Source organism: Fischerella sp., assembly GCF_013388695.1.
Taxonomy (GTDB): domain Bacteria; phylum Cyanobacteriota; class Cyanobacteriia; order Cyanobacteriales; family Nostocaceae; genus PCC9605.
Genome location: NZ_JACAEU010000043.1, coordinates 1 through 54,733, shown reverse-complemented (window position 1 = coordinate 54,733; position 54,733 = coordinate 1). Strand labels below are relative to the sequence as shown.

Genomic DNA, 54,733 nt, shown 5'->3' with positions numbered 1-54,733 from the left:
GGAAGTCATCTCACTTATCTTGCTCTGATGTCAAGTACGTTTTTTACACCGCTGATTATTCTTGTCTTGTTTAATTTGTCAAGCTATTTTTATACTAAATTAGATGAGCTTACCCTGAGAAATATCGCTGGAGATGCTGATGATTTAAAAGCGATACTCAGAGGTGATTATTCTTATGAGCAGGTGATGAAAATGGCAGAGGATTTGATGGTTGAAATGGAAAAATTTTATGAAGAATCAATTCTGCCTGACAGACCTGACCTAGAGCAAATTAATGAATTGTGTATAGAATTAGTGGAAATGCAAGGGTGGAGTTAATATTAATAATTAATCATTAATAATTAATAATTTATAGTTTATTAGCATTGTTTGTTGATAAGTAGGTGGACGTAATTAAATATCGTTTGTAGTGAGCGATTTATCTCTGAGCAAGGGTTTTAAGCGGCTCAAGCCCTTACTACGAACTTTTATTTAATTGAGTCTTTATACTTAAAAAATGACATGAATAATTGAATACACTTTCAAGCTTTAATAAAGTTAATTTCTATTAAAAGCTTTGTTTAATATCATCTTTCTTAATCTTCATCAAGATATGAATCAAAATATTAAGTTTGTAATAACACTTATGTCAGCTTGTACGTTAATACCGGAAGCTTCAAATCAAATTGTGTATCCTGAAAACAACTGACATTATCAAGAAATGGAGGTCTAATGACTCCCAGGATTATGCGTCAGCTTTGGTCAATAATTGAAGCCACCCAAACAAAGACGCTGTTGCAATTAGACGATGCTAGCTTAGTACAGTGGTTGGTAAAACAAACCACAACACAAGCTTTGCTAGATTGCCAAGAAACCGATTTCCTCTGTGACTACGTTAAATCCCGTCTATCCCTCATCCGCGATCTAGCTAATGAACGTCAGTATTCATGACAACAAAATTAGTCAAGAGTCAATAGTCAATAGTCAATAGTCAAATAACTCTTGACTTTGGACTTTGGACTATGGACTTCTTTGAGGCAAATAGCCTTCTATTAAACAATCTGCTCCTACCACACGCACCTCTACACGTTCTAAGGATAATGCTTCTGTCATGGTGGTAAAACCTAAGTCACCGACAGGTGTTGGAGCATGACTGCCACCAATGATTTTTGGAGCAATAAACGCTAGGACTTTTTGCACTGCTCCTTGAGCGATCGCACTAGCTGCCAAAGTCCCACCACACTCCCACAGCACGCTACAAAAACCTCGCTCGTATAAATAAGCCATCACTCGTTCTGGCGTCAGTGGTGACAATTCTATTACTTCTACCCCCCCTTGAAGCAACAGTTCCTTAAAAGCAGGGTTAGCTCCTACTTCTGTCAACACTAAAGTAGGGGCTTCTTTTGTTTGCCACAAGTTAGCTTGTTCCGGCAAGTTAAGAGTGCGACTCATCACCACCCGTAAGGGATTATGCGCTCCCTGCTGACGGCTGGTTAAACGTGGATTATCAAATCTCACCGTATTTCCACCGACAATGACAGCATCGCAAGCAGCCCGCATTTGATGGACTATGCTGCGGGCTTCTTGATTGGTTATCCAAGTACTGTGACCAGTAGTAGTAGCAATTTTGCCATCCAAAGTCATGGCGTATTTCAAAATTCCCAAGGGTCGTTTGTAGAGGATGCGATGGATAAAGCCTTCATTCAACCTCCGACAGGCTTCTTCCTCCACTCCCACCACTACTTCTATTCCAGCTGCGCGTAACCGAGCAATACCACCACCTGCTACTAGTGGATTAGGATCAACCATACCCACCACTACCTTTTTCACCCCAGCAGCAATCAATGCTTCCGAACAAGGAGGAGTGCGTCCGTGGTGATTGCAAGGTTCTAGACTGACATAAATAGTTGCCCCACGAGCATTCTCACCTGCTGCTTTGAGGGCAAAAACTTCTGCGTGCGGCTCACCTGCACGAGGATGAAAGCCTTCCCCGATAATTTCTCCATCTTTGACAACCACTGCCCCAACCAACGGATTAGGAGAAGTGCGTCCCAAAGCGCGACGGGCAAGTTCCAAACATCGCTGCATCATTACCCGATCAAAGTCGGTTCCTACCTGTTCGTGGGTGTATGAATCCGATTTAATCACTGAACTTACTATAAGTGCATTTTCCCTATTGTTATTTGGCGGGGATGCATTTGTTTGGGCAACCACTGGAGAATTATCCATAATTTTATGAAATAGAGGAACTGGGGATTAGGGAATTGTTGGTTATTTACCACTGTATGGGCGGCTTTAAAAGATAAATCGTTAATTTTAACCGAAAGATAATCAGCAAAACCCGCTCCCACTAACTACTAACCCTTAGCTTCTAATCCCTTAACTCTAGCTTTAATCCATCTTGCCAGAGGTTGCCCAAATTCCAGAAAAAAATTAAGAGTGAGGGCTATGTCTTGAGATTAAACCCAAGCTACCCTCACTCTTCACTCCTTGCCTGGGTTGTAATCCAGGCTATCCACACTCCGCGATTGGAGACTTTGAAAATTTGTTTAAGATTGCTGCTCTGCTAATTTTAGGCGCTGCCACCAACGATTTAAAGGAAAATAAACCACTGGTGCCCAGAGGCTACTAACGATCGCAGAAGCAAGAGCGACTTTCTGGTAATAAGCCCAGATGTCTGTTATATTGCGATCGCCCATCAATGTCAATTGTGAGGCAAAAATAGTTTCTGCCAGAACCGCCATTCCAAAGACAATCAGAGCGATCGAGATAAAATCTTCTTGGATAAAACGCTGTTTCTGAAGTAAAGCTGTGAGAAACCCTACTGCTCCCAAACTTAAGGCATGAGTAGGATCGGGTAATGCGATCGCATCTTGAAGTAACCCCAAAACCATACCAGCCAATGCACCTTGTAAAGGTGTACGCTTCACACTCCAAGCTACCACCCAAATTAACAACCAGTTGGGGCCAATTCCCAATAATTCCATACCAGGAAGGCGGGTAGGCAGCATCAGCAAGCATAGGATTGCAGACCCAAAAATCACAATCCAATTGATTATGAGTCGGAGGTGGGGATGCCAACGCGAAATGGGATTGATGTGAAATATGGATTTTCGCGATCGCGATTTTGGCTTATTTTGCCTGACACCCCGAAACGCAGGAATTTTCATATTCTTTATTTCTGCGACTGTTGACTTGCCGATTGCGGATTTTCCATCGGCTGGTTTTCTGGCTTGGGATACACAGTTACCCAATCCAAAGAGCGAATTGGCGGAAACAGTTCGACTTTCGCCACAGAAGCTGGAAGTTTCTTTAAATCTAAAGATTTAATTCGTCCCACTGCTAACCCAGACGGAAACTTTTGACTATAGGTTGATGTGACAACTACATCCCCAGGTTTGACATTGGGGACTTTTTCATAAAACTCTAGCACTGCCTCTGCCGAAGCATCGCCCCGTAAAACTCCTTTAGCTCCAGTACGGCTAATATTTACACCGACTTTGCTTTTTAGGTCGCTGATTAACAATACGCGGCTAGTGTTAGGAGTTACATTTTCTACCAGACCTACCAATCCACCTTCAGCTTTGACTACAAAGCCTTCCTGAATCCCCGCCTGACTACCGCGATTGAGGATCACTTGTTGCCACCAGTTATCGGCACTACGCCCCACTACCCGTGCTGGTATTGGACGAGAAGACAAAGGCTCTTTTTCAACGTAACTCAGTAACTGTTTTAGCTTTTTATTTTGGTTTTCTAATTCTACTATCTGGGTTTCTAATTCTAATACCCGAGCATCCCTCAAGCGTTCCTCTGACGTAGGGCCTGGCTGCACAATCTGAAATTGGCTGGTAATTCCCTGATAAAGCTCTAGTAACAGTGTTCCTTGAGTTTGTCTAACTACCCAAGCGCTAACAACTAATAGAGAAAGCAGCCCAATTTGTAACCCTTTATGCTCCCACCAGCGACGTAATGTAAACATATATACCTTTATCTAACCGTATAACTATCGTCAATATTGTTTTTTTAACAAAACCAATATCTAAAAATTACTTCTTTTAGCTACATATTTCGAGAACGCCCGCTGAACACTCGTTCTAGCTGCTTGAAATTTTCTAACACACGACCTGTACCCAAAACCACGCAACTGAGAGGGTCAGCAGCAACATGCGTCACAATCCCCGTTTCATGACTAATTAACGTATCGAGTCCTTTCAGCAAAGCACCACCACCGGCTAGCATAATGCCCCGATCAATAATATCTGCCGCTAGTTCTGGAGGTGTGCGCTCCAGAGTCCGCTTTACAGCTTCGATGATTACTGATAGCGGTTCCGACATACTTTCACGAATTTCTGGCCCTTTGATGGTTACAGTTCGCGGTAAACCGGAGAGTAGGTGTAAACCCCGGACTTCCATCATGGCATCATCATCATCGTGAGTCGGATAGGCAGAACCAATGCGAATCTTGATATCCTCAGCAGTACGTTCCCCGATTACCAGGTTATGAACTTTCTTCATGTACTGCATTATTGATTCCGTGAGTTCATCCCCAGCAATGCGTACTGATTCGCTTAGTACTGTACCTTGAAGACTCAGTACTGCTACTTCTGTTGTGCCGCCGCCAATATCGATGATCATATTGCCAGTTGGTTCGGCTACAGGTAATCCTGCCCCGATGGCAGCGGCCACAGGCTCATCAATTAAGTAGACTTCTCTAGCACCTGCCTGCGTGGCAGCATCCATCACAGCTCGTCTTTCTACCCCTGTTACACCACTGGGAATACCAATGACTATCCGGGGTAACACTAGTGACTTGCCCTCATTTACCCGCTGAATAAAGCTTTTGAGCATCAGCTCGGCTGTGTCGAAATCGGCGATTACACCATCGCGCAAGGGACGGAGGGCAATCACGTTTCCAGGTGTTCGACCGAGCATTTTTTTAGCATCTTCTCCCACTGCCAGTGCTACCTTTTCATTTTGGTCAATGGCAACTACTGACGGTTCTTGGAGAACTATACCTTTACCTGATACATACACGAGGGTATTTGCGGTACCGAGATCGATACCCATATCTCGCGATAAGGAAAACTTACTGAAAAGACCCACGCGTCTTGTTGCCCCCTATTTTGATATTTTTGACTACTACCCTAAGACAGAATCGTGCAGGATTCTATTACTTTTTTTGACCTGAGTCCAGTAAACTAGGTTATCTTTTTATAACTTTTCGGAATCTTTTGCCTGTCTGTGGCTTTTACTTTTTTATATTCTCTAACTACGGGAGCATATCCGTATACTTTTGTATTTATAACAGAGTAAATTTTATCATTCGCATCAGTATTTATAATTGTTAATTATTTAACACCCTATTCTACACGCAGAGAATTCGCTATGATGGGAGTCACGATTAAATGAGTACGCCTGTACTGGAAGGTAACACACATGAGTATTAATATTGTCACCCTAGTCGGTCGTGTAGGCGGCGACCCAGATATGAAATATTTCGAGGACAGTGGTAGCGTCAAGTGTAAATTAACACTGGCGGTAAGAAGGCGATCGCGCAATAGTGATGAACCTGACTGGTTTAACTTAGAACTATGGGGAAATACAGCAGAGGTGGCTGGTCGGTTTGTACGTAAAGGAAGTCTGATCGGAGTTAAAGGCTCCTTGAAATTTGACACCTGGAACGATCGCAACACAGGTGCACTCCGTTCTACACCAGTCATCAGAGTAGACCAATTAGATTTATTGGGTTCCAAACGAGATGCAGAGGCAGAGATGATGGATACTAACCCTGAAAATTTTTAATTAGTTAGTAGTTAGTAGTTAGTAGTTACTAATTGCTACTTGGTGATTGGTGATTATTATTTTTCTTTCCCATTACCTATTCCCTATTCCTTATTACCCACTAACCACTAACCACTAACCACTAACTAATAACTAATTTGCAACGTCACCGATGCTTCTACTTGCTGTTCACCGCCTTCTACAGGAGTAGCAGCATCCGCTACCTTGGCAGCCTCCGTACGAAGCATCGGACGTGGCGGTGGTGGTGGCGCATTTGCTCCATCGATTTGAATGCTAACTATCTCTTTACGCTGGAAACCCAAAGCGCTAAAAACCGCATCAGCTTGTTGCTGAGCCTCTTGAGTAGCTTCTTTGAGTGCTTGTTTTTGAGCTTGGGCGATCGCTTCATCAGTAGCGACAAAACTAATACTATTAATCTGCGTCGCACCTGCTTTCACGGCTTCATCCAATAACGTACCAGCTTTATCAGTAGCAATACGGAAACTGACGGTGTTGGTAGCAGCATAGCCTGTCAAGCGCTGCACATTATCCTTATAGCTATACACTGGATTGAGAGTAATACCAGTAGTCTGCAATTTCTCCACATTACGGCTCTTAAGCAGTGTCACTACAGCTGATGACCTGCGTGCAGCTTCTTGCTGTGCCTCTTGTGCAGTTTTAGCCTGAAGTTCTACACCCAAAACAACTTGAGCTAAAGTAGCAGGAATTGTTTCTACTCCCCGACCAGTCACTGTGAGAGTTCTGAACATCCTCTCTTTCTCTTGTGCTAGAACAGGCTGGGCAAAAGTCACACATACCAGCATGGCTAAAGATACGGTCTTCCACAAGTTCCCAGCAAATAGCTGAGAATCCAACAAGGCAGCTTTATTCATTTAACTTTCACTCCTCAAAATTAAGGGACTGGGGATTAGGGATTAGGGATTAGGGATTTAAGAATCTTTTCTACTAGCTATTAGCTCCATCTTCTAGTTCCTAGACCCTAAGCTCCTAATAACCCAATACGGTTCAGTTAAGGTTTTGATCCCCCCTAGCCCCCCTTAAAAAGGGGGGAAATTTATCTTAAAGTCCCCCTTGAAAAGGGGGATTTAGGGGGATCTCCAAAGATTGACTTCTACTCACTGAACCGTATTGCCTAATAACCAGATGTTTTCACTTTCACACGTAATAATCGCTATTCTAAGACGGTTACATTTTTAGAAACTTAAAAAACGACACTCAGACTTTGGGAGATAGTTTCATGGCGTATTGGCTGCTGAAAACTGAGCCGGAAGAGTATTCCTACTCCGATTTAGAACGGGATGGCAGTACAGTTTGGAATGGAGTAAGCAACGCTCTAGCTCTCAAGCATCTACGTATGATGACAGTAGGGGATTTGGCGTTAATTTATCACACTGGCAAGGAGCGGCAAGTTATGGGTGTAGCAGAGATAACGAGCCAACCTTACCCCGATCCAAAATTGGATAATGCCAAAAGAGTTGTTGTGGATGTAAAGGCAATACAAAGAGTGCTTCAACCCGTTACCCTAGCTCAAATCAAGCAGGACAGTAGCTTTGAAAATTTTGATTTGCTGCGTCTCCCTAGACTATCTGTAGTCCCAGTGTCAGAGTCGCATTGGCAGCAGCTCCTACAATTATCAGGTAGTAGGGGTGAAGCATTTTGTAGGTAGTCCTGGCATTTTAGCAATAAGCTATTGCTCGAATGTTACCCTGCGGGGAAGCTTGGATACACACTCGTCGATTAGTTAATAGCTTTTGACAGATGACAAAGAACAAATGACAAAGGACAAATAACAAAAGCTGAAGCTCGACAGCTTGTAAATTAGAAAGAATGATTTCCACACAGTCAATGCAGTTTTTAGGCACAATCAACTTCTCGTTACCCCTATTGGCAACGACAGGTGAAACAGCAGATAGTTCGCTGGTAGTAGCAGCAGTACTGCTGAGTTTGGTAGTTATTTACTTTGCCAGTAAACTCGGTGGAGAATTATCCAACCGCTTCGGTTTGCCGCCTGTCTTAGGTGAACTCGTAGGCGGTGTGGTTGTAGGTATATCTGTCCTACATCTGTTGGTATTTCCTGAAGGAGGGGCAGATAGTTCTAATTCTCTAATCATCTCGTTTCTCAAAACCACTGCTGGTTTAAGTCCTGATGCCGCAGACAGTGTGTTTGTGGCCCAGTCAGAGGTTATTTCTGTTTTGGCAGAATTGGGTGTAATCATCCTGCTGTTTGAAATTGGTTTGGAGTCAAACTTAAAAGACTTGATGGCAGTGGGTATTCAAGCCACAGTTGTAGCGGTAGTGGGTGTTGTTGTACCCTTTACTGCTGGCACGGCAGGTTTGATGATTTTGTTTGGAATCCCAGCAGTTCCGGCGATTTTTGCTGGGGCAGCGCTGACTGCCACCAGTATTGGTATTACTTCCAAAGTTTTGTCAGAATTGGGGCGTTTGAATTCCAAAGAGGGGCAAATTATTCTTGGTGCAGCCGTTATTGACGATGTACTGGGGATTATTGTCTTAGCAGTAGTGGCCAGTCTTGCTAAAGATGGTGCAGTCGATGTTGGCAAGGTTGTTTATTTGATTATTAGCGCCGGTACTTTTCTTTTGGGTGCGATCGCTCTAGGTAATATTTTCAACAAAACTTTTGTGGCGATCGTCGATCAACTCAAAACGCGCGGTGAACTGATCATACCAGCATTCATTTTCACTTTTGTGATGGCATATATTGCCGCTGTTATTCAGTTAGAAGCGATTTTGGGAGCTTTTGCAGCAGGTTTGGTTCTGGAGGAAACAGATAAGCGCAAAGAACTGCAAAAGCAAATCATCCCGATTGCTGATATGTTAGTGCCAATTTTTTTCGTGACTGTCGGGGCACAAACTGACTTGGGAGTTTTAAACCCAGCGATTCCTAGCAATCGCGAAGGTCTGGTTATGGCCAGCTTCCTCATCTTGGTAGCTATCCTGGGTAAAGTTGTAACTGGCTTAAGCGTATTTGGTCAACCCCAAATCAATCGTTTGGCAATTGGCGTGGGAATGATTCCTCGGGGCGAAGTCGGATTGGTATTTCTTGGTATTGGTGCCAGTACTGGCATTCTTTCCAAACCATTGGAGGCGGCAATTATCATGATGGTCATCCTCACAACCTTTTTAGCCCCTCCCTTGCTGCGGTTCGTATTTCCGCAACCACAAATGGCAGCAGGAGATTCCAATGAACTGATTTTAGATGGCTCTTCTGGGGCTCCTGTGGCAATAAAGTCATCTGGTGCGATGATGTCGACATCAAATGATAATGAGAATCTCAAAGGTAATTTCAATTCTCAGGAGGGTAAGTAAAATTTTTGTGTACAGGCGCACTGTTGAGCGTCTGTACTTCAATCATTATTTAGTTCTGACAATATTTAGGACTTTAAGATTAGCATAGGAAACTTATGTCTCCTACTGTCCGTCGCCTGTGATTGTACCTTTGAAGGAGTTTTTCTTAACTACTATTAATATTGCTGATGTAATTACTTTCTGGTCTTAAAAATAATGCAGAACTTAGAAGTGAAAAAGATTTTCACACTTTGTTATGTGATGAAATCATATGGCTGACTGTCTTGAAAATAAAGAAGAGGAGCCACTGCATTGCGGGGCTTCTCCCGGTGTCTTTTACTGTAATATTTCCTTGCATTGGTCTGTTGTGCTTTTTTGAAGTAATTAAAAAGTATGACCTGCAATTTTTGTCTTGTCAGTTAAGAAAAGCTGATTTTTTAACCAGGTGCATTGATTGCCAACAATCAAAAAACTCAAAAAATCTTTTGGCAACGCAAGTGTATGTTACTAGCATTGACTGCTATTGTTAATTTTAGTTATTTCTTTGTTGGTTTAATCTGATGCTTTGCAGACTAAATTTCCCTGGCAAAAAGGCATAGAAAAGAGTAAAGTTTATGCTAAAATTCTACGCCATCAACCGTGACTTTATCTGGACGCAAAACCATACATCTAAAAATAAAAGTGAACTGCGACACCAGCGACCAAATAAAGTAATTGACTCATCGAAGCTAAAAGTTGACGGTGACTGCCTGAGGATTGACCAACGCTTTTACATAACAGATTGACCGCTCTCATGAATGCGACTCAGGAGAAAGCACTGTGAAACTACACTGGTTAGTACCTGGTACTGTCTTGGGTATCTCCCTATTATCGTCGCCTGCACATGCAGCGAACCTACAATCTTGGCGTTTTGATGCCGATCAAAATCGGTTAGAAATCAATACTGATGGTGCTGTTCAACCGACTGCCCAACTAGTGTTCAATCCGACACGGTTAGTCATTGATTTGCCAGGTATTAAATTCGGGCGTCCCCAGCTTGTCCAGTCAGTCGGTGGTGCGATTCGTTCGCTCCGGATTGGACAGTTTGATCCACAAACTACACGCGTAGTGGTTGAACTCAGCCCAGGTTATACCCTCGATCCTCAGCAGGTGAAATTTGAAGGGGTAGCTGCTAATCGCTGGCGGGTACAATTACCAAAGCCAAAACGGGAAGAAGTTGCTGCCTCACCTACCAGAAGTACTTACAGTGTGGTGACAACAAAACCTTCTACCACATCTAGTTCAAAAGAAACGGTAGTCAAAACTGCTGAAGCTACGACTCAAATTGAAGGTTTGCGAGTCACGGGAGATGGATTTTTCATCCGTACGAATGGTGGCAATCCAGAGGTGAAGGTAAGGCGTAATAGCGATCGCACTCGAATTTTCATGGATATCTCTGGTGCGACTTTATCACCCGATTTGGAACGCGATTTATCAATTAATCGTTACGGTGTTGACAGTATCCAATTCTCTAAATTGGATGAAACACCACCCACAGTCCGCATGACTATGCGGGTGGACAAAAATGCCCCTGACTGGCGACCGACAGTAAGTAGTGCGAATGGTTTGGTACTGTTGCCTACCAATGGCAGAATAACTCAATTACGTGGGGATAACAGTTCAAGACCCTTGCTTTCTTCATCCCGTAATTCTGAAACTGATTCGCCAGCCACAATTGAATCTGTAGAATTGGCTGGCAATGGCACGCAACTAATTATCAAAGGCGATCGACCTTTATCTGGTAGTGCTGGCTGGGATAGATCCTCTACACTGTTCCGCATTACTATTCCCAACGCTCGCTTAGGTTCTGATGTTAAAGGGCCTGATTTCGATGCCAACAGTCCTATTCTCAGAGTACGCCTGCAACAGCAAGACCCCCGCACTGTCGCTATTTTTGTTCAACCCGCAGCAGGAGTACAAATTGGTCAACTCAACAAACTCAGCGGTGAGCTTTTGTCACTAGAATTGCGACAACGCTCATCTGGTAGATTTAGACCTCCGGTTGTGTTACCCGGGCCATCTGGTAGATCTAGACCTCCGATTGTTACAATCCCCCTACCACGACCAAACCCACGACCATTATCAGAAGGGCCTATTGTAGATAAACCCCAACCTTCCCCAACGCGCCGTGTTCCAAATGGGCGAGTGGTAGTCTTGATTGACCCCGGACATGGTGGCAGAGACTCAGGGGCTGTTGGTATCGGAGGAAAGTTAGAAAAGGATGTCGTATTACCTATTGGCAAAAAGATCGCAGCGATATTACAAAAGAATGGCGTACAAGTGGTATTAACCCGGAGTTCTGACTACTTCGTTACCCTTCCGGGAAGAGTAGCAATAGCAGAACGTGCCAATGCTGATATATTTGTCAGCATCCATGCTAATTCAGCGGGTACAGGTCGTCCGGATGTGAATGGTTTGGAAACGTATTATTACGATACAGGCTACAGTTTCGCTCGCATTGTCCACAGCAGCATTCTCCAAAGTGTGAATGTCAGAGATCGGGGAGTGCGAAGAGCCAGATTTTATGTTCTCCGCAAAAGTTCTATGCCCTCAATCTTAGTGGAAACTGGTTATATGAGTGGTCGGCAAGATATCGCTAAGCTACGAAGTGCATCTTACCAAAATCAAATGGCAGAAGCGATCGCTCGTGGTATCCTCCGATATCTCCAGCGAAGATAAATCAACATAATACTTTATCTTTACCGTATTTCTGCTGAAACTGCACTATTTTTTCAGCACTTATCACAGTGTTATTTGTAAAACTTTCCCTCATTTCGATACATCAATTCCCAGAAATTACGCAACATAAAAAATTCTTTATCACCGACCGTATCATTGACCAAAATTGACTACTGTTGTTAATTTTGGTTATTACTTTGTTGGTGTAATCTGCTGCTAGTAGCAGACTATTTTTTCCTGCTTATTACGACAGCGCAATTTATAAAGTCGTGCTAAAGTCTGACGCCATTAGCTATGGCTTTATCAAGCAGCACTTTATAAAGTACAAACCGATACATCGGAATAAAAGCTAAGATTTTGGGTGGTAACGATGTGAGAATTTGAGGATTAGCCAACACTTGGATAAATTAACGCTTTTCGTATGAATGTGAATCAGGAGAAAACATTGTGAAACTACAGCACTGGTTGATACCTGGTATTGTCTTAAGTACCTCCCTATTATCTTCGCCTGCACATGCAGCGAACTTGGAATCTTGGCGTTTTGATGCCAATCAAAATCGGTTAGAAATCAATACTGATGGTGCTGTTCAACCCACCGCTCAACTAATGTTCAATCCGACGCGGTTGGTCATTGATTTGCCAGGTATTAAATTCGGGCGTCCCCAGCTTGTCCAGTCAGTCGGTGGTGCGATTCGTTCAATCCGCATCGGACAGTTTAATCCACAAACCACACGTGTAGTGGTTGAACTTAATCCTGGCTATACCCTTGACCCTCAGCAAGTGAAATTTGAGGGGGTAACTGCTCAACGTTGGCAAGTACAATTACCACAACCACAACTCCAACCAGCCACCACTGCTCCTCGAAATCAACTCCAACCTGCCACTACTGCCCCTCGCAATCAACTCCAACCAGCTACCACTGTTCCTCGAAATCAACTCCAACCAGCCGCCACTGCTCCTCGCAATCAACTCCAGCCAGCTACCACTGTACCTCGAAATCAACTCCAGCCAGCCGCCACTGTTCCCCGAAATATTTATAGTGTAGTAACAACAAATACCTCTAACACTACCGCGAATACATCTAATATTGTTGCGAATAAAGGAACAACAATCAGCGCTAGCACTGGAGCAACACAAATAGAAAGTGTAAGAGTCACTGGCGATGGTTTTTTTGTTCGCACTAATGGTGCTACCCCTCAGATTCAAGTCAATCGCAGTCAAGACAAAAGCACCATCAACATTGATATCTCTGGTGCAACTTTGTCACCCAATTTAGTACAGCGAGATGTAAGTATCAATCGATATGGCGTTAATAGTATCCAATTCACCGAATTAGGTACAACACCACCCACAGTCAGGATGCTGATGCAGGTGAATAAAAACAGTCCTGATTGGCGGGCAAGCACAAGTGCTGTTGGTGGTTTAATAGTTTTACCTAATAGTAGTCCTGTCAGATTACCTAGAGATAATAGTTACCGTCCCAGTTTAGGTAGTAATCCCAGCCCAAGTCCTATTCCTTCGCCCGTCGCCACCGACGAAGTGGCAACAATTCAGGCTGTGGAACTTAGTCCTACTGGCAAGCTATTAATCATTAAAGGCGATCGCAATTTATCAGCAAGTGGCGGTTGGGATAGATCCTCTGGTTTATTCCGCATTACTGTTCCCAATGCCAAATTGGCTACACCTGTGAGAGGCCCAGTCATGGATGCCAACAGTCCTATCCTGCGGGTGCGCTTGCAACAGCAAGATCCTCGTACTGTTGTTGTCTATGTCCAACCCGCAGCGGGAGTGCAAATAGGGGTAGTTAACCAAATTGGCGACAAGTTCGTGTCTGTGGAACTACAACGCAATCGTCCTGGTGCTGTTTTACCTCCTTTACCACAACCTAACCCCCAACCATCACCAGGATCTGTGGTAGATAATCCTGATAGTGCGCCACAGCCACAGCCACCACGTCCAGCGCCCAGAGGACGAGTGGTAATAGTAGTTGACCCCGGACATGGTGGTAAAGACTCCGGTGCACCAGGAATAGGTGGATTGTTAGAAAAGGATGTTGTTCTACCTATTGGCAAGAGAATTGCTGCTGTTTTAGAGCAGAATGGCATTCAAACAGTGCTAACACGGGATTCTGATTATTTCGTAGAGTTGCAGGGAAGAGTAGAGATTGCCGAGCGTACAAATGCTACTTTATTTGTCAGCGTTCACGCAAATTCCGTTGATAAACGCCCAAATGTGAATGGCTTGGAAACTTACTATTACGACAGCGGATACCGTTTCGCACAAGTAGTTCACAATAATATTCTCCGAAATATCCCTACCCTTAAAGACCGAGGCGTACGGAAAGCCAGATTTTTCGTCCTCAGAAAAAGCTCTATGCCCTCAATCTTAGTGGAAACAGGTTATATGACCGGTCAAGAGGATAACCCCAGATTGGGAAGTCCAGAATATCAAAACCGTATGGCAGAGGCAATAGCTAATGGTATACTCGAATACCTACGACAAAGATAAAAGTGTAGTAAAAATTGCTAAATGAAGGAAGTAGTAATTAGTAGTAGTTAGTAGATAGTAGTTAGTTGTTCTAATAACCACTAACCACTAACCACCAACCCTACTAAATCCTGTATCTTAAATCAAAACTCTAAATTCAAAATTTGTCTGTGTCTATATTTGAAGGCAATCTTTGCGATTTTTCTCAAGAACCTCAACGTGCGCCAATTGGCATTTTTGATAGTGGTGTGGGTGGGTTGACGGTACTGCGACAACTCTATCGACAACTGCCTAATGAATCAATTATCTACTTTGGGGATACAGCTCGGCTTCCCTATGGCATTCGCTCACAAGCAGAAATTCTCCAGTTTGTTCGAGAAATCCTCACCTGGATGCAACAACAGCAGGTGAAAATGGTAATTATGGCTTGCAATACTAGTTCTGCCCTCGCATTAGAAATAGTACGCGAGGAATTTGAGATGCCAATTCTCGGACTGATTTTACCAGGAGCAATGGCAGCAGTGCAGCATGGAAAGCGCATAGGTGTCATTGCTACCCCAGCAACTGCTAAGAGCAATGCTTATAGACATGCTATTATCGAAGCAGATCCAGAAGCTCAAGTTTGGCAGGTAGGCTGTCCAGAATTTGTACCGCTAATTGAGCAAAATCGCATTCACGACCCCTACACTACAGAGGTGGCGCGTTCTTATTTAGAGCCTTTACTACAACAAGAAATAGACACTTTAGTCTATGGCTGTACTCATTATCCCCACCTAGCTCCTGTGTTGCGATCGCTCATCCCTGCTTCTCTAAAGCTGGTAGATCCAGCAGTTCATGTAGCGGCTGCTTGTGCAAAAGAGTTAGATCTACTGAGCTTAAAAAATACCTATCCTGCTTTACCAACTCGCTTTGTTGTGAGTGGTTGCCCACAACAGTTTGTTCAATCCTCAGCACAATGGCTGGGTTGTACCCCAATGGTTGAGGTAGTATGCTTCCCCAACACTGTTGTTTCTAGTAATTAGTTAACGATCAAGAGTCCATAGTCAATAGTTTATAAACTAATGACTATGAACTCTTGACTATTGACTCTCCACTAGCGTAAACTACTGGCTTCAGTTACATTCGGTGTAACCGATATATCCTGTGGGTGCTTTCCTGCAACAGCTGAAGAAACACTAGTAGAAGTAGTTTTGTTTCCTGTTCGCTTTGCCAGTGCTAATAGTAGATAAATTGTGAACAAATATCCAGAAGCTAAAATAAAAATCATCATAGGCATCTTCCCGTAAATCATTTTTGCTACCAGTGCCTTTATCAAGGAAATATAAATTCAATACAATTAGCAGGTATTCAGCCAGGCAAGTACTCACTTGGCGGCTTCTACATTACATGCCAAACTAACGGTAGAACTCTCGTTCTCTCCGCTCAATACACTATGTTTTGATATGATTTTTTGCAGACCACACCTATCACAGCAGTTAAATAACCAACAGGCGATTTAACTACTGCTTCAGCAGTCTACCCAGTCTGCCTTACTTGACACGTACCTCTGTTTGGCAGGATCAACACTGACGCGCAAATAGCGCTGAAGATATGTGACCACTTTGCTTCCTTAATGGAAACATGTAACTCCTAACCAAGAAGTCCGTATAACGCATCTGTAACCTATGAAATAACTTTCATAGTTTCATCTGCGACAACTAACTTTAGATTCACTATAAATAAGTATAAATACTTAACTGTATTTACCTTATCTAGAAGTGAAAATCGGAAAAATTTAAAATCCTTATATTTTAGCGTAACACAACAACCCTGATTTTTCAGGCTACTTTTCTGCTAAATTGTAAAATTTCTAAATTAATACAGTTAAGCAATTTAGGCAATTTTTCTTTATATGAGAAATAACTAATGTGTAATAAGTTATTGGTAACAAGTAAGAGATTAATTTATACCTGTTGTCAGGTTTACATAGTAGATTCTAGTAAAAAAATTAATTTTTTATTAAAAACTGCTTTTTTGCCAGATAAATTTAACGTTTACAGAAATATATTATGTATAAATTATATCGTATAATTTTAGTCCTGCTTAAAAACAGACTAGTATCTTTATATTTTTAAGTCTTGAAAATAAGGAACTTCCTAACGAAAACTTTGCGCTGATTCTGGGTTATCTTAAAATGAGTATAGGATATGTAAACTTTCGTAACCTAAGCCAGAGTCCGCCAATCCATGACCCCAGCTACCTCTCTATTTTCCCCTGTGGAAGCAGACCTGCAAATACTAGCAGAGAACCTCAAACAGCTAGTTGGGAATCACCATCCCATCTTGTATGCAGCAGCCGAACATCTATTCGGAGCTGGGGGTAAACGTATCAGACCAGCAATTGTTTTACTGATATCGCGGGCAACAATGCTCGATAAAGACATTACACCACGTCACCGCCGCCTAGCGGAAATCACAGAATTGATTCACACAGCAAGCTTGGTACACGACGATGTGATAGACGAATCAGAGATGCGACGTGGGGTACCTACAATTCACAGTTTGTTTGGTAACAAAGTTGCTGTATTAGCAGGTGATTTTTTCTTTGCTCAAGCTTCCTGGTATCTAGCCAATCTGGACAATTTGGAGGTCGTGAAACTGCTGTCAGAGGTGATTATGGATTACGCTGTTGGGGAGACACAGCAGGCAATAAATCACTTTGATACAAGTATTTCGATAGAAACTTACTTAAAAAAGAGTTATTACAAAAGTGCTTCAATCATTGCCAACAGTTCCAAAGCCGCAGGGGTAATCAGTGAAGTTTCTAAAGAAACTGCCGAACATTTTTATAATTATGGTCGCAATCTAGGTTTAGCGTTTCAGATTGTCGATGATATTTTAGACTTCACCAGTTCGACAGATACTTTGGGTAAGCCCGCAGGCTCAGATCTCAAAAGTGGTAATTTGACAGCACCAGTGTTATTTGCCTTAGAAGAAAAACCATACTTGGAAGTAATGATTGAACGAAAGTTTGCCCAAGAAGGTGATTTAGAGCAAGCAATAGCGCTGATTCATGATAGCCAAGGTATCCAAAGAGCGCGAGATTTAGCTGCTCAACATGCTAAGTTGGCTGTTGAGCAGCTTGCTGTTCTTCGACCCTCAGAATCACGCCAAGCATTAATTAAGATTGCTGATTATACTTTGAGCCGACTTTATTAGATACTAAGGACTGGGGGCTAGGGACTGGGGATTAGAAATTTTAAGATTAGGGATTAGTGGATATTTTTACACTAGCCCCTAGCCTAAGCGCTTCTAGTCCCTTACCTCAGCGCCTCTCAGGCAATATCAGGGGGCACTTGACCTTTGGGTCGATTTTGTTGCAAAACCTGTTGAACTAAACTTTGCAAGTCACTTCGCTTGATTTCAATTTCTTGCGTGTTAGTGCCATCAGTGTCAAAAAACACTATACTATCTACGGGTTCTAATGCCAGTAACTGAAACAAAATATGGGTGACAGGCATGGGGGCAGCTATTACTTGAGGGTCAAGCCCAGCACTATAAGAGGTGGAAATATCCTGTATGGTAGGAAAAGCATAAATTACCTGCTTTTCTACTGGTGGATTTCCACGATTGCTCAATGTAGTTAAGATCCAGTTCTCATCCAAGTTTTGGAGAATATAGTACTGGGGATGACCTAACTTTTGAGCGATCGCACTGAGGGCAGGGGCAATTGCTGCAACTAATTTTGGTGTAATACCATCTTTGGGTGCATTGTCAATCAGCAATTGAATTTGTGTTTCTAAATCCATAATCACCTGTAATCTGCTTCTTGGTATTGGCTATAACTGCAAATGGTTGTGCGAACAATCAAACAAGAATTGGGAATAATAAATTCAGCCAAATCCTCAGGGCAGGACTGTCCTGCGTTTAGCTTATACGCAAAACTCCTAACCCAATACCCGCAGTCATACAGGTTGTAAATATGTATGTTAGGGTCAGTTAAAACACGAGACTTATGAAATCAGCCGCAACCACAATTATTCGGGGAGAGTGTTCTATCGGCGTGGAGGCGATATTTCCATTCCTTTTCCAGGAACTTCAGCAGTCAACCAAGGCATCCGACCAGAATTGCCGCGACGTCGCAATGCGAATTTCTGCCGAGGTTTACCGGATTTGCAATGAGAGTAAACGTATTCAAGCTTCCGGTTCTATAGAAAATTCGGCAATGACCCTAGCTAAGCATCGCCAGCAACAGTGTTTGAGGTACTACCAATTAGGTTCAAATCGAGGCAGGGTCGAATTACATAGTACCTTGAGCGCAATTATTTATCGCTACATTAATCCGCCGCAAAGACAATTGAGCTATCAAGGGCGATTGACTGTCATTGAAGATTTCCTACAAAGTTTTTATCTAGAAGCTTTAAACGCTTTCCGGCGAGAAAACCAACTAGAACCATCTTATCGTCCGAAAACGCTGCTGGAATTAGCAGAGTACATGGCATTTACCGAGCGCTATGGCAAACGGCGGATTCCTCTACCAGGGCGTCAGCAACAGTTAATTATTCTTCGAGCCCAAACCTTTTCGCAACAGCAGCCCCCAGAAACTTGTGTGGACATAGAACAGGCAGCAGAAGGTAGTGGTAACGAAGCTGATGGTTCTTGGGAAGATCCAGCAGTGCAGCAATTGCGAAGCGCGATGGCGACACAAACAGAACCAGAACCCCAAGAAGACACGCTGCGTTCGGTTGTAATTGCCGAATTAATGAATTATTTAGAAGAACGGCAACAAACAGATTGCGCTGATTACTTTGCTCTGCGCCTCCAAGATTTATCAGCACAGGAAATCGAATCAATTTTGGGCTTAACCCCTCGCCAGAGGGATTACTTACAGCAGCGCTTCAAGTATCATTTAATTCGGTTCGCTTTGTTGCATCGTTGGGAACTAGTTCACGAATGGTTGGAAGCAGATTTGCAAACCAACCTGGGCTTAACTCCCCAACAATGGCAGTCATACACCGAACAGCTTGACGAAAAGCAGCGGTCTTTATTAGAACTAAAGCAGCAGGGGCAAACCGATGAAAAAATTGCTAAAACTTTAGGTCTGTCTATGGCACAACTTCAAAAACGCTGGTTTAAAATTCTTGAACAAGCTTGGGAGATTCGTAACTCCCTAGTATCCGGATCAAGTGCTGCCACTCATGAATAGTGACTCAGGATCCTTACAAAACCAGTTACTCTCTCGGTTGTTGGCAGAAGCAGCCAAACCCGGAGAGTATATACAACTCGAATGTGAGGACAATAACGGGGCAGAGAACTTTCTCCCAGATCTGACTGCGTTCACAGGTAGCGATCGGGAGTCGGGATTCAAGCCCCAAACCTTTCTATTGGGAGAAATTCCTACTGTGCAAGAACGTTTCCAAGCCGTCCTTAAGCGTCGGTTACAAGTACAAATTGAAGACCACCCACCATTATTCCCTTGGGAAACACAACTAGTGGATTATCCCGAGTACGCAGACGAGTCTGCAATGGGGCTAGTTCCTACCTGGGGGTGGGCGGCACAGCAGTCTAAGCTGAACTTGCCGATGCTCCTACCGGAGAAAATTTTCCGGCAATTGCTCGACAAATGTCAAGCACTGATAACATCCTCTTTGCCTTTAGGGCCAAAATTGGTTCAGGCTGTGGAGAGCTTTTTCCCTAACGAATCTCAGGTGTTGAACGACCTAGCAGGATGCGTATTAATGAGCCCCTACAGATCTGTAGATGCTCTAGAGGCAATGCCAAATCTGGATAGCGATTATTCAGATTTACAACCACGGCAACAAATGGCGTTGTCATTGCTGGCGGCTAAACAACTGCTAGAAAGTTTAACTCTGCCTATTTCAACTACAAATCCATTGTTAGAAAGACAATGGCTGACTAGCGTTGGCGTCCTGAACCTGAAGGTAGTTTACCAATCTCAAGGTCAGGTGGCGAAACTGCGAATTCAAGGTCACTTACCTTCAAAAGGGGTGATTAAGCTCCAAGGAAGTGATTCTCAAGCAAGGGCAGAGTCTTCAGGCCCGGGAAGCTTGAGTGTAGAACTATGCTGCACACAGATGAACGAGGCTTACACCTTGACAATTGAGTTGAAAGAAATAGACCAACAGCCGTTGTTATTTGTGATTATTCCCACAAAATGACTTAAAAGTTAGCTCTCGCTAGCACTCGAACTTGATAATAGCCCTTGTTATGAAATGAATATCATCCTGGTTTTGAAACCGAGCCAATCTTTTAAAAAGCGGTTATTAGGGCGTCTACGGACAGCTGCAGTGAGGAGGAAAATTGTGATGCGAGGGAGGTTGGTTGACCTCACTCGCATTGTGTCAGTGGCGTCTACATAATAGCTTTGCTTGTATACCTATCCGCTGCTTTCTATTTGCGATGTTTAACATTTCCAGGATGAGTTGTCTTTGGCGTCTACCTTTAGGTCATGACTGGCGGCAAAATTTGCTCCAGTCGCCTGTAAAAGAAGTGGAAGATTCAATTACCTTGCGGGTGTTAGTGCTAGCGTTGGTGGTTGTGGGCATTGTGGCGACGGATATTGCAGCTGAAACTGGCTTCAGTTTCTGGGCAGTACCGCTTTCAATAGTAGGTTCTATTTGGAGTTATTACCGTCGCCGCGATCGCAATATCTCAGTTAAATTTTGTATCGCCATAGGAATGTTAGTAGCACTGGGTGCTTTCTTAGGGCGATTGCTGGGAGAGTTGAATGATACGCGACTGGCTTTGGCGGAATTATTAATTCAACTCCAGGTGTTGCATTGCTTTGATATACCCCGTCGCAAGGATTTGGGTTATTCAATCCTGATTGGGTTGATTTTGCTGGGTGTGGCGGCTACGCTGAGTCAAACTTTAGCGTTTGCCCCACTGCTGTTATTATTTTTAGCGATCGCCCTGCCTACTTTAGTCCTAGATTACCGTTCCCGACTCGGCCTGGAGCAGGTTAAAATTCAGAATGAAAAATTTAAACAGGGGAATTCCTCTGTTGTTTTGAATTGGAAATTTTTAATTTTTAATTTTTTGATGATTGTTGGGCTGGGACTGGCGATTTTTGCCCTTTTACCCCGCCTTCCTGGCTATCAGTTGCGGATGTTTCCTGTCAGTTCTCCCATTGAAATCAAAGGCGATTTTACAGGGCGTAAAATTGTCAATCCTGGTTATGTCCGCCGAGGTGATACTCAAAATCAAGGCAATGTCAGCGGCGGTACAGGAAACAGCCAAGCCGGCAAACCAGGAAAGCTAGATAATAATTTTTATTACGGTTTTAACAGCCAGATGAACCAAAACCTGCGGGGAGAGATGACACCCAAGGTAGTAATGCGGGTGCGATCGCAAGCTTTAGGTTTCTGGCGAGTGCTGGGATTTGACCGCTACACCGGAAAGGGATGGGAGATTTCACGTAACGAGCAAGTAAAACGCATCAAGCGATCGCCTTGGTCTTATCAAATTTTTCTAGATCCTCCTGTCAGCGCTGCTCAAACCAAAGAGATTGTACAAACTTATACAGTGGTGTCGGATTTGCCCAATTTAATTCCAGCAATGGCATCTCCCAAGGAGATTTACTTTCCGACACCGATGCTAGCCGTCGATGCTGAAGACGGATTGCGATCGCCTGTGGAATTATCGGAAGGCATGACCTACACAGTTATTTCCGAAGTTCCCTACCGCGATCGGACTTTATTAGGAAAAGCTTCTACTAAATATCCACCAAGTATTAAAAATTACTATCTGCAAATTCCTCCTGAAATAGCCGAAAAAGTACGCAAACGAACCGAAGAAATCCTAGCTAACTACAATCAAGAAAGAGTCGGGAAGTCAAATAAATCACTGGACTCAACCTATGAAAAGGTTCTCTACCTAGCTCAGTATCTGAAGCAAAACTACACAATTCCAGAAAATCCCCTCGAACTGCCTTATTTGGATGAAAAGGAAGACTTGGTAGAGGCTTTCTTGTTTAAGCACAAAGGAGGCTACCCAGACCATTTCTCCACAGTGTTAACAGTCATGCTGCGTTCTATTGGCATTCCCGCACGGTTGGTGGCTGGGTTTGCACCTGGAGAGTTTAATCCGTTTACGGGAATGTACGTTGTTCGCAACACTGACGCCTATGCGATGACAGAAGTGTATTTTCCTAAATATGGCTGGTTCGCCTTTGACCCTATTCCCAATCATCCCCTCATACCCCCCTCTATAGAAGAGAATCAAACTTTTAGCACACTACAGCAGTTTTGGGATTGGGTTGCTGGCTGGTTGCCCTCTCCGGTGACAGGTTTACTTAACAATGTATTTGGGGCTATATTCGCCTGGATTAGCAAGGCTTTTTCTTGGTTTTTATCTTTATTCTTTCAAGGTTGGTTGGGTGTTTTAACAGGCTTAATCTTGGCGACAGCAATAGCTTTCTTAAGTTGGCTAGGCTGGGATAGGTGGCGAGAGTGGCGCGATCGCTTTGCTTTGAGGAAATTACCACCGATGGAAAGCCTTTATCAACAAATGCTGCAATGGACATCCCAAAAAGGTTTGGGCAAACATCCGGCACAAACACCCCTAGAGTATGGCAAAATTTCATATCAGCATCATGCGACTGCAACGGCTAAGGTAATAGATGAAATTTGTCAAGCCTATGTCAGCTGGCGTTATGGTGGTCATGCTCCTAACTTGCAAAGACTACAACAAAAATGGCGCCAGATGAAAAAGACTACCAAGAGATTAAAATTAACTTAATGTGGTTAAGAATAGGATTGTTTATTTCGCTGGTTGCTGTTCCACTTTGGTTGCACAGTCCAGTGGCTGCTCAACAGCAAGATAACAAACTTCTGCCCTTTTTTGATCGTGAAGACAACCCTGTTCCTGTTGGTTTCCCACCAGGACAGCAGCTAGACATCTCACCACCTCCACCAAAGCTAAATGCTTTTGACCAAGCAGTTTTAAATATTTGTGGTTCTATCGGTACAAGAGTTAGTCCCAATCAATTTCAGCGGCTTTTATCTTACTATCCAGATGTCCTAGACAAACTGCAAACAGTGACTGGCGGTGAACTGCGTCCGGGTAGAAAGACAAAATCAGAATTTTTGCAAGATTTAACTAATATTTGGTTTAAACGACAGGGGTTTGAACACATCTTTTGTGGCGAAATATATAACGAAAATGACATAGGCGGTTTGCATTTTTACGGTAGATACTTGCAACTGCAAAATCAAGGCATTGGCGGACGCCTTGAGAATAATCAAGCCCGGGAAGAAGTGGTTCCTGGTGTAATTTATACAATGGGTGTGGTGATTAACCAGGGGAACCGTAAAGTCACAGATGTGATTAAAGGCTACGGCTACCTTAGCAACGCCCAAGAAATGCTTTTAGATGCAACTAAAATCTTTAAACTCCAAGGAAATACTGAGGGAGCATGTATTTATAATGTACGGGATTGGGAGACAGGAAAAACTTTCTCTACTGTTTTTGTTAGGAAAGAAAAAGCGATCGTTACCTTCTATCCCGACGCTACCCCCAACGGACAACCTTGTAAAAATTAATTATGATGCTCCAAACAGAACGCTTGCTGTTGCGTGAGTTTTTGGAAGCTGACTGGCAAGCAGTTTTTGTCTATCACTGGACGCAGCGAACACAGACCGATGCTCGCAAGTTTGTGCAAATGTTTATTGCTCAGCAAAAGGAATAGCCGCGAACGAAGTTTCAATTAGCTATCAAGGTATCACGGGAGGGTGAGAACCCCTACCTTTTAAGGCTTGTCATTACCAACATCTTTTTCAGAGCTTGATTACACGCATTCTCGGCAAGTCTAGGGCTTAGGTCACATCGGTGATGGTAAAGGTCGAAGAATTATGCTACATAGTTGTTTAGCAGTAGCACCAATACCAGTTAATCCACAAATCTTGGGACTAGCAGGACAAATACCTTGGTTGCGTAGCAACGACAATCACAACGCCGGATGTAGAACCTCTGCCAGAACTATTGAGAACAGACAGTGAAGGGGAAATTTGGGCGTAAATCTGGCGGTCTGCCAACCGGGCAGACCTTATGGCGAGGTTGGTTGAGATTACAAGATATGTGTTGGGCTGCTGATTTCATTACACAGCCACTTTAGAAATGTTGGTAATGACAAGCCTTAAAAAGGGGGGTTGGAGGGATCTAATCCCAGCCACATCAACCTAAATCAAACAACAAGATTTCTGCACCAACATCAGTGCTGATTTCAAGTTTTTCTTCGCCATTCATTTGCACACCATCACCTGATCTAAGTTCTTCACCGTTCAAATTGGCTACACCTTGAGCAATTTGCAACCAACCATAACGATTTGGTTGGAGATGATAATTAACAACATTACCAGGTTCCAAAATAGATGTGTATAAATCAACATCTTGAAAAACTTTCACAGCCCCATCACGTCCATCTTTAGCAGCAATTAAACGTAATTGACCACGCCTTTCTTCAATGGGGAAAGCTTTTTGGTCATACCTGGGTTGCAGTCCTTGCTGATCGGGAAGAATCCATATTTGCAAGAAGTGGACTGGTTCTGTTTGAGAAGGATTAAATTCGCTGTGTAAAATCCCAGTTCCAGCACTCATGATTTGTGCTTCCCCTGGACGAATTATTGACCCATTACCCAAGCTGTCTTTATGCTCTAACGCACCTTCCAGCACGTAGGTGAAAATTTCCATGTCTTTATGACCGTGGGTAGCAAAACCAGCACCAGGAACAACGCGATCATCGTTAATTACACGCAAAGAACGAAATCCCATGCGGTTAGGATCGTAAAAGCTACCGAAGGAAAATGTATGGTAGCTATCAAGCCAGCCTGTTTGAGTGCGACCACGTGCGTTTCTATCGTGAATTAGATGAGTTTTAGCATTTGAAAACATACGTGAATCCTCATTGTTTATGTAGTTTTAGAAATGCCTAAATCAAGCTTCTTAGCAAAGTGCAGCAGTCTTGCAGTAGTTGTTAGCAATTTGAATCAGATGTATTGCTAACAAGTCAAACTATTGTATGTGTGAAACCAGGGTTCAATCATATTGTTAAATAGCAAAAATGTTATTTATTTTTACCCTGGTTTTTACCTATCTCAATATTAGATTATATGACTTGGAAATGAAAAGTAGATACTTAAAAGTAAGGTAATTACCAAAAAGATACTGTTCTTTTGATGCTGTTACATTAACTTACAGTCAAGGAAGTATATATAAAATAATGGTGCGTTAGGCTTGCCATAACGCACCCTACAGAATTTGTTAGTAGTTAGTTATTTGTTGCCAGTCTTTCCAACTAACAACAAACAACCAACCATCAACCACTAACTACTAACTACTAACTACTAACCACTAACTATATTACGCATTACCAATTTGCTGATATTTCAACTAAATTGTCTTAGTTATTTAACGCCAGCTTTCTCTGGAGTTTTGGTTGCTGCGGTACCATTTCCTGGCTTGAGTGCTGCTGCTTGCAAATGAGCTTCTAAGAACCAGAGTCGTTTATCAATGGTGCGAGAGACTTCGGTGTAAAGGTCTGCGGTATCAGCATCGCCTAAGTTATCAGTTGTATCGATCGCTTGTCTGATATGCTTGGCGTAAGGTGCAAAACGCTCTGCCAAAGCTGTAACGTGTTCCATACCATCCAAAATATCAGTAGGATATTCTGGCAATATAGAACTGGCTGCTGCCATGCGAACTGTACCGCAAGCATAGCCACCCAAAGCGGTAATTCTTTCCGCAAACATATCAATGAACTCTTCTAACTCATCTGCGATTTCATCAAACAATTCGTGCAGTTGGTAGAAATCGGTTCCTTTGACATTCCAGTGCGCCTGCTTTGTCTGAGTTTTTAGATCCGTTGTAGCTGCTAGAGTTTGGTTGATCAGTTCAACAATTTTGGTGCGTGCATCAGCAGGAATATCAATGCGGCTGGGATAAAGACGTGATGACAGGTCGTTTTTACTCATGGTTGTCACTCTCTTTCTCTTTTTGGCTCGACAAGACGAGTTTACAGATATTGCTTTGCTTTACGAAACTCTCTGACGATAGATGGTATTTTTCTCTTGGCGCTATAAAATAATTGCATTCTAAGCAAAATGTTAGTAAATAGTAGATAGTAGATAGTAGTTAGTAGGTAGGATTGATAGTTAGTTGTTGGTTCTTCCCACTAACCACTAACCACTAACCACTATCCATAAGCATGATGATTGTCTATGAGGTTGAATGTACCACCGAAGAGGCGATCGCGCATTACATCATTCTGCAAGAAGTCATGAGGGAAACCAAGCTCAATTTGACTGACTTCGTTCAGGCGTTGCAGATGTTCTGGTGAGAGAGTGATATCAACGCAGGCTAAATTATCTTTAATCTGCGATACCTTACGCGCACCGATGATTGGGATAATCACGCCACTTTGAGCGCGTAACCAAGCAAGTGCTACTTGTGAGGGTGAAAGTCCAATTTCTTGGGCAACTTGGGTAACAACTTCTGCGATCGCTAAAGCGCGTTCCGAAATAGTTCCTTCCCCTGTAGTTGAGAGTCGCCCTTGTTCTTGGCCATTTCCCTGACTTTGCCGGTTGTATTTACCCAGCATCAAAGACTTTTCGGCTTTCGTCTTGGGATGCTCCCCAACCCCACTCTTCACCAAAGGTCATGGTTCCCAAGCAAAGTTCAGAGACTCGCAACCCGCTTTTACCCAAGAGTTTGTATCTCATCACCGCTTTCTCATTTACTGAGGATGAGTTTAGCTAACTTCTATACTTTTGTCTTGCCTTTTCTTGCCAAAAATATCACATTCTTGCTTTACCAGCCCCTTTTAGATGAGTAACATTAAATAATAAGTATCAACTAGGTTGATTGTCACGGGGAATAAATCCCCGCGTCCGTCTCCTACCGTGCCGTCCATGCACGGTTTTTCGACGTTCCCGCGAGGTTTTTATGAACAAAACAACGCAGAACACATTCGGCTCTAGGATGACTGATGAAGATTGGTTTAACTTAGGAAAATCTGATGCTTGGGCTGGACAACCCAAAGTGCCACCAGAACAAGATTCTCAAGCTGCTAGTATGTACGAACTAGGTTACAGCGAGGGAGAAATTAAACGTCCGCCAATTGAAACTAGAGCAGCAGACGACTAGAACGTCAGTTCAGTATTCAGAAATTGTCTTTATGGGTGAGACAAGGGAGAGTTCTTGAGAGTGGGAGAGGGGGAGAAACGGAGGTGGGGAGAATATAAAACTTGACTCTTCTTCCCATCACCCCATCACCCCATCCCCCATCTTACTTATCTCTCCTTTCTCTTGCTAAATTTTGACCTGTTCTCTGTAAACTTTTGGCGTTATACCTATGAGTCTGCGAAAAACACTTGTAAAATGGCTCTGATTTTGAAAACCTACCTGCTGGCAAATTTGATTAATTGTTTCCTCACTTAGAACTAATAATTTTTTTGCTTTTTCAATTCTGCAATTCATCACGTATTGGTGAGGTGACAAACCAGTTGACTGTTTAAAAAGGCGCGAGAAATGATACATACTCATTCCCACAGCCGCAGCGATTTCAGCAAGTGTCAAATCTTGTTCGAGGTTCTCGTTAATATACTCAATCGCTTTTCGCAACTGGATGCGAGAAAGACCGTCAGAATATGTAGAAATTTTTGCCAAAGATGTAGAATAGTTCTTGAGCAAGTGAATGCAAAGGGTAGTCGCCAAAGATTCGATATAAATACGACTACCCATACCATCAGACTCTAGCTCTGATTTGAGCGCTAGCCCTATATGCTGAATTAGAGGATCGGCAGAAGCTAATTGTGGCAGAACTTCGTAATTTTGCAAATCTATTGAGTCGTAACCGACACGGGTAAACAGTTCTGCATCTAAACTCACGAGTAAAAATTTTGCTTCCAGATCCCAATGCAACTTATGATAACTATTCGCCGGAACCACGGTAATATCACCATAGTTAATGCACTCATGGTGGAGATGTCCATTTAATACTCTTTCTACTTTGACGGGGCGCTCCTCAAGGCTAATACTAATAACATGCTGCTTGGGACTATGTTCTGGAGTACTATGACCGGGCTGTTGATGATAATCTAGCCGGATACCGTCCCATTTGGCTTTGTAACTTGACATTAGGGGCGATCGCGGCAGAATTTCTGCATAAGCGTCTTCTTCAGCAAAATCAATAGTTAAGATCTTCTCTTCTGCCATTGTTATCGCCTCGGAAACAAACAATAGGGTTTGAGATATTAGCCCATACTGTATTTAAGATAAGGTTAACTTTTCACGCTCAGTGATTGCTCATAACGAACAAACAACAACTAAAGACCCTTATATTTATTTTTATTGACGTTTAGTAACCTAATAATTAGGTTTACAAATAGTAATATACACTAATTTTTGCATAGACAACCGCTATTGCCATGAATTACTATGTCATCTACGACGGAAACTGTAATCTTTGCGTTACCCTAGTGCAATTGCTAGAAACCCTAGACCAAGGAAACTTGTTTCGCTACATTCCGATGCAAGATGAGCAAACACTACAAAAATGGGGAATCACACCGCAAGATTGCCAGTTGGGTATGATTTTGATTGATGCCAACGCGCCAGATCGACGCTGGCAAGGCAGTGCAGCCGCTGAAGAAATTGGGCGATTACTACCATTGGGTAATGTTTTCGTAGATGCTTATCGTGCCTTGCCTGGAGTGAAATGGGTAGGTGATAAAGTTTATGAACAAATCCGCGATCATCGCTACAGCTTGTTTGGCAAGCGTTCTAGTACATATCACTCAGCATACTGTGCTGAGGGTGGCTGCAAACTTTAACAGCAAATCAACATGGTCATTAGTCAACAGTCAATGGTCAATAGTGAAAAGACTTTTGACTGTTGACTGTTGACTATTGACTATTGACCAACTGTTCATCTTTAGCATCAAGTTGATCGAGTATTGACCAAAGTTCTTGCAACATTAACTCTAAACCAGTACCCGTAACAGCTGAAATTAAGAATACCTGAGCATGAGAAAGATGATTGAGTCTTGTTGCTAGTGCTTCTAAATCTACGCTTTCCCTATCGACTGCATCAATCTTGTTTAGCGCTAAAACTTGGGGACGTTCTGACAAACCCCGCCCGTAAGCCTGCAATTCTTGTTGAATTGTATTGTAATCTGCGATCGCATCATCACTAGTAGCATCAATCAAATGCAGTAGGACTCGCGTGCGTTCAATGTGGCGCAAGAAATCATGCCCCAATCCTGCCCCTTGGGAAGCACCTTCTATTAGTCCAGGAATATCAGCAAAAACTGTGCCATCACCACTCGGTTTGCGTACCACACCCAAATTTGGCACAAGAGTTGTGAAAGGATAGTCAGCAATTTTCGGACGTGCTGCCGATAAAGCCGAAATCAATGTTGATTTTCCAGCATTTGGTAGCCCAATAATCCCTACTTCTGCCAACAGTTTTAACTCCAGACGCAGCTGTTTAATTTCCCCTGGCAATCCTGGCAAGGCATATTCGGGGGCGCGGTTGCGGTTACTCAAAAAATGCTGGTTGCCCAATCCACCTTTGCCACCTTTGGCGATCGTTAAAGTTTGCTCAGGTTCTACCAAATCCCCTATTAATTCCCCTGTTTGGGCATCATAGACAACTGTGCCGCAGGGAACCTCAATAATCAAATCCTTTCCATTTGCCCCAGTGCGGTTATTAGGCCCGCCGCGCCCGCCGTTTTCTGCCTTAAATCGATGGTTGTATCTGAAATCGAGCAGAGTTTGCAGGTTTTCCACCGCACGTAATAACACCGAACCGCCTTTTCCCCCATTTCCACCAGAGGGGCCGCCTGCTGGCACATACTTCTCCCGCCGGAAAGCGACAATACCATCGCCTCCCTTACCTGCTTCTACTTCAATTTCTGCTTGATCGATAAATTGCATAGACTTAGTTAGTAGTTAGTAGTTAGTAGTTAGTAGTTTAGTTGTTGTTCGTTGTTTGTTGTTTGTTGTTGGTCGTTCCAAGTAACCACTAACCACTAACCACTAACCACTAACTAAATATATTCTGAAACATCCTCACCACATTCATCTGCCAGATAGGAGAGGGCGCGGAAGCGCAAACCTACGAGTTGTTCATAAAGCGGGTTGAGTTTACATAAAGGTGGGATGTGAACAATCTTTTGCCCAAACAACTTGACATCCCGTTCAAATGGACATTGGGAGGGAATCATTTTGCACAAAAAGCGGGCAACTCTGGGATCTTCGATGTCGAGTCCATCCAGCCATTCGCGCACTGGGTGTAGTGCGTCAAGTTGAGGCTTTGTGGGTGCTATGACTAATGGAGTCTGTACCTGTTGCTGTACCTGCTCTGGCGGATGGTATTCTAGGGTATGGCGCAGAGCTTCTAGTAAATTGTCTGGCTCTCCCAAAGCTTTGCACAACTGGTGCAATAGGTAGTCTTCGCTTTTGGAATAAGTACCGTCGGCGATCGCCACCATAACAGCAGTACGTAAGAAATTTTCCGCTGCTGGTGTGCCTTTGCCTAAGACAGCTGCTAATTCCTCTGGTTCAATCACATCTAATGATTCCAAGCTTGTTCCTAGAGCCAGTTCATCCTTAGTGATACTAGCAATTAAATCTTTTTCTTGGTCATCAAAATCACCATCTGCCCAAGCAATAGTCAGTAATCCCCGCAGCCAAGCGGCAACTTGTTCACTGCTGTAGGGAGATTGAACAGCACTTGTCATAAACTCACGCCTCTAGCTTTTCCCAAGTCCATACTAGCCTGTGTTGAATTCTTGTAATGTTGCCTTTGTTAGCAAACATTTTAAGTAGCTAATGAGTGGCTACCCATCCCACGACACATGAAAAATCTCACTTATTCTGCCTCCTAGCTTCTTCTTTATTTTTCTTATGCTAAAATTACTGAGAATTTTTTTAATTAAAGTTCCAAGCAAAGGATATCATGACTAAAACTAAAGTTAACCTTGGTGTGGTTCAAGAAACACTATTAATTCCCCTCTGGGCTAGGACTGCTGAAATCAAGCAAGCCGACCCCATCATAGTAGACCCGAAATCGGCTGAGATTCTAGAAGCGATTGATTACGATTTTGATAAATTCGCTACTGCAAACAACTCTCAAATAGGCGCTTGTTTGCGAGGAATGCTCATTGACAATTGGGTACGCGCTTACCTTCAAAAACATCCTCAAGGTTCGGTTGTCGATATTGGTACAGGACTAAACACGCGCTTTGAACGAGTAGATAACGGTAAAGTACGTTGGTTTGATTTAGATTTACCAGATGTGATGGCATTGCGAAAGCAGTTTTTTGCTGAAACAGAACGGCGTCAATTTATCGCAGCTTCTTGTCTGGATACAGATTGGTTTGAGCGCGTTAAAGCTGCTGGTACACAGTCCTGCATGTTTGTGGCGGAAGGTGTGCTGATGTTTCTTAACGAACATCAAGTTAAACAGTTGTTTGCTAATCTCTTGCGAGAGTTTCCCGGTTCTTTGTTTGCTTTTGATTCGATATCACCGCTGTTAGTCAAGAATCAAAAACGACATGATGCACTCAAACATACTTCGGCAAACTTTGATTGGAGTATCTCAGATATTCGCAAATTGAAAGATTGGGACTCCCGTTATCAAATCATGGAGATTTGTACGTTTAGAGATTTACCAGCTAAATATTTAAAACGTTTTTCCTTATTAAATCGTTTGTTGTTCTCACACATTCCTCCCTTGCGAAATACCTATCGCTTAGCATTAGTTAAATTAGGTTGATTTTTAATTAATAAATTATTCAATCAAGGTCTAAATAATGTTTTATTTTGGCATCGAGCATGAAGTTGCTTTTCTGACTCCTGAAGGAAAGTTCGCAGATTTTTCCAGCATTAAATTTGCTGATTTTAATCAAATTATTGAACAGCTACCGACCTATCCCAATGACTATCCTCAATTACGCATTGGCGACGCTGGTATTAAAAAGAAAAGGTGGTATATAGAGGGATTTGAAAGATTTGCGGATTCAGAAAAAGTGATCGAATGCGTTCCTAAAGGTATAGAAATCAGAACCACAATCAACTCTGATATTCAAAGTACTATTACTGAACTTACAGAAAGTTTTTACTTGCTGCAAGAAATCGCTGCCAAATTTGGCTTTTCTCCGGCTTTGATAAGTTGTAATCCTTACCATGCAGTTTTTAAGCCTGAACCTCCATTAAATGATTATGAAATTAAAAGGAGGCGGACTTCTCCGGAAAAACAAACTGCCAATATTCCCATGTTGACCTATGGCCCAGATTTGAATATTTCTGTAGCAGGTTTACCTTATGAACGTGTAATTGAGATTGGCAAAAAGCTGACTTATTACAGTTCCTATATAGTTCCTTTTAGTTATAGTTCTCCTTTTTACCAAGGCGGTTTGTGGGAAGGACTATCAGTGAGGACATTTATTAGAACAGGTCAAAGACCAGCAGCGATGGTATTTGTAGAAAAATCAGAACAACTAATTCAGGCTGCGCCTTCATTGACAAAAATAGCACGCATTCCCGCGGAAGTGGGTCGGATTGAATTTAAAGCATTCGATAGTTGTGATGATTTTTCTATTTATGCTGCATTGCTGGCTTTATTAAAGGGTCTGGTTTTAGATAAATCACTACCTGGTAGAGCAACAGTACCAGACACAGCCAAGCACCAACTTTCCGCACAACAAGGGTTTGACAACCAAGATATTTTTGCGATCGCCTCACAAGTTTTGCAAGCTGCTGAAGTTGCTCTTGGGGAAGATCCAGATGTGAATTTGCTCGCACCGCTGAAAGTTATGCTCAACAAGCGGGAAACAAAAGCTCATCAACTCATCCGGGATTTCAATAGGGTTGGTTCGATAGAACAAGCACTAAGAAATACTTACTCAGCATTTTTATGAATTAATAATAATTATCAGAATAGTTTGTAGCTACTCAAAAATTGTTAGAGGCTGCTTACACATTTGTGTCTTTGTGGTGAAAAAGATAATTTTTGAACCACTAAGACACTAAGAATAAAAGAGTATTTCTGTTAAGATTTGGGTTTGTTAGTAAGGTTTCAATCCCTAATAGGGAATGGCACTTACTTAAGCGATCGCTACATGCGAGAGAATAGGCTAAAAAAGTCTGCCGGTCTGTACTAAACAAAGATTATGAGACTTGGAGCCGATCCAAATCATATCCTCTCATGACCAAACCTCGACACGCTAGTAATCCCCAGTTAGCTCCATAAAAACCTTAAGTAAGTGCCATTCTTACAGCAGATTGCAAGTAAATGAGGTACAAATTTTAAGAACAAAGCTATATACCAAGAGGCTTTCAAGGCTGTTCCCCGTTAAGAGTTCCCTGTTCCCTGCTGTATATGGTGCCTTACGCTATCGCTAACGCACCCTACAAATTTAAGATTTTTACAACGGAATCTGAATTATAAATTCTGTTCCTTTATCTGGTAATGAAATACATTGTAATTTTCCGCCGTGGTTCTCAGTAATAATTTGGTAGCTAATTGCCAGTCCTAGTTCATTCCCTTTAGTCTTAGGTTTTGTCGAGAAGAAAGGCGGAAATATTTGACTTGGAAATAAATCGGGTATTCCCATGCCATTATTAGAAATGCTGATTGTTACTTGTTCTTTGTCTACGTTAGTACAAATCCGAATCTGAGGATTTGTACATAATCCTTTGTCCACAGTCATTTGATCTTTGTCTTTTATTAATGATAAATGAACGGCAGGTGTTATAACGGAGGGAACCTCCGCAACGCACTGCTTCTTAATGACAAATGACTCATCTAAAGAATCAATTGCATTGACTAGCAAATTCATAAATACTTGATTGAGTTGTCCAGGATAGCATTCTATTTTAGGTAAATTACCATATTCTCTTACTATCTGGATGGCGGGACGTTTAGTCTTAGCTTTCAAGCGGTACTGTAAAATTAACAGAGTTGTTTCTATTCCTTCATGAATATCAATAGACTTTTTTTGTTCTCCGTCAGCGCGTGAAAAATTTCGCAGGGACTGCATAATTCCGCGTATGTTATCAGTCCCTAGTTTCATTGAAGAAATTAGTTTAGGCAAGTCTTCGAGAACATGCTCCAGATCCATTGTTTCCATTCTATCTTCAATATCTTGACCTGGATATGGAAAATTGTTCTGGTAAAGTTTCACCAAGTTAATTAGTTCTCCTACGTAATGCTTGGCGTAATATAAATTAGTAGAAATTAAGCCAATGGGATTATTAACTTCATGGGCAATTCCTGCAACTATCTGTCCTAATGAAGAAATTTTTTCAGATTGTACTAGTTGTAATTGAGTTTTCTTAAGTTGTTCCAAAGCTTGATAAAGTTCCACAGTTCTTTCTTCAACTCGTTTTTCTAGGAGTTGTTTTTGCTGATCTAACTCTATATTTAATCGTCTAAGTTTTAGGTGCAAGTGAACTCTAGCTAAAACTTCATCTTGTTGAAATGGTTTAGTAATATAATCAACTGCTCCTAGACTTAAACCTTTTACTTTTTCTTCTATATCTGCAAGAGCGGTTATAAAAATAATCGGAATATCTTTTGTAGATAGGTCTGCTTGTAATAAGCGGCATGTTTCAAACCCATCTAATTTTGGCATCATAATATCTAATAGTATCAAATCAGGTGGATTATTTTTAATCTGTTCAATGCCACTCATGCCATCCATCTCAACTAATACTTCATAGCCTGCACTACTTAAAGCAGAATATAGTACTTCTAAATTAGTTGGACTATCATCAATTACTAAAATAGTCTCAGTATTTTTGACTTTTTCTATTTCTTGCTCAAGATTATTTCCCATTTCGAGTGACATAAGTTACAAATAAAGTATATAAAAAATTAAAACTTGATATTTTTATGTAAAAACTGGCGAATCTTTTGAATATTAAAGCGTTTGACTAAACAATCTAATTCTGCAACAAATTTTTGATATTGATTATCCATTTTTGCAAGCTTTTCTAATTCTTGTTGGATTCCCTTGATTTGTCCTTTCTTCGCATACTCTATTAGCATTATCAATTCAGATTCTGGCGGCACAATCATTTGTATTTTAGATATTTTTTCGGGATGATTTAATTGATTGGTTTCTGTTTTTTCATAAATCCAATTTAGTTGTAAATGCTTTGATAAAGACCGATATAATTCTTTTATTTTTACTGGTTTTGCCAAGAAATCATTTGCTCCTATTGCTAAACTCTTGTTCCGATCGGTATCAAATATACTGGCTGAAGAAAGAATTACTATAGTATCTTTTAACTTGGCTGAGTCTCGCAGTTTTGATAGCATTTCTCGTCCATCCATTATAGGCATTGCTATATCAGAAATAATCAAATCTGGCTGATATTGATTAGCTTTTTCTAAACCTTCTTGTCCGTTAGTTGCTTCTATAACTGTAAACCCAATAGTTTCTAAAATATTGACAATTAATGAACGGTTTTCCCAACTGTCATCGACAATTAGTATTTGCTTTTTACTGCCAGAATAACCAATAATTTTACCAGTACTTGTAATAATACTGCTTTCTGTCCAGTAATCAGCTATCGGGCATTCTATTTCAAACTCAAAAACACTACCTTTACCTAACTCACTCTTCACAAGTATGTAACTACCCATGATTTCTACTATTTTTTGACTAATAGTTAATCCTAATCCTCTACCTTCGTTTTGACTTTTCTCATCTCCTAGCTGCTCGAAGGGTAAAAATATCTTTTTTAACTGCTGAGGACTTATGCCTATACCAGTATCTTCAATCGCAAAATGAATATAGACGTGTGATGATGATTGGTTTTTTCTGACTTTTACATGCAATGTAACGCTACCTGTGTCAGTAAATTTAATGGCATTACCAACCAAATTAATCAGAACTTGCCGCAGTCGTTTTTTATCAGCAGTGATACCAGAGGGTAAATTATCTGGAGGTTGATAATTAAATTCAATATCTTTTTGTTCGGCTTGAAGTCGACAAATTTCTACTATTCCTTGTAAAAAAGAGGGCAAATGAAAATCTGTCGGGTGGAGTTGCAGTTTATTTGCTTCTATTTTGGAGAGATCGAGAATATCATTAATGAGTGTCAATAAATGAGAGCCACACTGGTGAATAATTTCGATGCCTCGTTGTTCTCTTTTAGTAAGGTTTTGAGAGCGTTGGAGAATTTCGGCGTAACCTAAAATACCGTTTAGTGGTGTGCGAAGTTCGTGGCTCATATGTGCTAGAAATTTGCTCTTGGCAGCATCAGCGGATATTTTGGTTTCTTGTTGTTCTGCTAAAAGAGTTTTGATGTGATGAATAAGTTGATTGAGGTAAGTTGCTAATTTCCCCAATTCATCGCTAGTGGTTGCGGATGCTTGCAATTCAAAGTTAGATTCTTGGACGACTTTTTGAGCAATATCAGTAACTGCTTGGATGGGACGAGCGATCGCTCGATTAGTGTAGACTGCCATCAGCCAAGCAATGCTTGTACTCAAACCCATGCTGGCAACAATAATTAGCATTCTCAAGGTTTGTGCCTGATGTAAGGCTATTTCTGCTTTCTCTTCTTGCTGTTCGGCAGTTTCAATTACAATTGCTAGCTCACCTAGAAATGTCGATGTCTTCGTATAAATCTCACTCGTAGTCAAATCTGTCAGTGATTCTTTGGCTTTCGCTACTTTCCTTGAATTTAAAGTTGATGGTTCAATCTGACGCAAAGTTATTTCTAAACTTTGGGTGAAGTTTTCCAATGTGCCGTTATATTTCCCAAGCAGCGGCTTGAGAGCTTTAATTGATGAAGTTGAAGCAGAGGAATTGACTTGTCTGAGCAATTGTTTGACTTTGGCAATGCGCTGAATCGCTGCTGATTTTGCTTGCTGAAAATTTTTCGGATTTTGAAGATACGGAGAAAACTCTGGGATTGGTTGGAAGCTCAAAGCAGTGTTTCGCAAATTATTCAACTGCTTGCGTTCTTGACGAACAACTATTCTCTGCTGGTTCGCACTGTTGTAGTGGCGATCGCCAACAATAACCCCAATAGCAGTACCCCCAACAACAATGCTAATGGCGATCGCATACCCAAAATAAATCTTATTGCCGATCCCCAGATGGCTAAATGGCCATGCAGATAAACTCAGGAAAGATAAATTTACCTTTGCCTGAACTAGTTTTAGAAATTCCATGTTTAGAGGCTGGATGAGTCATTCGATTTTGGGTTGACGATTTTAGATTTTGGATTAACCCTCCTCTAAACAGAGAGAAGAGAGTTTGAAGATATTGAATTAAGCAATCCCTAAACCGATTTATCGATAGGAGATGGACATGAACTCAAAAATTTCTCATCTAAAATCCAAAATCTAAAATTCAAAAGGGTTAAACTTCGTAGTTTATGGTTCCCAAATCAAAATTCAAAATTCACATGAGAAACCCGGTTTCTCCAAGAAACCGGGTTTAGAAGCTGCTGAATTTTATTAAGTGCAATTACTTAGGCATAACTTATTGCTGTAGCTTATTAAACAGCAATTTTAGCATCAGCTTCTAGCTTAGATAGTCTTTCTGCCAGCAGTTGCTCTAAGGTTTCCAACGCTTTAGTGAAACCTTTAATACCTTCATCCAGTTTTTCCGATGCCATGCGGTCAGCAGCGTGCATCTTGTCATAAGTAGCCTTGTCCATCGGAATTTTTTCAATTGCCATCTCTGCTGCTTTAGCTGCATCGAGTTTGCGAGGCAGTTCTCCAATTGTTGCCTGCAATTCACCCAGTAGCGCTGGAGAAATGGTCAGCAGATCGCAGCCTGCCAGTTCAGTAATTTCGCCGATATTGCGGAAACTGGCTCCCATGACTTCGGTATGATAACCGAATTTTTTGTAATAGTTGTAGATTGTTGTGACAGACACTACCCCTGGATCTTCTGCTGAGGGGTAACTATCTCGTCCAGTTTCTTTCTTGTACCAGTCGAGAATACGTCCGACGAAGGGAGAAATGAGAGTAACGCCAGCTTCTGCACAGGCTATAGCTTGATGAAGGCCAAACAGCAAGGTAAGGTTGCAGTGAATTCCTTCTTTTTCCAAAACTTCTGCCGCACGAATGCCTTCCCAGGTAGAAGCGATTTTGATCAGAATGCGTTGGCGAGAAACTCCTGCTGCTTCATACTGAGCTATCAACTCCCGTGCTTTAGCAACAGTTCCTTCTGTATCATAAGATAGACGTGCATCCACTTCTGTAGACACCCGACCGGGGATAATTTGCAAAATCTTCAATCCGAAGGACACCGCTAAGCGGTCAAATGCCAAAGAAACTACTTGAGCTTGGGATGCACCAGTTCCAAGGTCTTTGTTTGCTTGGATCAAAGTCTGATCGACAATTTCCTGATATTCTGGCATCTGTGCCGCAGCAGTAATCAAGGAGGGATTGGTAGTCGCATCTTGTGGCTTAAACTTTTCAATCGCTTTGATATCTCCTGTGTCTGCGACCACAACGGTCATTTCCCGCAATTGTTCCAGTAAATTCTTCGACATGACATACCTCTTTAAATGTTGGTTGGTCAGGACTTATATGATTGAGTTGCAGTATTCTTCATGTTTGAATCGGTGGTAATGGGTAATTTATTGGTGGAAATTAAGATGTTTTTCATTACTTATTACCAATTACACCGGAAGAATTTAGCACAAGACCTGAGTTACCCCCCAGACCTATTCTAGGCACGTTATGTTGAGATTGGTTGTGCGATCGCATGCAATTTTCTTAAATCATTTTGCATTTTTATTAATAAGTAAATATTCACTGCTTGTTGTATCCCTTGCAGTAATAGTTACTTTGGACAGATTATTCGTCTTGTAGCGCTTACTCAACTGAGTATTTAAATTACAAATTCTTTAGGTTTTTTTCAGTATTGGCACTCACAAATACGTGAGTTTCTTGAATAAGCAAAAGAGTTTATTATATAATTTAATAATTATTAATATAGATAAAATTATTATTTATCTTTGCGCTATATTCAGTTACTCACCAATCAGACACTAACACTCTCAGAGGGTGTTTATAAATTGAATAGTGTGCATGGGCGTTGTTAGGCTGCGTGTACTTACATACCTACAGGGGACGTTGCCAAGGCTCACTGTACTGCTGATATCCAACTCGCTCAAAAGTAGAAATCATTGGGATAGCGCGTTGGAGGGTTTACCTCCAACCTTACGCGCCGTAGTAACCCTGAAGCAAAGGGTTATATCGACTGCTGACCTCTGCCTGCTTACGCCCTACAGCAATCCTTCTTTTCGTGCCATAGCTACCATCAGGTCAAGCACGCGATTCGAGTAGCCCCATTCGTTGTCGTACCATGCCACAACCTTGAAAAAGTTGGAATTCAGTTCAATTCCAGCACCAGCATCAAAGATGCTAGAGCGATCATCTCCCTGAAAATCCGTAGAAACAACCTCTTCTTCCGTGTAACCTAAAATACCTTTTAGCTCTCCTTCTGCGGCGGACTTCATGGCAGCACAGATTTCTTTGTAACTGGTGGCTTTGGCAGTTTTAAAAGTTAAATCAACTACAGAGACATCTGGAGTAGGAACCCGGAAGGCCATACCAGTCAGCTTCCCTTTCAACTCTGGTAATACCAGTGCTACGGCTTTTGCTGCCCCTGTAGAGGAGGGGATGATATTCTGTGCTGCACCGCGACCGCCCCGCCAGTCTTTTTTAGAAGGGCCATCTACGGTGGGCTGGGTAGCGGTCATAGCATGGACTGTGGTCATCAACCCTTCGGTTAAGCCAAAGTTATCGTTGATGACCTTCGCGATCGGAGCCAGACAATTAGTAGTACAGCTGGCATTAGATACAATCGTGTCTTTTGCTGGATCAAATAGGTGATGATTGACACCAACTAGTAAAGTTTTTATCTTTTCTGGATCTTTAGTGGGAGCGGAAATAATTACCCGTTTTGCTCCTGCCTGGAGGTGGTTTGCCGCTCCTTCGTAATTGGTGAACAGTCCCGTAGATTCAACTACATAATCTGCACCTAATTTACCCCAAGGCAATTCTGCTGGATTCCGAATCGATACACAAGGAACAAAGTGCCCATCAATAACGATGCCATCGTCCTTTGCCTCAACGCTGCCCTTATACATCCCGTGGGTGGAGTCGTACTTTAACAAGTAAGCGAGGTTATCTGGTGGTACTAGGTCATTAATACCTACAAACTCAATGTTGGGGTTGTTGATACCAGCACGAAACACTAAACGTCCGATCCTACCAAACCCATTTATGCCAACTTTTAACTTAGCCAAGATTTTGCCTCCTGTGATGGAAATTTGAACAAAGGAAATAAGGGATCGGGGATTGGTGACATAAAAATTATGAATTATGAATTATGAATTATGAAATTTTCAGGATTCAGCATTCATTATTCATCATTCTCCCCAGCACCCAATCCCTGATATCCAGTACCCAATACCCAATCCCTCTACATCTTTACTTTCCCATCCTGACAGTCCCATCTGATGAGGGCGTATTTGCTTGGCTTGTTTTAATGTTTGTCTTGGGTTCTGAGTCTTGAGTAAAGCGTTGCCAAAAACTCAGTAGTTGGTCTCCAACTTGTTGAGGATAGAAGTAGTGAAAGAAATGATACCCTTTTGCACATTCCCATAGGGTATCTTCTGACTTGAGCAAATGCCGCCAGTCGTATAATTCTGGTGGGCTGACAACTGGATCGGTCTTACTGCCACATACGAACATAGGCATCACAACCCCTCCCTTAGGGAAATTAACCAATCGCAGCAGAGAGTGTAAGGTGGGAGATTCGTCTAAATCTCTATCGAGGGCAGCCATTAGCTTCTGAGTGGTATGGGGAGGTTGATTCCCAAATAACATACGAACGTTGTTTAGTAAAACTTGCTCGCGACTCAGGGGTAAAAGTGTTCTTTGCTGGTAATAGTGCGCGTGCCAAGTGTTGGCAGGTTGAGATCCGACAGCTAACAGTGCCAGCGATCGCACTCGCTGAGGATAGCGGCGGGCAAACATTAAGGCGATCGCACCACTCATACCGTGACCTGCCAGATTAACTGGGCGATCGTGCGATTTTAAAAAGTCATACAGCATTGTTACAGCTGTGTCTATAGAACTAGCTTCATCTTTTGTTTGATAGTATTCCCATCGGGCAATCAAAAGATGCTTGGACAAGTATTGAAGTAATGGCAGATCAAAACCCTTCAAACTTTGGCTAGCATTTAACCAGAGAACATCAAATTGATTAGACATAAATACCTATCATAGGTAAAATTGAAAGTTATGAATTCTGATTTTTAAGTGAAATTGATGTGTATTTAAATAATTGTTTTTAACTGATATGCGTACATAATCAAATCAGAATTCAGTATTCAAGTTTATTCTAAATTCTTGAATACTGAATTCTGGTTTTTTTACTCAAAACTTTAACTTTTAAGCAGACACTCTGTTGAAGTCATCTGGATAAAATCGTAAAAAAACTCTCTACAAACCAAATTCTTTCTTTAGCTGAGCAACCCAAGCTTTTACTCGTTCTGCCGTTAGTTCAGGTTGATTATCTTCATCAATCGCTAGTCCGACAAATTTATCATTTCTCAATGCTTTAGACTCGTTGAAATCATACCCAGATGTTGACCAATAGCCAACTGTTTTACCGCCAAGTTCTGAAATTTTTTCTTCCAGAATACCAATTGCATCCTGGAAGTTATCAGCATAGCCAATCTGATCACCAGTACCAAAATAGGCAACTAACTTGTTAGTAAAATCTATATTGTCGAGTTCAGGAAAAAAGCCTTCCCAATCACTCTGAAGTTCACCAATATTCCAAGTAGGACAACCGACAATCAAATATTCATACTCATCGAAATCGGTAGCATCTACTTGAGACATCTCGTGTAACATCACTACACCACTACCGAACTCATCCTGAATCATTTCAGCAACAGATTCAGTTTTGCCAGTTTGAGTACCGTAAAAAAGACCAATTTTTTTCGACATTTGACACCTTATAGATAACCTAGAAATTCGTGAAATTACACAAAAAGGCAGAGATGCTCTTTTAACATGCCGATTAGTCAGGTATTTCCTGACCATAAGGAAATTTACCCCAAAGTTTGCATAGCCATGCTATGAGATCGATTCAGATTCAGAAATTGTCTTTATGGGTGAGACACCCTTCGGAAAGTCAAAAGTCACGCATTCAAAAGTCAAAAGTAAAGATTTTAATTTTGATTTTTGACTTTTGAATTGTTTTGTCCTCCTTGTCCTTCCCTTGTTCTTCTTTGTTCTAGTGAAGGCGTTACCTCCTGAGAATTTTGGAGAAAATTTAATCAGCTTAATGAGTTTTACTCTCAATAATTGCTGGGTATATATTATCAGAGTTATTGAAAATAATTTGCATTTATAAATATAAATTTTTGTAAACAAAGACTATATTGACCTATGTGCAAGGTATTTGTAAAATAGTATTTATCACTAATGATACTTAACGTACTGCATTTTAAAAGAAAAGCTATCTTATAAATAATGCTATTTTATCTCAATAACTTGATGCTAGAGTCAAAATACAAAATTGCGATAAACCTTACTGCAACAATAAAGCTGAATCCCTCTGTTTCAACTTTGGAATGGCATGGCAAGGGATTCAAGCTTTTTCTATAAGTCCGCCAAATTTTTTTGGCAGAGAGAAAAGGAGAACTTAAGTTCCCCTTTTTTTTACTCTGACTTTTACAAAAAAATTTGTCTTTAGTACGGCCACTTCCAGTCACGAATTTCTGGCATATCCTCGCCATACTTAGCAATGTAGTGCTTGTGTTCAATCAACTTATTGTGCAGCATTTGCTTCACGTAAGCAGCTTTGTACCCCAACTTTGGTACTCGGTCGATCGCGTCATCTACTAGGTTAAAGCGGTCTAAGTCGTTCCTGACTCCCCGCATCAAACAGTATCCTCTTGCTGTAGCTGAGGAAGATAATAGGTTAAAGCTGTTTCTGCAAAAGCTAAATCTTCGTCAGCAAACTCTGATTTCAGTGCAGCAGCCTCTTCATCAGAAGCAGCATCCCACTGTTGAAATTTTTGTTTTTTATGGAGAGAAATAGCAAAGTTTAACACTTCTTCTTGGGAAGATAGGGGTAATTGAGTTAATACTTGAATTAGTTGCGTTTGAATATTTTCTGTTATTCTGTTTGTCATTGTTACTTTTCTACATTCAATAATAGAGTGTGTATTTTTATGGTAATTGCTAATTGCTGATGCCACTCTCCAAAATCTAATTATTAATTTCCAATAACCCAGGTGGTGGCGTAATTTCAATCTTGCCAGCTTCCAAATCTACCACTGGTGCGATCGCTTTCACAAACGGTATCAAAACAGTCTTTTGTTGTTTGTTGTTGGTTGTTGGTTGTTGGTTTAACTTCACTTCTAGCAAATCATTACCAGCAGAAATAACATCTACCACTGTACCCACGAGTTCGCCAGATTCCTGCATGAAAACTTGCAAACCAATTAAATCCAGGACGTGATATTCATCTTCACCCAATTGGGGGCGATCGCTTTCTGGAACCAACAACTTACAACCGCGCAATTCCTCTGCTTGATTGCGATTATCCACACCAGCCAGCTTGATTACATACAAATTCTTACCTTCAACATATCGTCCTGACAGTAATTCCACCACTTGCGGTTCCGCCTCCTCAGAACCCAATAACCAGCGCCTTCCCGGTACTTCAAACCGTTCAGGAAAGTCCGAGTCAGGATAAACTCGCACCTCACCATGTAAACCTTGAGGTGCAACAATCGTACCAATTTCTAACCAACCATCTAATTGGGGAGTGGGAGAGGGGGAGATGGGGGGCTCGGGGTCCCCACCCTGTGGGGTTGGGGGGCAATGGGGGGATGGGGAGAGGGGTTGTTTGTTTTCACCCCTGTGCCTCTGTTTCTCCTGCTCCTTTTTCTCTTTATTCTTCATCTCCTGGTCTTTGTGTCCTTTGTGTCCTTTGTGGTTCATTCTCATCGAAAATTTGGGTCTGAAACCCCGTCTTTTAAGATGGCTTTACTGATACAATTGAAACACGGTGAAATCGCTAAATGCAGGAAATTAACTCGTTTCCAGGCTCAAGCAGTAGCCGAGTGGTGTAGCGAGTATCCACGCAAATTGAGTTCTTGGGGTGAGGGGTGAGTACACCACGCCAGGTGACGCCACTTGCTACAACGGGGGGAACCCCCGCAACGCAGTGGCTCCTTTATGCCGGGAAACCCGTCCACCGCACTGGCTCCTCTGGTCAACCGTAAACTCACCCGTAAGTTCCGCAAACAAGATAAGTACGCACCTTATATTGCGCTTCATCTTGGGAGGGGGACAAAGCTCCGCGCCGTGATAGTCGGAGAATGGTTACTAAACACCCACAGCCACACGCCGATAAACTTCCTCTGCCACCTTTGCCAAACGTTGCATTCCAGTCGCAATTTCCTCATCGCTGCCAGTGAGGCTGATTCGCAGACATTCATGCTTGTGCTGCCACTCTTGTTGCAAACCGGGGAAGAAGGTGCTACCAGGCACAGCAATGACACCTACTTGCTTGAGTTGCTGGTAAAATTCCCAGTCTGTCATGGGTAAGTCTTGCAACCACAACCATGCAAAGATTGCCCCTTCACCGCGATGTAGAAACCAAGGTAAATTTTTGGGCATTGCTTCATCTAAAGCACCTTCCAAAACTGTAAATTTATCTTGGTAAAAGGGACGGATGACAGTATTAGAAATTTCAACCAGCGCACCCGAATTAATTGCACGGGCTGCGATCGCTTGTCCGTAGCGCGATGGGTGAATGCACATATTTGTCTGGAAACACTCCAGTACATGAATTACCCTTTCATCACCAATGGCAATGCCGATGCGTTCTCCTGGTAATCCAGCCTTGGATAAACTCATGCAATGGATAATGTTATTGCCAAAGGTGGGTGACATCTCAGTAAAGTTTAAACCAGGGAAAGGAGGCGCATAGGCAGAGTCAATCAAAACTGGCACATCGTAAGGTGCGGCAATAGCAGCGATTTTTTGCACTTCATCGTCGGTCAGCACGTTGCCCGTAGGATTACAGGGACGAGAGAAAATTACGCAACCCGTATTTTCTGTAATCGACAACTGGCTGAAGTCGGGGCGATATTTGAATCTATGCGCCGTAGCGTCGATATCCAGAGTTGGTTTGTAGGCAATTAGGGCTTCTGGAAACAAGCAGACACCGCCGTAACCAGTGTAATCGGGACTGAGGGGCAAAACAATTTGTTTTAACTCGCCCTTAGCAGTGTAACCACCGAAAGAATTAGCAGCGTAGAAATAAAGGCTTTGACTACCGGGAGTGAGCAGGATATTGCGATCGCTCAAATTCAACCCATAACGTTTGTTAAAATCATTGGCGATCGCTTCAACTAGTGGTGCGTAGCCTTGGCTGGAACCGTAGCGACAAACGACTTCCCCATATTCTGAACTAGCTAGCAACTCTGCCGTACAATCCCGCCATAACTGTTCTACTTCCGGTAATATCAACGGATTGCCAGCGCTCAAATTGATAAATTGCTGCCCCGCACCAGCCCGTAGCGTTTCAATAACGTCCTTCATAATCGCTCTAACACCCGTTAGTTCTGACATTTGAGCGCCGATTTTAGTTAGGGCAGGATTCATAAGCTGTAAAAAATTAAGAGTAATTTAACGGTTGATTAATTATTTTATAGTTCCGTTTTTAAATGTCTCTATCTATATTTTGCTGAAAAGTTACAAATAATTTCGTTATGTGTGCCCTGCAATAAACTCAGATCAGCTGATCGATTAAGCAAAACAGGAGAACTGAAAGTGGAAGTTAAAGCAGCAATAGCCTACGAACCAGGTAAACCATTGACTATTGAAACTGTGCAACTAGAAGGCCCCAAAGCTGGGGAAGTGATGGTTGAGATTAAAGCCAGTGGAGTTTGCCATACAGATGCTTACACTCTTTCTGGAAAAGATCCCGAAGGTTTATTTCCAGCAATTTTGGGACACGAAGGCGCTGGTGTGGTTGTAGAGGTGGGAGAAGGCGTTACCAGTGTCAAAATTGGCGATCGCGTTATACCTTTATACACTCCCGAATGCCGTCAATGTGAATATTGTTTGAGCTTCAAAACTAATCTCTGTCAAGCAATTCGTGCTACTCAAGGGCGTGGTGTCATGCCTGATGGAACGAGTCGCTTCTCTATTGGCGGCAAAAAAATTCATCACTACATGGGTACCTCTACCTTTGCTAACTATACGGTGCTGCCGGAAATTGCTGTTGCCAAAATTCGGGAAGATGCACCTTTTGATAAGGTTTGTTACATTGGCTGCGGCGTCACAACGGGTATTGGTGCAGTTATCAATACAGCGAAAGTAGAACCAGGAGCAAATGTAGTAGTTTTCGGGTTGGGTGGAATTGGTTTAAACGTGATCCAAGCAGCGCGGATGGTAGGGGCAAATATGATTGTTGGGGTAGATATAAATGCCAAAAAACGCGCCTTGGCAGAAAAATTTGGTATGACACACTTTGTCAACCCCAAGGAAGTTGAAGGTGATTTAGTTGCTTATTTAGTTGATTTAACCAAAGGTGGGGCTGACTATAGTTTTGAATGCATTGGCAATGTGAAAGTCATGCGTCAAGCATTAGAATGCTGCCACAAAGGTTGGGGTGTGAGTGTAATTATTGGTGTTGCTGGTGCAGGCGAGGAAATTAGTACTCGTCCTTTTCAACTAGTAACTGGACGTGTTTGGAAAGGTACAGCATTCGGTGGTGCGAGGGGGCGTACAGATGTGCCAAAAATCGTTGATTGGTACATGCAAGGTAAGATTAACATTGACGATTTAATCACCCATGTGATGCCAATTGAAGAGATTAATCATGCATTTGATTTAATGCACAAGGGTGAATCGATTCGCTCTGTTGTGACGTTTAATTAACGAACGACATAGACAATACAGTTCAGATAAAAATAATTGCAGGGGTACGGCATCCAAAATCTTTTAGGTAAGCAAGACAATCTTACTGATGCTGTACCCCTGTGACATATCTCATTCCAGGCTAACTGAACCGTATTGCCACATAGAAGCTTACTGCCTCATTGAATATTTGCTCTCCTTCTTTAGATAGAAGGTAAAAAGTATCTATATTCTTTACCTTAGTAAGGTCAATAAATAAAACTTTTTCGGAATAATTTAATGACTAATTAAACACAAATAGACTGTTATAGCGTTTTTTAGTCTAGTGAGGTACAGTAGCAACAATGGGTAAACCAATTTTGAATGTCATTTAAGGAGACTTGACTAAAAGCAGTTTCAATCGCTTTTGCTAAGTCTGGGTAACTTCTAGCACTGATAGAGCGTAGTATATTTTTAATTTTTGACCACCCTGAAGTTGAATCAAGAGATACTTCTGAACCAAAAAACTCTTAACGCTGGCGTTGGTAGCGTCCAATTAATTCTGCTTCTGCCAAAATATGTCCATCCATTGCTGCTTCTAGCTGATTTTTGGTAGCACCGGGTTGCAAACCCAACTTTTTATCTAAAGCATAAAGTTTGAAAAAATATCTATGGGTTCCACTAGGAGGACAGGGGCCACCATAACCAAAATTGCCAAAATCATTTTTTCCTTGGACACCGCCATCAGGTAAGTTTTTTACAGCAGCGATTTTCTCTGGTAATTGCCGAACCGTAGCTGGCAGATCGTAGAGAACCCAATGGACAAATGTTCGTCTTGGTGCATCAGGATCATCTACAATCAAGGCAAAGCTTTCAGTTCCTGATGGAGGTTCATTCCAGTTCAGGGGAGGGGAGATATCCGCGCCATCACAGGTGTATTTGGCAGGAACCAAGCCATTAGCTTCAAAGGCAATGCTTTCTAGATTCATCTTTTGCACCTCCCTTTGTGAGCGATCGCTCTTAGTCGGAGTAACTAAAGTATTGCTATTATCACTAGAACCACAACTAACTACGGATAATGCCACGAAAGCAAATAGACTGACACTATGCTGAAGAAAAATCCGCCTTCTGCTCATGGCTTGTGCGCGAAAGTATTTTGTGGCTGGTTGAGAAAATGCGAGCCTCCTAACGGAGGAGCTATGCTAACGCAATTTTCAATAATTACAGATCCAGTTATTTGCTTTCATCCATCTGTAGGTTGATGGGTGAGTTCGTGGTGACACATCTCAAAGCATCCCTCTACTTTCCTTGGTATTAACATAGCCCCTCTCCAAGTTTTGGAAAGGGGCTATGCATTCAGAGATTTTTGAGATAGTTAGTTATAGTTAGGGGATTCGGTATAGTGATTGGATTTAGCAGCGGCATTCTTTTACCGCTCTATAACTATCTACTCAATCACCGCAGCACATTCCGGAAAATTGATCAAAATATTTTGAAAATCTAGCTGAACAATAATGTCCAATAGCAGTATTTATACTCAAAAGTTGCAGGATTTAATGCAACGAGTGGGTATCTCAAGTTTTAAAGCACTGAGTCGTGCTACTGGCGTTTCCGAACGGCAAATTTTGCGATTGCGACGGTTTGGAGTAGATCAAATGCGGGTGGATGTGCTGCTAAAACTATCGCCAGCGCTACAGGTGTCATTACATGAATTAGTGGCAACTTTTTCTGCACAAGATTTGGTGAGAGATCGGGGTGCACCTACTTCAGAATTGTCACAGCAGATGACAGATTTAAGAAAAGAGTACGATCGCCTGCAATTACAACTACAACAGCAGCAGTTGAGTTTGCAACAAGAGTTTCAGCAATCGAGCTTGCAATTGCTGGAATCTTTGTTATTACAATTTCCCACAGCAGCACAAAAAGCGCGAGAAAACCCGCAACTACCCGCCCTCAACATAGTCCCATTAGTGCAGAAACCCCTAGAAAGACTTTTACAACAATGGGGAGTAGAAGCGATCGCACTTGTAGGAGCAGAATTACCCTACGATCCTCAGTTGCATCAATTGATGGATGGTAATGCACAGCCAGGAGAAATTGTCAAGGTGCGTTACACAGGTTATCGCCAAGGCGACAAATTGCTTTATCGAGCCAAGGTAAGTCCTTTGTGACATCCTCCCACCATCATCTACGAGAAGCCACCCTAACGGGCGTCTACATGGGGGGTTGGGGGGAGACCCCCTTTGGAGCGCGCTGGCTCACCACCAACAACCAACCCCATAACAGATTAACTTCCCACAGCTAAATAAAACTTTTGTATGCTGATTGTAAATAGGTCTTAATAGTTCTTTTAAAAACTTGTGCAAGAAGATTTTAGACTAATAGTCGATTTAGTTTCAGTTCTCGCTGTCGCTGCCTGTGGGGGACTGTTGGCGGCGCTTTTACGACAACCTGTTTTGCTTGGGTATTTGCTTGGCGGGATGGTGGTTGGCCCAACTGGGTTGGGACTGATCAAAGAATTAATTCAGGTAGAAACTTTGGCACAGTTCGGTGTTGCGTTTCTATTATTTGCCTTGGGTGTGGAATTTTCCTTTGCAGAACTTAAAAAAGTTCGGGGAATCGCTCTTGGTGGCGGTGGACTGCAAATCACCCTGACAATAGCAGTCACCGTTTTGGTATGTGGTTTAACCGGAGCTTGGGGAACCCTACCAGCTAAGGGCGTATTTTTGGGGGCAATTCTGTCTTTATCTTCCACAGCAGTTGTGCTTAAGTGTTTGATGGAGCGCAACGAAACAGAAACACCGCACGGACAGGTGATGCTAGGCATTTTGGTGGTGCAGGATTTAGCCCTAGGGTTGATGCTCGCAGTCTTGCCAGCTTTGCACCAACCAGGCGAAGCAATTGGTATAGCAGTGCTAACAGCCCTAGTACGGATTGGCTTATTTGCTGCGGGCGCAGTCATAGCCGGCAAGTGGCTGATACCGCCTTTGTTGCGAATGCTAGCCCGCACCGAAAGCCGAGAATTATTTTCATTAGGAGTAGTGGCGCTGTGTTTGGGCATTGCCCTCCTGACAGAGTATTTGGGGTTGTCAATTGAAATGGGGGCATTTGTCGCGGGTTTGATGATTTCGGAGGTGGAGTATGCCGACCAAACCCTGACTTATGTAGAGCCACTGCGAGATATTTTTGCCAGTTTGTTTTTTGCTTCGATCGGGATGTTAATCGACCCAGTGTTTTTGTGGAAGAACCTGGAATTAATTCTCGGATTGGTAGCGCTGGTATTTATTAGTAAATCTTTGATTATCACACCGTTAGTGAAACTGTTCCGCTATCCTCTCAAAACGGCGTTAATTGCTGGTTTGGGACTGGCTCAAATCGGAGAATTTTCCTTTGTTCTAGCCAGTGAAGGACAAAAGCTGGGGCTGGTTTCCCGACATATATATTTATTGATTTTAGGAACAACCGCAGTTACATTGATACTTACCCCCTTTGTGCTGCGCTTAGTACCGATTATCTTTGACTGGCTAGAATCGATGCCTTGGCTAAAGCCCTATTTCAGCAGTGAGGGGAAGCCATTGGAAGTAGCCGATGAACTACCCATGAAAGACCATATAGTAGTCTGTGGTTATGGGCGAGTGGGCAATAATTTGGTGAAGTTATTACAACAACACAATCTGCCTGTTGTGGTGATTGACCAATCTGAAAGTAGAATTCAGCAGTTGCGTGAGGCGGGAGTACCTTATGTTTATGGAAATTGTGTGAGTTTTCACGTTTTAGAAACTGCGATGATCGGTCAAGCCAAAGGCATGGCGATCGCACTTCCCGATCCGATGAGTATTCGTCTTTCCCTCAAACGTGCTTTAGAATTATCTCCCGATTTAGATGTTGTAGTTCGCGCCACCAGCGATAAAAATATTGAAGTTCTCTATCAACTGGGTGCGAGGGAAGTCGTGCAACCAGAGTTTGAGGCGAGTTTGGAAATGGCAACTTATATATTAAATGCTGTAGGATTGTCAAGTATTCTGGTGCAACGGGAAATGCAGCAAATCCGCAACCGTCATTATCTGGATCTGCGACCAGAACAGTCAGCATCCCAAGTTTCTCGCCATCTACGCCAAGCTACTCAAGATTTGAACAGTCGCTGGTATCCTCTACCAGATGGTTCACCCCTAATTGGCATGAGTTTGGAAGAAGCCGATATGCGCTACTTAACAGGGGTGAGTTTGATGGCTATTCGCCGCACCAGTGGTGAAGAAATAGATTATCCCGATGCTGCTACCAAGTTGGAAAAAGGCGATCGCCTGCTGGTAGTAGGTTCAGATGAAGAACTAGCTGCTTTGGATGAATTTGCACTCGGTAGGGCGGCTGTTCCTGGAGATAACAGCGCTTGTCAGTGGGTAACAGTCAGCGCTGATTGTCCGGTGCTTGGTAAAAACCTTGCAGATTTGGATATCCGCCAGCAATTTGCAGTGCAAGTACAAGCAATGCGGCGAGATGGTAAATTTATTCGCTTCCCAAATGGCAAGATGGAATTACAAGCCCAGGATCAATTGCTATTGTGCGGTAGCTTGTCGAGTCTTAATCAACTAGAACAGTTACTTGCCCCATCCACTTCGCTATCTATCCCTGTGGTGAAAGCTGCTGAAGCAGAAGGGTTGCGCGATTATTTACCTTTGGATAATTTGCGGGATTAGTCAAAAGTCAAAAAGTCCAGAGTTCAAAGTCCAAAGTCAAAATAATTAACTCTTGACTCTTGACCCTTGACTCTTGACTCTTGACTAATTTTTTGACTTTATATAAGCGATCGCTTGCTTCCAAATAGTAGTCTGCTGACTGCTTTCATCCACAAGACACATGCTGTATTGGTCTTGCCACATAACTTTTCCAGTCAATATATCGCCAGTCAGCAATTTGATCTCGATGGGTGTTGCTTGTTTAATCAGGTTTTGTAATTGGCGAGTACTGGGTAAGGAAGCGTCAAATTCAGCAATCATAGTCAATAGTTAATAGTCATTGGTCATTAGTCATTGGTCATTGATCATTAACAAATGACAAAGGACAAATGACCAATGACAAAACACAAATATAGTTCATGGATTTTAGTAATGGCAATCGAATTTACTAAGTATCACGGTTTGGGTAATGATTTCATTTTGATTGATAATCGCTCATCATCAAGTCCTGTAATTACTCCAGAACAAGCAGTGCAGTTGTGCGATCGCCACTTTGGTATCGGTGCTGATGGTGTCATTTTTGCCCTACCTGGAGAAAATGGTACTGACTACACAATGCGGATTTTTAATTCTGATGGTTCGGAACCAGAAATGTGCGGTAATGGCATCCGCTGTTTAGCCGCTTTTTTGGCTGAGTTAGAGGGCGACTCGCGCAAGCATGAATATCGCATTCATACCCTGGCTGGTGCGATCGCACCCGAACTCATGGCAAATGGTCAAGTGAAGGTGGATATGGGTAGCCCCAGGCTACTTGCTAGTGAGATTCCCACCACCCTATGTCCAGCGAATGAGAAAGTGATTAATCAACCGCTAGAGGTGGCAGGAAAATCTTGGGATGTCACCTGTGTAAGTATGGGTAATCCCCACTGCATCACCTTTGTGGAAGATGTCGCAGCAATTCCTTTAGAAAGCATTGGCCCTGTGTTTGAACATCACCCGGTTTTTCCCCAGCGGACAAATACTGAATTTATTCAAGTGGTGCGCCGAGATTCTCTGAAGATGAGAGTTTGGGAACGTGGCGCTGGTATTACTCTAGCCTGCGGTACTGGTGCTTGTGCTTCTTTGGTTGCTGGAGTATTAACGGGAAGATGCGATCGCACTGCTACGGTAGAACTGCCTGGTGGTTGTTTGCAAATTGAATGGTCGGAAATCAACCAAAGAATTTACATGACCGGGCCTGCCGAGCGAGTTTTCCAAGGAAAATATGGGGTGTAGGAATCACCACTAACGTTCACCACATTCCTATCTCAATTCTTCCACTTCCGCGTTCTTCCGGATAACTACAGCGGTCATCAATTGCATTTAATACAGGTATTGCTAGGGCTACAAGGTCTTGTGCCCCTAGGATGTTATTTGGGTGCATGAAAAACTCCATCCTCTTATGGGTGGGGCTTTTGGGCATTGGGGATTGGAAATTGGGCATTGCCCATACCCCACGCCTCACTTTTTTACGTGATTTCACGGTTGATTTGCGAGCTTCTAAAAGTATCCTTATGGCGGTTATTGACCGCATAATATCCATGATTTTTCTGAGCAAAAGAAAAAAATATTACATTTGTTTTCTAAAAACACTATATTACAGTTAATTTTAAAAGTAATAATTAAGACATAATTAAACAATGTATTAGCCTAAAAAAATAATCGTTTTAAGGCATTCATAAAATCAACAGGTATAAAATATTGCTTTTTTATGTAGAGAAGAGATTGCAGCATTTATAAAACACAGCACAAATACTGTGATAAATAACACGCGAAATTTTATCTAGGTTTTGATAGGTAAAAGCGATCGCTCGTAACGAAAAATCTTTGTATGGCGACGTTAAGGTAAGTGACATGAGATACTTCCCGCGCAGCATATAGTTGAATTCCGGATGACGGCTATCCTTGCATTGCCCGCAGTTAGACTTAAACAATTAACTCTCAAGATAGATACAAGGTTGCATCAACTAGCTGAAAACTAAATATAGCGTTCGCTATATCTTGCTCAATCCTGCATAGTCTTCCAAATCATCATGCCTAGAAAGACAAACGAACCAAGTTTGCCAGTGGGTAAAAATTCGGGCTTACTATTAACACTCAGTTGACCGCTTGACTTCGGTTTTGCCATTCTCCTGGCGCACCTCAACACGCGAACACTGGCGCTGCCCGCCTGAATTGTACTGCTCAGTGCGTGTTTGTTGCACTTGCTCGTTCTGTTGAGCAGCACAGCCGACTAAGGTAGCAACCAGCACGCAAGCAAAAAGATTCCTAAAGAATATATGCATAGACTAATGTTTATACAAATTAGATAGCCGTGATTTGGCGTTGCTGATTGAAAGTATGAAATTGTTAACATCAGATTTACAATTTCTCACTGTAAAAGCAATTCATGAATTGCTTCTACAAAATTCATACCTTAAATTCAGCAACGCCCGTGATTCTTCAGTTTCTAGACCAGTAAGCAACAAATAAAATTCAACTGGTAGCGATGCACGTGAGTCCCCCGCTATACCTTTATGTTAGCGGCGCTCGGAACACCGCTCGCCTTACTGGGTACTCTTTACTCGTGAAAACCCAATCCCCAATCCCCAGTCCCTTTTGCAGTGTTTTTTATCTTTTACTCCTCAATTAAGTTGCATTGGTCTCTAACTAACATCTACAGCTGGACTGCTTGCGTTTCCAGAAACAAACTAGGCGTTGCTGAATCAAGATATGAATTTACAATTCACGGGTATGTAGAGACGTAGCATTGCTACGTCTCTACAATGATTTGGCATCGAACTACAAAAATGTATGCACACATAATTCAT

General features: G+C 42.3%; 50 protein-coding genes and 2 pseudogenes. 24 read left to right on the top strand and 28 right to left on the bottom strand.

Features of this window, described 5'->3' with window-relative positions:
- A pseudogene (locus HXY43_RS07170) lies at positions 1-318 on the top strand (hypothetical protein); the annotation flags it as partial.
- 393 nt (positions 319-711) lie between these two features.
- Positions 712-930, top strand: coding sequence for a hypothetical protein (locus HXY43_RS07165; protein WP_026735089.1), 219 nt, complete (start codon positions 712-714; stop codon positions 928-930).
- Positions 931-999: 69 nt separating this feature from the next.
- On the opposite strand, the gene ribD is transcribed toward HXY43_RS07165, so the two are convergent.
- From ribD to HXY43_RS07145, 4 genes are all read right to left on the bottom strand, one after another.
- Positions 1,000-2,208 carry a bifunctional diaminohydroxyphosphoribosylaminopyrimidine deaminase/5-amino-6-(5-phosphoribosylamino)uracil reductase RibD gene (ribD, locus tag HXY43_RS07160; RefSeq protein ID WP_290881640.1) on the bottom strand — a complete coding sequence of 403 codons (1,209 nt, stop codon included), beginning with the start codon at positions 2,206-2,208 and terminating at the stop codon, positions 1,000-1,002.
- A gap of 320 nt (positions 2,209-2,528) precedes the next feature.
- Complete coding sequence (gene mreD, locus HXY43_RS07155; RefSeq protein ID WP_290881638.1) at positions 2,529-3,149, bottom strand: rod shape-determining protein MreD; 621 nt, start codon at positions 3,147-3,149, stop codon at positions 2,529-2,531.
- Between the two features lie 5 nt (positions 3,150-3,154).
- Positions 3,155-3,958: a rod shape-determining protein MreC gene (gene mreC, locus HXY43_RS07150; RefSeq protein WP_290881637.1), complete on the bottom strand. Its 804-nt coding sequence runs from the start codon at positions 3,956-3,958 to the stop codon at positions 3,155-3,157.
- An 80-nt stretch (positions 3,959-4,038) separates the two neighbouring features.
- The gene (locus HXY43_RS07145; protein WP_026735085.1) at positions 4,039-5,046 is read right to left on the bottom strand and encodes a rod shape-determining protein; all 1,008 of its coding nucleotides are present in this window, start codon (positions 5,044-5,046) and stop codon (positions 4,039-4,041) included.
- A gap of 369 nt (positions 5,047-5,415) precedes the next feature.
- Between HXY43_RS07145 and HXY43_RS07140 the strand changes: the two genes are divergently transcribed.
- Positions 5,416-5,781, top strand: a complete 366-nt coding sequence (locus HXY43_RS07140) for a single-stranded DNA-binding protein (protein WP_290881634.1) — start codon at positions 5,416-5,418, stop codon at positions 5,779-5,781.
- Between the two features lie 125 nt (positions 5,782-5,906).
- Here the strand turns inward: HXY43_RS07140 and HXY43_RS07135 are convergent, their stop codons facing one another.
- Entirely contained in the window at positions 5,907-6,653 is a 747-nt protein-coding gene (locus tag HXY43_RS07135) for an SIMPL domain-containing protein (RefSeq protein WP_290881632.1), read from the bottom strand.
- A 365-nt stretch (positions 6,654-7,018) separates the two neighbouring features.
- Here HXY43_RS07135 and HXY43_RS07130 point away from each other — a divergent pair, with 365 nt between their 5' ends.
- The 6 genes from HXY43_RS07130 (at position 7,019) to murI (ending at position 15,314) form a co-directional block, all read left to right on the top strand.
- Positions 7,019-7,447 (top strand): EVE domain-containing protein, encoded by a 429-nt coding sequence (locus HXY43_RS07130; RefSeq protein WP_290881629.1) that lies wholly within the window; start codon positions 7,019-7,021, stop codon positions 7,445-7,447.
- A gap of 161 nt (positions 7,448-7,608) precedes the next feature.
- Positions 7,609-9,108, top strand: coding sequence for a cation:proton antiporter (locus tag HXY43_RS07125; protein ID WP_290881627.1), 1,500 nt, complete (start codon positions 7,609-7,611; stop codon positions 9,106-9,108).
- Positions 9,109-9,701: 593 nt separating this feature from the next.
- Positions 9,702-9,872 carry a hypothetical protein gene (locus HXY43_RS07120; protein ID WP_155960535.1) on the top strand — a complete coding sequence of 57 codons (171 nt, stop codon included), beginning with the start codon at positions 9,702-9,704 and terminating at the stop codon, positions 9,870-9,872.
- A gap of 34 nt (positions 9,873-9,906) precedes the next feature.
- The gene (locus HXY43_RS07115) at positions 9,907-11,805 is read left to right on the top strand and encodes an N-acetylmuramoyl-L-alanine amidase (RefSeq protein WP_026735080.1); all 1,899 of its coding nucleotides are present in this window, start codon (positions 9,907-9,909) and stop codon (positions 11,803-11,805) included.
- 447 nt (positions 11,806-12,252) lie between these two features.
- A complete protein-coding gene (locus HXY43_RS07110; protein ID WP_290881623.1) occupies positions 12,253-14,313 on the top strand; it encodes an N-acetylmuramoyl-L-alanine amidase in 2,061 nt (686 codons plus the stop codon).
- A gap of 143 nt (positions 14,314-14,456) precedes the next feature.
- Positions 14,457-15,314, top strand: a complete 858-nt coding sequence (gene murI / locus HXY43_RS07105) for a glutamate racemase (protein WP_290881621.1) — start codon at positions 14,457-14,459, stop codon at positions 15,312-15,314.
- 71 nt (positions 15,315-15,385) lie between these two features.
- Here the strand turns inward: murI and HXY43_RS07100 are convergent, their stop codons facing one another.
- Positions 15,386-15,583, bottom strand: a complete 198-nt coding sequence (locus HXY43_RS07100) for a hypothetical protein (RefSeq protein ID WP_026735077.1) — start codon at positions 15,581-15,583, stop codon at positions 15,386-15,388.
- Between the two features lie 934 nt (positions 15,584-16,517).
- Here HXY43_RS07100 and sds point away from each other — a divergent pair.
- Entirely contained in the window at positions 16,518-17,489 is a 972-nt protein-coding gene (gene sds, locus HXY43_RS07095; protein WP_290881618.1) for a solanesyl diphosphate synthase, read from the top strand.
- 116 nt (positions 17,490-17,605) lie between these two features.
- On the opposite strand, the gene HXY43_RS07090 is transcribed toward sds, so the two are convergent.
- Entirely contained in the window at positions 17,606-18,079 is a 474-nt protein-coding gene (locus tag HXY43_RS07090; protein ID WP_290881615.1) for a hypothetical protein, read from the bottom strand.
- Positions 18,080-18,285: 206 nt separating this feature from the next.
- On the opposite strand from HXY43_RS07090, the gene hetZ reads away from it, so the two are divergent.
- From hetZ to HXY43_RS07060, 6 genes are all read left to right on the top strand, one after another.
- The gene (hetZ, locus tag HXY43_RS07085) at positions 18,286-19,476 is read left to right on the top strand and encodes a heterocyst differentiation protein HetZ (protein WP_290881612.1); all 1,191 of its coding nucleotides are present in this window, start codon (positions 18,286-18,288) and stop codon (positions 19,474-19,476) included.
- The gene (locus HXY43_RS07080) at positions 19,469-20,449 is read left to right on the top strand and encodes a PatU (protein ID WP_290881610.1); all 981 of its coding nucleotides are present in this window, start codon (positions 19,469-19,471) and stop codon (positions 20,447-20,449) included. The genes hetZ and HXY43_RS07080 overlap by 8 nt, the downstream gene beginning before the upstream one ends.
- A 259-nt stretch (positions 20,450-20,708) precedes the next feature.
- Positions 20,709-23,030 (top strand): transglutaminaseTgpA domain-containing protein, encoded by a 2,322-nt coding sequence (locus tag HXY43_RS07075; protein ID WP_290881652.1) that lies wholly within the window; start codon positions 20,709-20,711, stop codon positions 23,028-23,030.
- Positions 23,030-23,833, top strand: coding sequence for an EndoU domain-containing protein (locus HXY43_RS07070; RefSeq protein ID WP_290881651.1), 804 nt, complete (start codon positions 23,030-23,032; stop codon positions 23,831-23,833). Before HXY43_RS07075 ends, HXY43_RS07070 begins: the two co-directional genes overlap by 1 nt.
- A 2-nt stretch (positions 23,834-23,835) precedes the next feature.
- Positions 23,836-23,979 (top strand): hypothetical protein, encoded by a 144-nt coding sequence (locus HXY43_RS07065; protein WP_155960534.1) that lies wholly within the window; start codon positions 23,836-23,838, stop codon positions 23,977-23,979.
- 163 nt (positions 23,980-24,142) lie between these two features.
- On the top strand, positions 24,143-24,289 hold the full coding sequence (locus HXY43_RS07060; protein ID WP_290881608.1) for a hypothetical protein: 147 nt from the start codon (positions 24,143-24,145) through the stop codon (positions 24,287-24,289).
- 175 nt (positions 24,290-24,464) lie between these two features.
- Here HXY43_RS07060 and HXY43_RS07055 read toward each other — a convergent pair whose 3' ends face one another.
- From HXY43_RS07055 to HXY43_RS07040, 4 genes are all read right to left on the bottom strand, one after another.
- Positions 24,465-25,181, bottom strand: coding sequence for a pirin family protein (locus HXY43_RS07055; RefSeq protein ID WP_026735070.1), 717 nt, complete (start codon positions 25,179-25,181; stop codon positions 24,465-24,467).
- Positions 25,182-25,693: 512 nt separating this feature from the next.
- A complete protein-coding gene (gene dps, locus HXY43_RS07050) occupies positions 25,694-26,260 on the bottom strand; it encodes a DNA starvation/stationary phase protection protein Dps (RefSeq protein ID WP_026735069.1) in 567 nt (188 codons plus the stop codon).
- 221 nt (positions 26,261-26,481) lie between these two features.
- Entirely contained in the window at positions 26,482-26,886 is a 405-nt protein-coding gene (locus HXY43_RS07045) for an aldo/keto reductase (protein WP_290881649.1), read from the bottom strand.
- Positions 26,876-27,007, bottom strand: coding sequence for a hypothetical protein (locus HXY43_RS07040; protein WP_290881604.1), 132 nt, complete (start codon positions 27,005-27,007; stop codon positions 26,876-26,878). The genes HXY43_RS07045 and HXY43_RS07040 overlap by 11 nt, the downstream gene beginning before the upstream one ends.
- 223 nt (positions 27,008-27,230) lie before the next feature.
- On the opposite strand from HXY43_RS07040, the gene HXY43_RS07035 reads away from it, so the two are divergent.
- The gene (locus HXY43_RS07035) at positions 27,231-27,431 is read left to right on the top strand and encodes a hypothetical protein (protein WP_026735067.1); all 201 of its coding nucleotides are present in this window, start codon (positions 27,231-27,233) and stop codon (positions 27,429-27,431) included.
- A gap of 165 nt (positions 27,432-27,596) precedes the next feature.
- Here HXY43_RS07035 and HXY43_RS07030 read toward each other — a convergent pair whose 3' ends face one another.
- Positions 27,597-28,502 carry an AraC family transcriptional regulator gene (locus tag HXY43_RS07030; protein WP_026735066.1) on the bottom strand — a complete coding sequence of 302 codons (906 nt, stop codon included), beginning with the start codon at positions 28,500-28,502 and terminating at the stop codon, positions 27,597-27,599.
- Positions 28,503-28,714: 212 nt separating this feature from the next.
- On the opposite strand from HXY43_RS07030, the gene HXY43_RS07025 reads away from it, so the two are divergent.
- Complete coding sequence (locus HXY43_RS07025; RefSeq protein WP_290881598.1) at positions 28,715-29,119, top strand: thiol-disulfide oxidoreductase DCC family protein; 405 nt, start codon at positions 28,715-28,717, stop codon at positions 29,117-29,119.
- A 73-nt stretch (positions 29,120-29,192) separates the two neighbouring features.
- Here the strand turns inward: HXY43_RS07025 and obgE are convergent, their stop codons facing one another.
- Together obgE and HXY43_RS07015 are read right to left on the bottom strand one after the other, a co-directional pair.
- The gene (gene obgE, locus HXY43_RS07020) at positions 29,193-30,224 is read right to left on the bottom strand and encodes a GTPase ObgE (protein ID WP_290881595.1); all 1,032 of its coding nucleotides are present in this window, start codon (positions 30,222-30,224) and stop codon (positions 29,193-29,195) included.
- A 113-nt stretch (positions 30,225-30,337) separates the two neighbouring features.
- A complete protein-coding gene (locus HXY43_RS07015) occupies positions 30,338-31,030 on the bottom strand; it encodes a Mo-dependent nitrogenase C-terminal domain-containing protein (RefSeq protein WP_026735063.1) in 693 nt (230 codons plus the stop codon).
- 218 nt (positions 31,031-31,248) lie between these two features.
- Here HXY43_RS07015 and HXY43_RS07010 point away from each other — a divergent pair, with 218 nt between their 5' ends.
- Both HXY43_RS07010 and HXY43_RS07005 read left to right on the top strand, forming a co-directional pair.
- Positions 31,249-32,067 carry a class I SAM-dependent methyltransferase gene (locus tag HXY43_RS07010; RefSeq protein WP_290881593.1) on the top strand — a complete coding sequence of 273 codons (819 nt, stop codon included), beginning with the start codon at positions 31,249-31,251 and terminating at the stop codon, positions 32,065-32,067.
- A gap of 37 nt (positions 32,068-32,104) precedes the next feature.
- Complete coding sequence (locus HXY43_RS07005) at positions 32,105-33,211, top strand: glutamate--cysteine ligase (protein ID WP_290881590.1); 1,107 nt, start codon at positions 32,105-32,107, stop codon at positions 33,209-33,211.
- A gap of 507 nt (positions 33,212-33,718) precedes the next feature.
- Here the strand turns inward: HXY43_RS07005 and HXY43_RS07000 are convergent.
- The 10 genes and pseudogenes from HXY43_RS07000 to HXY43_RS06955 all read right to left on the bottom strand — a co-directional run bounded on the left by HXY43_RS07000 (position 33,719) and on the right by HXY43_RS06955 (position 45,972).
- The gene (locus tag HXY43_RS07000) at positions 33,719-35,143 is read right to left on the bottom strand and encodes a response regulator (protein ID WP_290881588.1); all 1,425 of its coding nucleotides are present in this window, start codon (positions 35,141-35,143) and stop codon (positions 33,719-33,721) included.
- A gap of 26 nt (positions 35,144-35,169) precedes the next feature.
- The gene (locus HXY43_RS06995; protein ID WP_290881586.1) at positions 35,170-37,482 is read right to left on the bottom strand and encodes an ATP-binding protein; all 2,313 of its coding nucleotides are present in this window, start codon (positions 37,480-37,482) and stop codon (positions 35,170-35,172) included.
- Positions 37,483-37,811: 329 nt separating this feature from the next.
- Positions 37,812-38,816, bottom strand: coding sequence for a transaldolase (locus HXY43_RS06990; protein WP_290881584.1), 1,005 nt, complete (start codon positions 38,814-38,816; stop codon positions 37,812-37,814).
- A gap of 738 nt (positions 38,817-39,554) precedes the next feature.
- A complete protein-coding gene (gene gap, locus HXY43_RS06985) occupies positions 39,555-40,580 on the bottom strand; it encodes a type I glyceraldehyde-3-phosphate dehydrogenase (RefSeq protein ID WP_290881582.1) in 1,026 nt (341 codons plus the stop codon).
- 184 nt (positions 40,581-40,764) lie between these two features.
- Positions 40,765-41,550: an alpha/beta hydrolase gene (locus tag HXY43_RS06980; RefSeq protein ID WP_290881580.1), complete on the bottom strand. Its 786-nt coding sequence runs from the start codon at positions 41,548-41,550 to the stop codon at positions 40,765-40,767.
- Between the two features lie 231 nt (positions 41,551-41,781).
- On the bottom strand, positions 41,782-42,294 hold the full coding sequence (gene fldA / locus HXY43_RS06975; protein WP_290881578.1) for a flavodoxin FldA: 513 nt from the start codon (positions 42,292-42,294) through the stop codon (positions 41,782-41,784).
- A gap of 747 nt (positions 42,295-43,041) precedes the next feature.
- Positions 43,042-43,242, bottom strand: a pseudogene (locus HXY43_RS06970) (hypothetical protein); the annotation flags it as partial.
- A complete protein-coding gene (locus tag HXY43_RS06965) occupies positions 43,233-43,487 on the bottom strand; it encodes a hypothetical protein (RefSeq protein WP_290881575.1) in 255 nt (84 codons plus the stop codon). The pseudogene HXY43_RS06970 and the gene HXY43_RS06965, both read right to left, overlap by 10 nt.
- A 76-nt stretch (positions 43,488-43,563) precedes the next feature.
- Positions 43,564-44,262, bottom strand: a complete 699-nt coding sequence (gene rimM / locus HXY43_RS06960; RefSeq protein WP_290881646.1) for a ribosome maturation factor RimM — start codon at positions 44,260-44,262, stop codon at positions 43,564-43,566.
- Positions 44,263-44,688: 426 nt separating this feature from the next.
- Positions 44,689-45,972 (bottom strand): valine--pyruvate transaminase, encoded by a 1,284-nt coding sequence (locus HXY43_RS06955; RefSeq protein ID WP_026735049.1) that lies wholly within the window; start codon positions 45,970-45,972, stop codon positions 44,689-44,691.
- Positions 45,973-46,140: 168 nt separating this feature from the next.
- On the opposite strand from HXY43_RS06955, the gene HXY43_RS06950 reads away from it, so the two are divergent.
- Positions 46,141-47,253, top strand: coding sequence for an S-(hydroxymethyl)glutathione dehydrogenase/class III alcohol dehydrogenase (locus HXY43_RS06950; RefSeq protein WP_290881572.1), 1,113 nt, complete (start codon positions 46,141-46,143; stop codon positions 47,251-47,253).
- A gap of 488 nt (positions 47,254-47,741) precedes the next feature.
- Here the strand turns inward: HXY43_RS06950 and HXY43_RS06945 are convergent, their stop codons facing one another.
- Complete coding sequence (locus HXY43_RS06945) at positions 47,742-48,347, bottom strand: YbhB/YbcL family Raf kinase inhibitor-like protein (protein ID WP_026734043.1); 606 nt, start codon at positions 48,345-48,347, stop codon at positions 47,742-47,744.
- A 378-nt stretch (positions 48,348-48,725) separates the two neighbouring features.
- Here HXY43_RS06945 and grpE point away from each other — a divergent pair, with 378 nt between their 5' ends.
- Together grpE and HXY43_RS06935 are read left to right on the top strand one after the other, a co-directional pair.
- On the top strand, positions 48,726-49,382 hold the full coding sequence (gene grpE, locus HXY43_RS06940; RefSeq protein WP_290881569.1) for a nucleotide exchange factor GrpE: 657 nt from the start codon (positions 48,726-48,728) through the stop codon (positions 49,380-49,382).
- Positions 49,383-49,571: 189 nt separating this feature from the next.
- Entirely contained in the window at positions 49,572-51,905 is a 2,334-nt protein-coding gene (locus HXY43_RS06935) for a cation:proton antiporter (protein WP_290881567.1), read from the top strand.
- Between the two features lie 84 nt (positions 51,906-51,989).
- Here the strand turns inward: HXY43_RS06935 and HXY43_RS06930 are convergent, their stop codons facing one another.
- Entirely contained in the window at positions 51,990-52,205 is a 216-nt protein-coding gene (locus HXY43_RS06930) for an RNA chaperone Hfq (protein ID WP_026734039.1), read from the bottom strand.
- A 111-nt stretch (positions 52,206-52,316) separates the two neighbouring features.
- On the opposite strand from HXY43_RS06930, the gene dapF reads away from it, so the two are divergent.
- Complete coding sequence (gene dapF, locus HXY43_RS06925) at positions 52,317-53,159, top strand: diaminopimelate epimerase (protein WP_290881643.1); 843 nt, start codon at positions 52,317-52,319, stop codon at positions 53,157-53,159.
- Positions 53,160-53,175: 16 nt separating this feature from the next.
- Here the strand turns inward: dapF and HXY43_RS06920 are convergent, their stop codons facing one another.
- Together HXY43_RS06920 and HXY43_RS06915 are read right to left on the bottom strand one after the other, a co-directional pair.
- Positions 53,176-53,406 carry a hypothetical protein gene (locus tag HXY43_RS06920; RefSeq protein ID WP_290881564.1) on the bottom strand — a complete coding sequence of 77 codons (231 nt, stop codon included), beginning with the start codon at positions 53,404-53,406 and terminating at the stop codon, positions 53,176-53,178.
- A 607-nt stretch (positions 53,407-54,013) separates the two neighbouring features.
- A complete protein-coding gene (locus HXY43_RS06915; protein WP_026734031.1) occupies positions 54,014-54,208 on the bottom strand; it encodes a hypothetical protein in 195 nt (64 codons plus the stop codon).
- Positions 54,209-54,733: the final 525 nt, after the last annotated feature.

Bases quoted from the DNA above. Each gene is read 5' to 3' on its own strand.
- HXY43_RS06995 (WP_290881586.1), bottom strand. From the start codon at position 37,482: ATGGAATTTCTAAAACTAGTTCAGGCAAAGGTAAATTTATCTTTCCTG.
- mreC (WP_290881637.1), bottom strand. From the start codon at position 3,958: ATGTTTACATTACGTCGCTGGTGGGAGCATAAAGGGTTACAAATTGGG.
- rimM (WP_290881646.1), bottom strand. From the start codon at position 44,262: ATGAAGAATAAAGAGAAAAAGGAGCAGGAGAAACAGAGGCACAGGGGT.
- HXY43_RS07030 (WP_026735066.1), bottom strand. From the start codon at position 28,502: ATGGCAGAAGAGAAGATCTTAACTATTGATTTTGCTGAAGAAGACGCT.
- HXY43_RS06955 (WP_026735049.1), bottom strand. From the start codon at position 45,972: ATGAATCCTGCCCTAACTAAAATCGGCGCTCAAATGTCAGAACTAACG.
- fldA (WP_290881578.1), bottom strand. From the start codon at position 42,294: ATGTCGAAAAAAATTGGTCTTTTTTACGGTACTCAAACTGGCAAAACT.
- HXY43_RS06965 (WP_290881575.1), bottom strand. From the start codon at position 43,487: ATGACAAACAGAATAACAGAAAATATTCAAACGCAACTAATTCAAGTA.
- sds (WP_290881618.1), top strand. From the start codon at position 16,518: ATGACCCCAGCTACCTCTCTATTTTCCCCTGTGGAAGCAGACCTGCAA.
- HXY43_RS06990 (WP_290881584.1), bottom strand. From the start codon at position 38,816: ATGTCGAAGAATTTACTGGAACAATTGCGGGAAATGACCGTTGTGGTC.
- dps (WP_026735069.1), bottom strand. From the start codon at position 26,260: ATGAGTAAAAACGACCTGTCATCACGTCTTTATCCCAGCCGCATTGAT.
- HXY43_RS07045 (WP_290881649.1), bottom strand. From the start codon at position 26,886: ATGCTGGGTAAATACAACCGGCAAAGTCAGGGAAATGGCCAAGAACAA.
- HXY43_RS07070 (WP_290881651.1), top strand. From the start codon at position 23,030: ATGTGGTTAAGAATAGGATTGTTTATTTCGCTGGTTGCTGTTCCACTT.
- ribD (WP_290881640.1), bottom strand. From the start codon at position 2,208: ATGGATAATTCTCCAGTGGTTGCCCAAACAAATGCATCCCCGCCAAAT.
- HXY43_RS07145 (WP_026735085.1), bottom strand. From the start codon at position 5,046: ATGGGTATCGATCTCGGTACCGCAAATACCCTCGTGTATGTATCAGGT.
- HXY43_RS07075 (WP_290881652.1), top strand. From the start codon at position 20,709: ATGAGTTGTCTTTGGCGTCTACCTTTAGGTCATGACTGGCGGCAAAAT.
- HXY43_RS07135 (WP_290881632.1), bottom strand. From the start codon at position 6,653: ATGAATAAAGCTGCCTTGTTGGATTCTCAGCTATTTGCTGGGAACTTG.
- HXY43_RS07025 (WP_290881598.1), top strand. From the start codon at position 28,715: ATGAATTACTATGTCATCTACGACGGAAACTGTAATCTTTGCGTTACC.
- HXY43_RS06980 (WP_290881580.1), bottom strand. From the start codon at position 41,550: ATGTCTAATCAATTTGATGTTCTCTGGTTAAATGCTAGCCAAAGTTTG.
- dapF (WP_290881643.1), top strand. From the start codon at position 52,317: ATGGCAATCGAATTTACTAAGTATCACGGTTTGGGTAATGATTTCATT.
- HXY43_RS07005 (WP_290881590.1), top strand. From the start codon at position 32,105: ATGTTTTATTTTGGCATCGAGCATGAAGTTGCTTTTCTGACTCCTGAA.
- HXY43_RS06915 (WP_026734031.1), bottom strand. From the start codon at position 54,208: ATGCATATATTCTTTAGGAATCTTTTTGCTTGCGTGCTGGTTGCTACC.
- HXY43_RS06930 (WP_026734039.1), bottom strand. From the start codon at position 52,205: ATGATTGCTGAATTTGACGCTTCCTTACCCAGTACTCGCCAATTACAA.
- HXY43_RS07090 (WP_290881615.1), bottom strand. From the start codon at position 18,079: ATGGATTTAGAAACACAAATTCAATTGCTGATTGACAATGCACCCAAA.
- HXY43_RS06945 (WP_026734043.1), bottom strand. From the start codon at position 48,347: ATGAGCAGAAGGCGGATTTTTCTTCAGCATAGTGTCAGTCTATTTGCT.
- HXY43_RS07035 (WP_026735067.1), top strand. From the start codon at position 27,231: ATGAACAAAACAACGCAGAACACATTCGGCTCTAGGATGACTGATGAA.
- HXY43_RS07130 (WP_290881629.1), top strand. From the start codon at position 7,019: ATGGCGTATTGGCTGCTGAAAACTGAGCCGGAAGAGTATTCCTACTCC.
- mreD (WP_290881638.1), bottom strand. From the start codon at position 3,149: ATGAAAATTCCTGCGTTTCGGGGTGTCAGGCAAAATAAGCCAAAATCG.
- HXY43_RS07080 (WP_290881610.1), top strand. From the start codon at position 19,469: ATGAATAGTGACTCAGGATCCTTACAAAACCAGTTACTCTCTCGGTTG.
- HXY43_RS07010 (WP_290881593.1), top strand. From the start codon at position 31,249: ATGACTAAAACTAAAGTTAACCTTGGTGTGGTTCAAGAAACACTATTA.
- HXY43_RS07140 (WP_290881634.1), top strand. From the start codon at position 5,416: ATGAGTATTAATATTGTCACCCTAGTCGGTCGTGTAGGCGGCGACCCA.
- HXY43_RS07000 (WP_290881588.1), bottom strand. From the start codon at position 35,143: ATGTCACTCGAAATGGGAAATAATCTTGAGCAAGAAATAGAAAAAGTC.
- HXY43_RS07065 (WP_155960534.1), top strand. From the start codon at position 23,836: ATGATGCTCCAAACAGAACGCTTGCTGTTGCGTGAGTTTTTGGAAGCT.
- HXY43_RS07015 (WP_026735063.1), bottom strand. From the start codon at position 31,030: ATGACAAGTGCTGTTCAATCTCCCTACAGCAGTGAACAAGTTGCCGCT.
- obgE (WP_290881595.1), bottom strand. From the start codon at position 30,224: ATGCAATTTATCGATCAAGCAGAAATTGAAGTAGAAGCAGGTAAGGGA.
- HXY43_RS07120 (WP_155960535.1), top strand. From the start codon at position 9,702: ATGCTAAAATTCTACGCCATCAACCGTGACTTTATCTGGACGCAAAAC.
- HXY43_RS07100 (WP_026735077.1), bottom strand. From the start codon at position 15,583: ATGATTTACGGGAAGATGCCTATGATGATTTTTATTTTAGCTTCTGGA.
- grpE (WP_290881569.1), top strand. From the start codon at position 48,726: ATGTCCAATAGCAGTATTTATACTCAAAAGTTGCAGGATTTAATGCAA.
- HXY43_RS07125 (WP_290881627.1), top strand. From the start codon at position 7,609: ATGATTTCCACACAGTCAATGCAGTTTTTAGGCACAATCAACTTCTCG.
- HXY43_RS07165 (WP_026735089.1), top strand. From the start codon at position 712: ATGACTCCCAGGATTATGCGTCAGCTTTGGTCAATAATTGAAGCCACC.
- HXY43_RS07060 (WP_290881608.1), top strand. From the start codon at position 24,143: ATGCTACATAGTTGTTTAGCAGTAGCACCAATACCAGTTAATCCACAA.
- hetZ (WP_290881612.1), top strand. From the start codon at position 18,286: ATGAAATCAGCCGCAACCACAATTATTCGGGGAGAGTGTTCTATCGGC.
- HXY43_RS07055 (WP_026735070.1), bottom strand. From the start codon at position 25,181: ATGTTTTCAAATGCTAAAACTCATCTAATTCACGATAGAAACGCACGT.
- HXY43_RS07040 (WP_290881604.1), bottom strand. From the start codon at position 27,007: ATGAGATACAAACTCTTGGGTAAAAGCGGGTTGCGAGTCTCTGAACTT.